Raw genomic sequence first — 56,032 nt, forward strand, 5'->3', positions numbered from 1 at the left:
CGTGAAGGTGGCTCTGTTTCAGCATTACAATGGCTCAGAGTGACCGTGCAAACGGTTCTTACGAGTCAGAATATACAATGCAGGTCACGGATAACATAAAAATGTCCCCCTGAATTTGTACCTACAGTAAGCCCTGCAAAAATGGGGTGGCATTTACTCCTGCAATGCTTTATGATACTCCCATCTGGACTGAAGCCCGATAGAGAGATGTCCCCTCCTTGCTGGACAAAACCAGAAAGGAGGGGACATCTCTCTAAAGACAATTACATATTATTCAAAAAGCCCATTTAATTTCTATACAACACTTCCAAACAGAATCATATGACCTATCTTATATTAAGCATCTGCTCGAGCGAGTGCTTCCTGTAATTCAGGGTCGCACGCATAAATATAAATTCCTTCGACACCTCGTGTCATCAATATACGAACTTCATGCCGAAGGAGTATCTCTCCGAATTTTTGTCTACTGCCATCTGATAATGTTCGATTTTGCACTGCTTTTCTATTACAGCTTTCTGCTGGATCAAAAACTATTTTCCCTTTACGATATTTGACTGACGGTCCCAAAATGACACCTGCATAGTTTAAATCAAATCCCTGTATCGTAAAAGTTGACCCAATCTCGTCTATCGTCTGAGGCTGTTCGGCCCAAGCCAGACTTTTATTCTTCCTTTTTGTATTTTTATCCAAATCTTTTTCTAATTCGTAATTCCATGGTTTATGCCATTTTCCAATAATTACTTCCCAGTATTTTAACAGTCTTTTTTTCGCTACGGGCTTAGGATTATAGCTCCAATCATATGTTGCAATCATTCTGGATAATTTGTGATCATCATTCTTGGTCTTTTCTTTTATCGCCTTTTCCAATTGAAAGGGATCATCAAATATTTTAATTTCGTATCCCCCCTTTTCTTTAGGGATTGGATGGATTTCCTGCTTCTTAGTCAAACAATCAATCCAGTCTATGATTTCTTCAGACGCCTTGATACGAAGTTGCTTCGTTAATACAAAATAATTCCCTTGTTTTTTTGATAAAGCCCGGAAATATTCTAATTTTTCAAATTCCCAGTATTGTTCCGTAGTTAATATTTGATTTTCATCAAACATCACAACCGTCACCTTTGCTCGACACATAATGTCCTGCAGCTGATTCCGTCCCTTATAAGCCTGCTTACCCTGAGTCAATAACAGATGGGCCTCGTCAATAAAAGCAACATCTATCGGTGCCTCCGAAGTGTGATGATTGATAAACCGCGTTGGTTTCCAAATAATCTCCCCATATTTGTCTTCTAAACCTAGCTTTAACGCAATCTGCTTATAAACTCTTATTTGCTCATCATGATTGACAATCAAACAACATTGGAGTGATTTGTCTCCTTTTTCTTCCGCATAAGAATAGATGTCATAAAAAGTGCTGCTGTTAAGAACTGTTTTACCTGTTCCCGCTTCCCCCTCAATAAATATCAGCTGATTTTCCATCTCAGTATCCAATGCATTGAATACCCTGTCAATTATTTTATCTTTAATCTGCTCCTGTTCTCCTGTCAATCTATGAAGTGGTGAGGCTTTAAAAACAGCAGAATCTTTTATAACACTCTCCTGGGGAAACAGCTCTTTATTGTCTCTTCTGAGTTTTTTCCAAATCCTTTGAAAAATACTATCCATTTCAAAATCAGGATAATATTTTCTTTGTGGATTCCCACGCAAATTATGTATCTTGCGAACATGTTCCGAACTCATGAGATACAGCATTAATCGGTTCTCAATATCTAATGTTAATGACTTATTAAAGTGCTCATGACCAATAATATAGAGATTGGCATTATTTTTACTCAATGAATCGTTCCATTTTTCCTTCATACCAGTTGATCCAAAATGTTGTCTTGTTCTTTGAATAATATTATTGGTCTCACCTATATAAACGTCATAATCATCTGTATCTTTCCAGCTATGAATATAAACCGTAGGAAACTCTAAAAGAATTTCCTTGACTTTCTGCAAATCTTTAACATCCAGTTTTCTCTCTAACTCTTCTAATCCTTGTATACTGTCATTGATTTTTTCTACTATAGGATATTTCATCAGATTACTTTACACACCTCTTTTACCGCTCGAAAAACAACCCATATACCGAACGTCTAATACTGTTACTTGCATATCCTCACAGCTCCGTATACTTTTCTTTATGTCCGTACGCTTTTTCTACCGGATACTTCTCCGCATTCTTCTTTATCTTTTCCTGTATAATCTCATCCATATCCAGCCCACAGGTATCCGCCATCAGAATGCAGTAATTCAACACATCCGCAAGCTCTTCCCTGATCTTATCTTTTTTCTCCTCACACCTGACATCTTCTGCGCTCCACTGAAAAACCTCTAACAGCTCTGCCGCCTCCAGACTAATGGAGATTGCCAGATCCTTCGGATTGTGAAATTGCTTCCAGTTACGCTCGTCTCTGAATTTTAATACCTGCTCAATTGTTTCCTTTGTCATCTTTAACCCTCGCTTTTTGCATGCCCAGACATTTTTTCAGATAAGCAGACAAACGTTGATCTGTACAATATACATAACAACCTTTCATACCCCGTGTCATCAGTGTCCGATAAGTATTTTTTATGATTTCATCTGCTTCTTTCTCTGCCAGATACGGATTTTCTTTATATAATTTTTTAATTCCCTTCAACGACTGATCTGTTCTGGCTCGTCTTGTAAAGTCTGTAACAATCCTTCCATTTTCATATCGCATATCATCTCCAATAATGACTCCGACATAATCAAATTCCAACCCTTGAGACGTATGTATACATCCCGCCTCATGGACGGAATCTTCATCTATAGCATAAATAGTTGTATTTTTCAAATTCCAGCTAATTTCAAAATCTCCGATTTTTATATCGTATACAGATGAATCGTTCACTCCTTCTTTCTTCCAATCCCAACAGTATCCCGCCAAAATCCTTGCCCTGTTATGCGATGACCGATTTCTTTCAATGATCATCTTCTGCATTTCCACAGGTGAATCAAGTATTCTAATATCAAAATCAATATCAACCATATCAAAATTGGCAGTATCACGAATTTCCAATATATGATCCAGCCATGCCAGATATCCGTCAGACCCGTTACACCTAAATTGAGATATTAATTCCATTTCCGTAATCTGAGCATTTTCTTGGTCAGCCCATTTTCTTATCTCTCCTACACTTCCTATATCCTGCAGCGTGACTCTTTGTCTTTCATCAATAAAAAATACACTACATTTCGCTGCATGAATAATCTCTTTAATCTGGTTTTCACCCATGTTATGAAACATCCCGGATTTTTTATTCAAACGATGGGCTTCATCAACAAGAACTGTGTCAACCATATTATTTTCTGCTTCTGTATAAATTCCCGAGCCCTTGAACATATTATCAACGCTGCTTTTCCTTATACTGCCCTTTAGCTTTTTTCGATACACATTTCTTGGTGCGGAATTTTTAGATACATATTGACAGAACTGATCCTCTTTCGTCAATTCAGCAAGAAGATTCACTGCTACTACGCTCTTTCCTGTTCCAGGACCACCTTTTACGATCACGACCCGCTTATTGTCATCTTTGGCAGAAAGCCTTGCTTCATCCAAAATCTCCTCATAAACAACCTTCTGTTCATCCAGCATAATAAATTCACGATTGCCTTTCAGCATTTTGGCAATAGAGTCCTGCAAACTTTTTGATGGCTTAATACGTCCCGAATCAATCTTATAGATCAATTCTTTCTTATCACCAAGCCGAATACTCTTCTTAATGAAATCTCTCAGTTTTGTAACTTCACCGCGTGTAAATGCCGGGGCATTTTCCAGATATATTTCATACTGTTTGGCGTCAATTGGATCCTGCTCATGCCGTCTGTAATTGTGTAAATAGGCACATGGGAAGATGGAAATCATGCCCTCTTGCACAGAAGCATTGTAATCGCTGATCAGCATAGCATATGACCATGCCTGGTATGAAGGATGAACAACTTGCCTCACAGCATTTCCGGTATAAGTCTGTACCAGGCCATCCCGCCCCGGAACCGCTTCCAGTTCATCCCACTGTTTCAGTTCAATCAAGACAACATTGGCATCTCCTTTTTTTCCATAACCAGATATTAAAAAATCAACACGTTTCGATGTCTGGGGAATATTATATTCAATAGCAATCCCTGCATCCGACGGAATATCTTGATCATTCAGAACCTTATACATATATTCCATGGAATTTTCCCATGCACGAAATTCATTTTTTGCCGTGTGGCGATGCATTCTTTCATAAATATTGTTTTCAATTTCCACAGCAATTGTATCCTGCTCTACGCTTGTTAAGAAATTGTCTTTTGTTCCTTCATAAATCAGCATATGGTCACCCCTGCCATAGATTGTTTAATATATGTTCTATTCTATCATATTTACATTTTGTTGTCGCCTGCACAACCCTCTTACTATTGCTCATTTTTAAATTTTTCTAATTCTAACAGATATTTACCAAAATCCGACCTGCCGTTCCCGCCACACTGAGACTACTGCAGCCGCTTTCTCTCTGCGGCCGCATCAATCAGCTCCTTTGATTCCTGAAAAGCGTCCGGCAGATAGGCCTCTGTCCATTCTTTGCCAGCCTTTTCCTGCTTTTTGATCTCATCCCATCTGGTCAGCGCCTCGCCCGAATCGGAAACTATCTCTTCTCCGAATACATGGGGATGGCGCCGTAGCATTTTGTCCGTAATCCCCTGTATCACGTCATTCATCGTAAAGTAGCCTTCCTCTTCCGCTATCTGCGCGTGCATTACCACCTGCATAAGCAGATCGCCCAGCTCTTCTTTCAGATTTTCCGGATCCCCTGTCTCCTCCAGTATATTGATCGCACCGATCACCTCCGCCGCTTCTTCTATACACGTCTTCTTCAGGCTTACATGAGTCTGCTCCCTGTCCCACGGACATCCGTCCGGTCCCCGAAGCTTTGCAATAACCTGCTGGAATTCTTCAAACTTTGTCATGGTGTTTTTACTCCTTTGTCTTGCTGAGATTATTGTACCGCAAAATTGAGGAAAATGGGAATGGTGTGGGGTAATTTCATTGTGAAAATACTATTGAAGTAATCACTGCTCTCTTTACCCTGCCCCTTGTTCCGCCAACTGATTTTTCTATCCAAGGCGGCGCGCCAACTTGCGGCGGCGCGGCGCTTGCGACCTAGCCCTTGCCCCAACCACTCCCCAAAGCAAAGATCATTATGGAACATTTATCCCCTACCTAACCTCCACCCTCCTGCACACCCCATAAATCACAGGCTGCAGGGCGAAAACAGCTATGGCGTAGACCAAAATCAAAACTGGCGGGAGGCCCACCACTTTTCCACCGATCTCCAGCAGGCTGAAATCCTGGACTGCATTGTAGATATCCATGAGCCGGTCTGGGAAGAAGGAGCAGATTGCCGGCAGGGTAATGATCCGACTCAGGAAGGGAAGCACGCACAGCACCACAAATGGGGCCATGATGGCGATCACAGTGGAGCGGGTGATGGCTGACACGAGCATGGCGGCGGAGACGGCGAACATCGTTCCCACATAGCCTCCCAGCACGATGAGCAGGTAGGTCTCCAGGAACGTGGCATTGTAAAAATCTCTCCACAGCTCAAGCTGAATGGGACTGCCCGCCCCGCCGGCGCCGAGTACGAAGAGCACGATGAAGGTGTACGCAAAGATAAAGGCAGCGAACAGTGCGGTGGCCATCAATAGACCTGCCGCAATTTTGGCCAGAACCGCCCTGCTCCTTCCCAGCTTTGCCGACAGGAACACAGCGTCCGCTCTGAGCTGGAATTCGTCCGAAAAGATGCCTGACACGAAAAAGCCGATAAAAAGCGCCAGGATCATCATAAATGTGGAGATGTTTTTCAGGAGCGCTCCCCAGCCGTCAAAGTATTCATAGTAGAAGGGAGTGTCCAGACTTTTGTACTGGTCGAGAAGAAAGGCCTGCTGAGCCTCCGGGAAATCTTCCTCCCCGGAGGCAAACCATTCCTCCAGTCCGGAAATGCGTTTTTCATAGACCTTTGCGGCCTCGTCCTCCGTGATATTGTCAATGGCGTAGTAATCATACTCCCTCCAGGGGCTGTTGGCCAGATTGATCACATCGGCAATGGACGAGATCCCCTGCTTCTCCTGAAACATCCGGTTTTCAGCCTCTGTGGATCCCTCCGCGGAGCCGGACGAATACTCCCCGTTGATCCTGCTGTTCTCCTGGTAAACACTCCGAAAGACATCCCCCGTCAGATATCCGGCCCAGACATTTTTCTCCTCTCTGAGCTTTCCAGCCGCCCCCATTCCGGTCCTGTGGTTTCCGCTCTCGTCCACGTACTCCACTCTGCTGATAGTCAGCATGGACACGGCCAAAAGCACGATGACAAGGAGCAGGGCCGCTGTTTTGCTCCTTGTCCTGGAAAATACTTTTTTAATCTCAAATCTTATCATAGTCTTCACTCCCCGCTTTTTCTCCGAAATAATATAAAAATACATCCTCCAGCGTCGGCTTTACCGGAACCGCCCCCTGCAGCGGCCTCTCAGACGAGATGACCCTGAGCTTCACCTTCTCTCCCTCAGTCTTCATGTTTGAAATCCTGTACCTGTCGACCAGGGGCGGAACTCTCCTTTTCTCCACGCGGCAGCTCCACACCCTTTCCGGCATGGATCGGATGACCTGATCCACGGCGCCCTGCCGGATGATCCTGCCATCCTTCATGAGCCATATTTCGTTCGCTATATACTCTATGTCAGAGACAATGTGGGTGGACAGAAGCACGAGCCGCTCCCCGGACAGCTCGCTGATCAGGTTGCGGAAGCGTATCCTCTCGTTGGGATCCAGCCCGGCCGTGGGCTCGTCCAGGACTAATATTTTCGGGTTGTTCAGCATTGCCTGAGCGATCCCGGCGCGGCGCTTCATGCCCCCGGACAAAGTCTTCATCTTTTTGTTTGCCGCCTTTCCAAGTCCCACCTTCTGGATCAGCATTTTCGTCCTCTTCCTGGCAACAGCAGGGCGAATTCCCTTGATGGAGGCGATGTAGAGCAGATAGTCCTGTACTGTAAACTCAGGGTAAAACCCGAACTCCTGGGGAAGGTAGCCAAGCAGCTTCCTGTATTCCCCGTCCATGTCAAAAATATCCCTTCCCCTGTAGGTGATAGTTCCCTCTGTAGGACGGATGAGGGTGCAAAGCATCCGCATCAGCGTAGTCTTCCCCGCGCCGTTGACTCCCAGCAGTCCATAGACTCCGTTTGTCATGGCAAGGTCCACATGGTCCACAGCCGTGAAATCCCCAAAGGTCTTTGTCAGATCATTTAATCTCAGCTCCATCAGCTATTCCCTCCCAATCATACATATTCGTTTTCAGCATCCGGTACAGGACAAGGCCAAAATACGCCCCGGCCGCCGCCAGAAGAGACAGCCACACAGGAACCGTGAGCAGCGTGTACACCCTGTCATTGAGCACAAGAAACAGCCACAGGGCGCTCCACAGCATGCACAGCGCCGCCGCTGTCACCTCATTTACCCGGCTGCTGCACAGTGTGCGCAGGCAGATGCAGGCAGTGACCGTCATGGGTAAGAGGAATTCCACCAACAATTCCGTCACAGGGACATGCAGCCGGGACACAGCCACGCCGAAAAACAGGGTGAGAAGCAGGGTATCCGCCAGTCCAAAGAGGAGCATCCTGGCCGCGTAAATCTGTCTCAGTGTATAGTAGGAGGCCAGCTCGACCTCCATGCTCTGGCAGGCCCTGTTCTTCCAGATCTCCGGAATGACAAGGATGACAAACAGTGTGGCCGCCACCCCCATGCTTCTCTGCACATAGGCGTCATCCTCCACAGACACAAGGGCTATCCACAGCAAAATGAGCAGAGCGAGCTGACACAACCACCACCTCTTGCGTATCAGCGCCAGCTGTCCCCAGACAAATTCATGGAAGGTCAGCAGCCTGTCCTGCTCGGACAGAAGGAACGCCTCCTTTGACCTCCTGACCGTCTCCTGCAGTCTCTCCTCCTCTGCGTCTTTTTGCAGCATACTTCTGTACTTTTCCAGCTTGTTTTCAAATTCCATCTTCCTCTTCACCTCCTGGCTGCAGCAGCTGTCTTAGCACATTCTTCGCCTGTCTCAGGCGGTATTTGACCAGCGGCGTCTTAATTCCCAGAGTCTCGGCGATCTCCCGGAGCTTCAGGCCGCTGAAATAGTAGAGGATCACCGCCTCCCTCTGCTCCTCCGGAAGCTTTTTCAGGGCGGACTCTATGGCGATCCTGTCCAGAAGGAGCTCCCTGTCCGCAGAGCTCTCCCTGTTCAGATCTGTCTGTTCCAGCTTTTCTGTCAGCTCCCGTTCCGGGGCCGGCATTTCCTTTCTTTTTTTCAGATAGTCAAGGCACAGATGCCTTGCTATGGTGTACAGGTAATTTTTTGCCTTCTCCCTGTGACAGTAGGCAGACAGCCGGGCGAAAAAGCGGATAAAGGTCTCCTGGGTCAGGTCCTGGGCCTCCTCTCTGTTCCCACAGCGGCAGATGCAGTAAACCAGGATATCCCTATAATATTTTCGCACAAACAGATCAAAGGCCTCCTCGTCCCCCTGCTTCATCCTTCTGATCAGGACAAGATCCAAGTCCACACACCCCCTTTTCGCCTTTTATCCTTCCCTCTATTATATATAACGACTCAACCGTCCAAAAGGATAGTCCATCCCCACAGAAAATGCAGCCTTTCTGCGTCTTCTCAGATGTATATTTGGCATCAAAAAACACCAGGCCCGCAACCCGGACCTGGTGTCAAAAACCTCTGCCATACTCTCTTTTTTCTCTGCCCGCACTCTTTACCTTTCCCCGCCGTCCCTGCGCTTTCTGATCCTTCTCTCCCTGACAACACGCCCTTACGGGCGCTGACAGCAGTTCCTACTCCTCCAGGCTCCTCCTCGCCTCCCGGGTAATCTCCTCCGGGAACCCGAACACCTCCAGCAGGCGCACTGCGTTGGTCTGGCGGCAGATGCCGGGATGGATCCTGTAGTCAAAGGCGAGGCCCTGCTCGTAGGCCTCCTCGCAGAAATAGAAGCCTTCATACCCTGCCGGCCCGCTGACCAGATTTTCCGCGATCTCCAGGTCGTGGGTGGCGGCGATCACAAGGCAGCCCTTCTCCCGGAGATACTGAAGGACGGCCGTGGAGGCGGCGATCCGCTCCTTTGTGTTGGTTCCCCGCAGGATCTCATCTATGACAGCCAGCACGGGCCGGCCCTCATCCACCTTCCGGATGATCCGCTCCATGGACCTTATCTCCTTGATGAAATAGCTCTCCCCCGCCAGCAGGTTGTCCCGTATGGCGATGGAGGTGTACACGTCAAAGGGATACAGGCGGGCCCTGGAGGCGGCGCAGGTGTGGACGGACGCGGCCAGCACCGCGCTGATGGCCGCCGCCTTTATAAAGGTGGATTTCCCCGAGGCGTTGGAGCCGGTGATGATGCACCCGGTCTTCAGGGACAGGTCATTGTACACCGGCTCGTCGATGAGGGGATTATAGAGATCACGCAGCTCCAGCTCCCTGTGTCCGGAATACTCCGGCACGCAGAAGAGGGGGAGGCTCCTGCGGAAGGAGGCCGCGCACACCGCCACGTCCAGCTCTCCTGTGATAAGAAGGATGCGAAGAACCTCCTCCCTGTGGGCGCTGATCTCCTTCATGGCCCTGTTGTAGTGGACAAAATCCACCAGGAAGGCTCCCTTCACATACACCCTGACCAGCTCCGACAGATCTGTGCTGTACTGGCTCTGCTGCCTTTTGCGGAGAACCCGGAGCACCTTGTTCAGCTTTGCGGCCGCCTCCTTTGTCCCCTGGAACTTTTCCCGGAAATGTCCGCCGCAGATCCTGTCACTCTCTGCAAGATTTCCTGCAAGTGAGGTGAGAGCCTGAACCGCGCTGATGATTTCCAGATTGATCTCATAGCTGCTCCTTTTCAGCGCGTACACGCACATGTTGACGAGAAAAAGGAACAGGAAGGGCGACAGCATCTCCATATTTCTGAAGAAAATGGCGGCCCCAAGGCCGCCCAGAAGGCTGGCAATGAGGAGGATCTGCAGCACCTGGTAGACCCAGGGGTGCTCCAGCTCAAAAATCTCCGGCTCTGTGATGAGCTCAGGCACATAGCAGCTGTTTTCCCTTTTGCCCAGGTCAAACAGGCGAAGCTGTAGCTCCTGCCTTTCCTTTTCGTTCCGGTCCAGCCAGGTGATGTCCTCCTCCAGTGCCGCCAGCCTGTCCGGCTCTGTGTCCATATCCCTCATTCTCTTGTAGAGAACCTGCTCCCCCATCCAGGAGCAGCAGGTGTTGACCCTGGCAAAGACGTCGTCCATGTCCAGATCGCTCCAGGTGATGTCGTCCAGCCCGTTTTCTGCCTTTGTCTTCTCCCAGAGTATCCTGGTCTGCTCAGAGGGGCGCTCCCCCTCCTCCGGCTTCTGTCCGAAGGAGGAGAGAAGCCTTGCTCTCTTCCATTTTCTTCCTGTACGGTGGTTCCAGGCGGAAACCAGGACTGTAAAAACAACCAGGCCCGCCACTATGATCATACCTGTCATAATCGCTCCTTATCTGAAAATTATCTGTCTTTGAAATCTGATTTCTTCTATACATGTCTTCTTAAGACTTGCATGTGTCTGTTCCCTGTCCCACGGACATCCGTCCGGCTCCCGAAGCCGCGCGATGACCTGCCGGAATTCTTCAAACTTCGTCATAGTGTTTTACTCCTTTGTTGTGTTGAAGAATTGTAACATTTTTTCCATGTACTTTCTACTTTTTCTTCTTCCATTTCTCCATTTCTGCTATAATGAGATAAGTTCTAATAGAAAAAGCGGCAAAGGAGGAGCGCCATGCACTATGTGATCAGTGATATTCACGGATGCTACGATGAATACAGGGAAGCTCTGGAGAAAATAAATTTTCAGGACTGTGACCTTCTGTACGTTCTGGGTGACTGCATTGACCGGGGTTACGCCTCTGTCAAAGTCCTCAAAGACATGATGTACCGGCCTAATGTCATCCCGATCGTGGGAAATCACGAATATATGGCCCTGGATGTATTAAAGGACCTGTGTGTGGAGATCACAGCTGAAAATGCTGAAACACTGCTGGACGCGGAAATGCTTTTGAAGTATGCTGACTGGATGAAAAACGGGGGAGACCGGACAATCCAGGAGTTCCGCGCTCTCCCTATGGACGAAAAACTGGAAATCCTGGACTATCTTGGTGATTTTTCTCTGTATGAGGAAGTGTCTCTCAGCGGAAGGAATTACCTTCTTGTACACGGTGGTCTGGAGCCGTTCCGCGAGGGCATGGATGTGGAGGATTTCTCCGTGGCACAGCTTCTCTTCTCAAAGGCCGACTACGACAGGATGTATTTTTCTGACAGGTTCACTGTTACCGGGCACACGCCTACCATCTCACAGCCGGGAAATAAGGGGACTGTCATCAAACGGAACAACCACATTGCCATTGACTGCGGCTGTGTATTCGGCTATAATCTGGCAGTGTACTGTATGGAGACAGACCATGAAATCTACATTCCTTATAAACATAAAAAAGACTGCGGACCAGAGCCGTAGACAGAAGAAACTCCCCGCTCTCCTAAAACTCTTTCTTCTCCAGTATCCTCGCGCTGATAAATATGGAGACCGCCATCACGGCCGCCGCTGCGGCTATGCACACCGCAGCCACGCCGGCCAGTCCCATGCGCCCCATAGTCCTCACAGCCGCCTGCAGGGCTTCATTGTCCAGATCCGTCAGCTTTACGATGCCAAAGACGAGAGCCATGACGCCCAGCAGGACGATGAGCATGGCGATCCGTCCCTTTTCCGGCCCGAATTTGAGCTGGAAGGGGATCATGACAGCCAGGAAGAGGAGCAGAAGGGCCGCGCTCACTCCGGCAGTGAACAGGGTCTCTCCCATTTGCCCGGCGTCGGCCGTCCGGCCGGTGTACACAAGGATAAAGGCCAGGATGAGGAGGAGCCCCGCTCCGCCTGTCACGACACCGAAGATATATTTCTCCGCCGCGTATACTTTTCTCTCAAAGGGCAGCGTAAAGAGGAAGGCGTTACCGTTGTCGTACTCGTCGTAGCTGATGGTGCTCAGCACGAAAAAGGAGCTGACAAATCCCACATAGGGGAGCACAAAGGTGGCAGGCGACGACCCGGCCCCGTTTGTGATCGTGAGAAATGCCGCCATGACAAACACTAATATAAAGAAGTTTTTCTGATTTTTCAGCAGTTTGAAATCCTTGATCAATAATCCTTTCATACTCGTTCACCCCTTATCATCATTGTGATCATATCGTCGATGCCGCTGTTTTCTATCACGACCTTCGGATAGTTTTCCAGGTAAAACTGCTTCTGGTCCGTGAGGGCGCTGTAGCCGTAGGGCTCCTTTTTCACCCGCAGGAGATACTGCCGGTCCACAGAGGCGTACTGCTCCGGATCCAGCTTCAGAAGGCCGTAGCTTCCAAGCAGCACATCCGTCTCCTCGTGGAGGATGATGCGCCCCTCATGGATCATGTAGAGGTCGTCACAGATCCCCTCCAGGTCTGTGGAAATGTGGGAGCTGATCAGGATCGACCTGTTCTCGTCCTCCTCCATATACTCCCGCAGGATGCCAAGAAGGCTGTCTCTTGCCACCACGTCAAGCCCTGCCGTGGGCTCATCCAGCAGAAGGAAATCCGCCCTGTGGCTGATGGCGATGAGAAGCTTCAGCTTCGCCTTCATGCCGGTGGAAAATTCTTTGATCTTCCTGTCCACGGGGATCTGGTATCTGCGGCACTTCTCCAGAAAGTCCGCCCGGTCAAAGGTGTGGTAAAAGCCTCTCAGCATGGCCGCCGTGTCCCGGACTGTCAGATATTCGCTGACACCGGAATTGGACAGCACCACGCCCAGCCTCTCCTTATCGGCTGTTGTCAGAGCTTTCGTCTCCTTTCCCATCAGGGTGATCCGGCCGCCGTCCGTGTGGATCAGTCCCAGGATTGCCTTAAATGTCGTGCTCTTTCCCGCGCCGTTCTGTCCCACAAGGCCGGTGATACAGCCGGGCTGCACCTCCAGAGAGCACTCCAGAGTGAAGCGGTCGTAGTTTTTTCTGACATTTTCTAACTTTAACATAGCCTAGTCCTCCAAAATGAGTGAAAATAATTCTTTTATCTCTTCATCCTGCATCCCATATCTTCTGCCTTTCTGAATGGCCAGTTCAAGATCGGCTTCCACTTCCTTTCGCTTCTCTTCCTTCATCAGTTCCGTGTTGGAGGCTGCAATGTAGGTGCCTTTCCCGTGTACAGTAACTGTGAAGCCCTCCTGCTCCAGGTTGTCATACGCTTTTTTTACAGTCAGGGCGCTGATCTTCAGCTCCTTTGAAAGCGACCTCACAGAAGGAAGCGGGTCGTTTTCCTTCAGTTCACCTTTCAGGATCAGGGCCTTCACCTGCTCGATGATCTGCTCGTAAATCGGGATCATGGATGAATGGTTGATGATGATCTGCATATTCATCCTCCTTCTGATAAACAGTATATAACAGTATATCACTGTTGTCAACTGTTATATACTGTTTGTTCCAAACATTTTTTCCGGATTTTTATCATTGACTCTCCCATCATTTTAGTATAGTATATAAGTAACCAGTTACTTATATACTATACTAAGAAAGGAATGATTGAGACGTGCAGCTATCGGATCTGATTGAAAAATTCAGGCACACAAGAGACGGGCAGGCGCGGGCCGTCTTCAGCACCATCTTCATTGCGGGGAACCGGCTCCAGACCTCCTTTGACAGGGCGGACGGCCAGGTCACTATGAAACAGTTCATGCTGCTGACCATGTTGCGCCAGTCCGGGAAGGACATGACCTTCACCCAGCTGGGAGAGCTTCTTGGCTGCTCCCGGCAGAACATCAAAAATCTGGCCGCCTCCCTGGAGAAGAAGGGGCTGGTCACCATCTCCCGAAATCCCCGCGATGGCAGGGCCTGCGTCATCAGTCCCACAGAGCAGCTGCCACGATATTTTCAGCAGGCAGCTCAGCTCCACACAAGGAAGCTGAGGGATCTTTTTTCCGTCTACTCAGACAAGGAGATAGAGCAGCTGTTCCGGCTTCTCATGAAGCTGTACAGCGGGATAGACCGGCTGGAGCAGCCGGAACAGCAGTCGGAACAGCAGCCGGAACAAAAAGAGCAAAATGAGGGATGAAAGCAGGAGGGATACTATGAGTGAGACGATGGTGCTTTACAGCTCCAGATACGGAGCAGCCAGGCAGTATGCCCACATAGCAGCGGAGGAGCTGGGCCTGGGCGTACGGGATGTTCAGGATGTCAGGAGCGCTGCCAGCGGGGATATCATGAAAGCCGACCGTATCATCCTGTGCGGCGGCATCTATGCGGGAGGCCTCTCCGGCGTCTCCTGGCTGAGAAAGAACAGCGCGGCGCTTGCAGGTAAGAAGGTGGTCCTCTTCGCCGTGGGGGCCTCCCCCTGGGATGAGAGGACTGTGGGGCAGCTCAAGGAACGGAACTTAAAAGGACTGCCCGGGAACGTAGTCCTCTTCTACGGCCGGGGCGCCTGGGATGAGTCCGCCATGAGCTTTAAGGACAGAACCCTCTGCCGGATGCTGCAAAAATCAGTGGCCAAAAAGGACCCGGCCGCCTGCGAGCCCTGGGAGAGAGCCCTTCTTGAGGCCGCCGGCCGCTCCTGCAGCTGGATCGACAGAAAATATCTGGAGCCGGTATATGAATACCTGGCCGCGCCCTGAGAGGGACATCTGCCGGGATCTGCGTTTCCCGGGATTTGCAAAAGAGGGATGAGCCTACTGCTCATCCCTCTCTATCACATGGGTATCCATATTTCCGAAATCACTGCTCAGTGTAAACTGATCTTCAATCCCCTCTGTGAGATAAATCTGACCGTCCTGGGTAACCAGGATCATCTCAAAATCCTGGTAGTCCTGCCAGTACCGGGAAGCCTCATCCAGCCCCTTTACGAACATGGACGTAGAGAGGGCGTCCCCTCTTTTTCCCTCCTCCGTGATGATGGTAACGGAGGCCAGGCCGTTGTCCACAGGGTATCCCGTGTCCGGGTCAATGATGTGCCCGTATTCTTTTCCGTCTTCCCCCACAAAATACCGCTCGTAGTTTCCGGAGGTGACGACCGCGCAGTCGGAGGCAAGGAGCATGCCCAGGACTCCCTCGCCCCCGTCAAAGGGGCTGCGGATCCCCAGCCGCCAGTCTCCCCCGCCGGGCCTTTCGCCCACAGCCTGGATGTTGCCTCCCAGGTCGAGAAGGGCCGATGTGACGCCTTCGTCTTCAAGGAGCTGAGCCAGTATGTCCCCTGTGTATCCCTTTCCCACAGCGCCCAGATCAAACTCCATGCCGGCGGGAAGCTGGACTGTGGTGCCGTCCAGCTGCACCCTCTCATATCCCACATTGGCCAGGAGGGCGTCCAGCTCCTCCTGGGAGGGTATCCGGTTCTCGTCTGTGGTAAATCCCCAGGCCTCCAGCACCGGGTAGATGGTGGGGTCCAGGTCTCCCCCCGTCTCCTCTGCCATCTCCAGGGCAAAGCCCACAATATCCGCCGTGTCGTCGCTCAGGGTCACCGGATTTCCCCCGCTGTGATTGAGCTGGTAGATCTCACTGTTCTCATTTGTCACGGACCACTCGTCCTCCAGCTTCTCCACCTCGTCCTGGGCCTTTTCCAGGGCCGCCTGGGCCCCGTCGCCGTAGGCTGTGAGGGTCATGTAGGTGTCCATGGCAAAAAATTCCACCTGGGCCTGGTCTGCGCCCTGCCTTCCTCCCCCGGAGGACGAAGCCTGCCCGGAGCAGCCCGCCAGAGCCGCCGTGCTTCCCATGAAAGCCGCCGCGCACGCCAGGGCGGTCAGGCCGGTCCATCTCTTTTTATACTTCATCTGCATTCTCCTGTCTGTGATTTTTTCGTTCTTCTCCAGTATACAGGAAAATGCTCTGCGAATGAAGTACCAGTTTTTCTGTTTCTGCGTGATCAGCGAATTTTCTCCAAAATCTGAGCGATCATGGCGGCCCGGTTAAAGGGCACCATAAAATAGTATCCGTCCGTGATATCGCGGAGCTTTTCCGCGATCTCCACGGCGATCTCCACGCCCACCTGCTGGGCCTCCTCCCTGCTCATGTCCCTGTCGTACCGGGCGATGATCTCGTCGGGCACGCTGATGCCGGGAATCTCATTTTTCATAAACAGGGCGTTCCGGTAGCTTACAAGGGGCATGATGCCGCAGATAATCTTCGTGTCTATCCGGGATTTGATATACCGGATCCGCTCCATGTCCTCATCTGAGTAGATGGGCTGGGTCAGGAAGAAGGAGGCGCCTGCCTCGCATTTCTTCTCCATCCGCCTGATCTCCGCGTCCAGGTTGGCCCTTCCGTAGTTGAGGGCTCCGCCGTATGCCACCGGATCCCGGGCAAAATGCTCCCTGTTCATGCGCTCCAGGTATTTCATAAGGCTCACTGAGTGGAAGTCGTAGACGGAGGTGACCACATCCCTCTCCCCTGAAGGCACCGGATCCCCGGTGACAAGGAGGAAATTGCGGATGCCGTTCATGTAGGCGCCCAGTATCTGGGCGCCCATGCCGATGACATTTTTGTCCCGGCAGGCAATGTGGGGCATGGTCTCCACCTGCAAGCGGCCCGCCACCTTCACGGCGGACATGGCGGAATCCGCCCGCATCCGCCCCATGGGGGAGTCGGAGAAGGTGATCATCTCCACCCCGGCTGCCTTCAGGGCAGCAGCCGCCTCCATCATCCTGGCATCATTTCCGTCGTGGGGCGGGTCCAGCTCGGCGATCACCACCTTCTCGCCGGAGTAGAGCCGGCGGATGAAGGGGTTGCTGTTGTAGCTGATATCCTTGTCCGCCCTCTCCTCAGGCCGGTCTGTGAACCGCCTGGGGATCATCCTTCCCCCGGGCATCCGGGACAGCTGCCGTATGTAGGCTGGGCTAGTGCCGCAGCAGCCGCCGATAATGTTGACTCCAAGCCCCGCGATCTCCTCCATGGCCTCCCCGAAATAGAGGATATTATCCCTGTATACGTTCCGATTCTGGATCCGATCCGCATAGCCGGCGTTGGGGGCCGCGAACACCACCAGATCGCCGAAATCCTGCCTGCGCAGCACTTTTGCCAGATGGGCCGGCCCTACGCCGCAGTTGAAGCCGATGCCGTCGATCTCCGAGCTCTCTCTGGCTGTTCTGACCAGATCCGCTGCGCCAAGCCCGGCGTTGGTATAGCCGTACATGTTGACGGAAAAGCTGGCCATAATGAAGGCATCGCTGACAGAGCGGATCCACCGGGCCACAGGGAGAATTCTCTTAAAATCAGAAAATGTCTCGAACCAGATCAGCTTCACCCCCGCATCCAGGTGGGCTTTTGCAATCGTCTTGTATTCCTCCAGTATCTCCTGCTCGCCGGCCTCCTCTTCTCCGCTTCCGTGCTCCGGTATGGGTCCTATGTCTCCCGCAATGTAAACCGGTCTTCCGGGCGCCTCTTTTTCAATCGCCTCCCCGGCGATACAGCAGGCTGCCCGGACATTTTCATACACCTTCCCCAGGAGCTCCTCCCGGGAGGCCTCCCCCCAGGTCTGGGACAGGGTCTCTGTGTTGGAGGCAAAGCTGTTGGTCCGCAGAATGTCCGCCCCCGCTCTTATGTATTCCCGGTGGATGGCCTCGATCTTCTCCGGCGCCGCCACATTGTCCAGCTCCGGGAAGCGGCTGCCTCCCCCGTATATTTCTCTGTAGTAGGTTCCCATAGCGCCGTCTGTGACAAGCCGGCCTGACCGGAACAATTCTCTGAAATCTGTCTCTTTTTGCATTGATCAATCTCCGTTTCTAACTGCCTGGAAGGCCGTCTCCAGGGCGGCGATCAGATCCTCCGCCCGCTCGATCCCGATGGACAGGCGGATGGTGTTTGGCCGGATCCCCTGCTCCTTCAGCTCTTCCTTCGTGCACTGGCTGTGGGTGGTGGTAGCCGGATGGATCACCAGGGACTTTACGTCCGCCACATTGGCCAGCAGAGAGAAGATGGGCAGGTTGTCGATAAATTTCCGGGCGTCCTCTTCCGTTCCCCTGATCTCAAAGGTGAAAATAGAGCCGCCTCCATTTGGCAGATACTTTTTATATAAAGCATGAGTGGGCTCCCTGTCAAGAGAAGGATGATGGACAGCCTCCACCTGGGGATGGGCTGCCAGGTATTCCACCACCTTCAGCGCGTTCTCCACATGTCTCTCCACCCGCAGGGAGAGGGTCTCCAGCCCCTGGAGGAGAAGGAAGGCGTGAAAGGGGGACAGTGTGGCCCCTGTGTCCCGCAAAAGCACGGCCCGGACGTAGGTGACAAAGGCGCTGCCTGGCGCCGCCTCGGCAAAGGATACACCGTGGTAGCTTGGATTGGGCTCTGAAAGCCAGGGGTATTTGCCGGACGCTTTCCAGTCAAAGCTTCCGCCGTCCACGATGACTCCCCCAAGAGCTGTCCCGTGTCCTCCCAGGAATTTGGTGGCGGAGTGAACCACAATGTCCGCCCCGTACTCGATGGGCCGCACCAGGTAGGGGCTGGCAAAGGTGGAGTCGATCACCAGGGGGATGCCGTGCCTGTGGGCGATCCCGGCCAGCGCCTCGATATCCGCCAGGTTGGAATTCGGATTGCCCAGCGTCTCCGCGAAGATGGCCTTTGTGTTTTCCTGGATAGCCGCCTCAAAGGCTCCCTCCTCCTCCGGGTCTACGAAAGTGGCCGTGATGCCGCTTGTCTGCGGAAGGGTGTGGGCCAGAAGATTGTAGGTTCCTCCGTATATAGTCCTGGATGCCACAATGTGCTCCCCCGCCTTTGCCAGAGCCTGAAAGGTGTAGGTGATGGCCGCCGCGCCGGAGGCTGTCGCCAGAGCCGCCGTGCCGCCCTCCAGGGAAGCGATTCTCTTCTCGAACACCTCCTCCGTGGGATTGTTCAGCCTCCCGTAGATATTGCCGCCGCTTTCCAGGCTGAACAGATCCTGCGCATGCTGGCAGTCCTGGAACACGAAGGACGTGGAAGCATAGATAGGCACGGCCCGGGCTCCTGTGGCCGGATCCGGCTGATCCTGTCCTATATGCACCTGCCTTGTCTCAAAGCTCCAGTTTTCTGTATTTCTTACATCTTTCATGGTAGGTTCCTCCTCTTTTTCTATTTGTGTCTGTATCTGCTTTTGTCTGGGCCTGTTTCTGTCTGGGTCTATCCTACCACGGCCAGTCCTTTCCGGCTAATACAGAAAAAAAATAGCCGGTTATAGTTTCAAGCTATAACCGGTCTGTCTGTATTTATCCTCCGCAGATCTCACTGTCCTGTCCCCAGGTACTTCCTCAGCTCCTGGATATAGAGCTCCCCCATCCTGCTGGGGATCATGTTCTTTCTGACAATGTAGCCGATCTCCATGGTACTGTTTCTGTTCTCCTCGTCGTCCTGGAAGGGCACTGCCACAAACTCGTTTCCGTTCAGCTCCTCACAGATGATGCCGGAACAGAGGGTGTAGCCCTTCAGTCCCACCATCAGGTTCAGCATGGTGGCCCTATCGTTAGCCCGAATGATACGGGGATACTCATTGGTGGACAGGATTTCCTCCGCTAGGTAGAAGGAGCTGTCATCCCCCTGCTCAAAAGCAAGGCAGGGATAGGGCTCCAGCTGTTCAAACCGGATGGACTCCTCCCCGGCCAGAGGATGGTTCTTCCACAGGTAAACAAAGGCCTGGCAGTCGATCAGATGGTGGAACACAACCCCCGCCGACCTGAGCATCTTCTCCAGACTCTTCCGATTGAATTCAGACAGGTACAAAACGCCGATCTCGCTCTTCATGGTACTCACATCACGGATCACCTCCGCTGTCCTTGTCTCCCGGATGGCGAATTCATACTTGGACATGTCAAATTCCTTGGCCATGTCCACAAAGGCCTTCACAGCAAACGAGTAGTGCTGGGTGGAGACGCCGAACTTTTTCTTCTGGGAGCCTCCCTTTCCGTATTTTTCCATGACCTCCTCGTACTGGCCGTAGAGCTGCCTGGCATAGAGAAGGAACTCAGCCCCGTCCCCTGTCAGAGTGACTCCCCGCCCGCTGCGGTAGAACAGGGTGATCCCCAGCTCTTTTTCCAGCTCCCGGACAGCGCTGGTGAGTGAGGGCTGGGAGACATACAGAAGCTCCGCCGCCTTGTTGATGGACTTTGTTTCTGCTATGGTGATGATATAATTTAACTGTGTCAGTGTCATTGTCTCCCTCTCTCTTCCGTTTTCTACCTGCGGCCCCTCCTCCCGGGCCCGGCTGCCTCGTCGGCCCTATTCCAGCACCTCATATGTTCTCCTTCAGTATAATATAAATTCTTTCATTTATGCAACTATATATGCCTTATGTCCCGCCACCAACGGCATCCCCTCCCCTGTGCTCTCTTGCGTCTGTACCGTAAAAACTGCACGGTTTGAAAAGTGAAAATCCGCCCTGAAACCGGGATGAAAACAGTAGAACGCAGATGCGAGAACCGCATCTGAATTCCAGGAGCGGCATTTTCGCTCCATTTCTCAGAGCTACAGAGTCCATCTTGTTTTCCTCCCGTCGCTTGTAATAAATCTCTGATTACTGTAAAATAAAACAAAATCTGTCCACGCATTTTAAAGGAGGACATCCATGATCGAAATCCATCTGTTTGAACAGCTTGCTGCCTTTGCCGACTGCGGCACTCTGTCCGCCGCGGCGGAGCAGCTCCATATCTCCCAGCCCGCCCTGAGCCGCTCCATGCAGCGGCTGGAGGAGGAGCTTGGAGTCTCCCTTTTTGAGCGCCAGAAGAGCCGGCTGACACTGAACGAGACCGGGGAGCTGGCCGTGAGATACGCCAGGAACCTGCTCCTGCAGGAGGAGTCCATGATCCAGCAGCTCCGGGACTTTGACAGGAAAAGGCGGACCATCTGCGTGGGATCCTGCGCCCCTGTGCTGATCCCGGATTTCGCCACACTCCTGTCCCGCCTGTACGAGGGCATGACTATCTCCACCGAGCTGACCGGTGATCCCCGCCTACCGGAATATTTACGGGAGGGGAGATATCAGATCGCCATTCTCCACGAAAAGCCGGAGGGGGAGGACTTTTATTCTGTCCCCATGGAGAGCGAGCATCTCTATGTCACCCTGCCTCCTGTGCATCCTCTCGCGGACGCGGACGGCCTCTACCTGAAGGATCTGGACGGCCAGACCTTTCTCCTCTACTCCCAGATCGGGTTCTGGGACGAGCTGTGCCGCCGGAAAATGCCCTCCGCCCGCTTTCTTTTGCAGCAGGACATAGACGTGCTGGGGGAGCTGGTGGCAAACTCTGCCTTTCCCGCCTTCACCACAGACTACATAATACAGCACACAGGTGAAGTGACAGACCGCATCGCCATCCCCATCCTTGACCCGGAGGCCAGCGTCACCTACCACTGCACCTGCCTGCAGGCTGAGAAGGCCAGGTTCCGCCAGGTCTTCGAGCATATCCGCGCCGCCCATTCCCGCTGACCGCACTAACGCCCGCCGCCGGTTTCAATCACGCGCTATCGCCACGCAGAAAAAAGGACCGGCCCCGTGCGTCCGGGAAGAAAAAGGACACACCGCAGACCGGTACCTCTGGTTTTCTTACTCGTGGATCTTCATGCCATGCAGCATCTTCACAAAGGCCGGGTCATCGTGGTTGACGATCTCGCTGTGTCCCAGATCCAGCTTCGCGATCTCAGCCATATCCTCTGCGTCAAGCTCAAAATTCCAGATGTCCATGTTCTGCTCTATGCGGTCTTGGTGCACGGACTTGGGAATGACCACCACGCCCCTCTGCACATTCCATCTCAGGGCTACCTGGGCCGCGCTCTTGCCGTATTTCTCCCCGATCTTCGTCAGCACAGGGTGGGTAAAGATGCCGTGATTTCCCTCGGCAAAGGGGCCCCAGGCCTCCGGAACGACTCCGTACTCCTTCATGAGAGACAGGGCGTCCTCCTGCTGGAAGAAGGGATGCAGCTCCACCTGGTTTACGGCCGGCATCACATCCACTGTCTCGCAGAAGTCTGCCAGGCGCGCGGGATAGAAATTGCACACGCCGATGGCCTTCAGCTTGCCTTCCCTATAGGCCTGCTCCATGGCTCTGTAGGCTCCGATGTAGTCGCCCATGGGCTGGTGGATCAGGTACAGATCCAGGTAGGAAAGGCCCAGATTATCAAGGGACGTCTGGATGGCTTTCTTCGCCTCCCCGTAGCCTGCGTCCTGTATCCACAGCTTTGTGGTGATAAAAAGCTCTTCTCTTGGGACGCCGCACTTTTTGATCGCCTCTCCCACTGCCTTTTCATTCATGTAGGCGGCCGCCGTGTCGATGAGGCGGTATCCGCTGGCGATGGCGTCCAGAACCGCCTGCTCGCACTGCGCCGGATCCGGCACCTGGAACACGCCAAAGCCTTCCAGCGGCATTTTTACTCCGTTATTTAATGTCACAAATTCCATGTTCTTTTCCTCCTTGAAAATGAATATTTGAAAATCCAGTTTCACTGCCTGCACAGGAACCTTTCTCCTGTCTTCAGGTAATATTGTAGGAGGTTTGGTCCGAAAAGTACAATGCCAATTCGGCACACGTCTATAACTTAGACGCATAGCAGATCAAGCTCACTCCCAGCAGCGATATGAGCACGCAGACCGCCAGTCCGGTGATCCCGTTCATCCTGTTTGCATCCACGCTGCTCGTTTTCTGAAATGAGGCCAGCATCGTGGACTGCAGGGTGAGCATGGACACCAGCGCATCGGCCACTCCGCTCAGAGCCAGATTAAGAAGCAGGAGCAAAATGCCGTCTGCCCGGATGTCAGACAGCTCTTTCTTAATTACGCGGACTGGCTCATAATGCCGATACCCCCGTTGTATACCGTGTAGGCCACAGTCAGAGAGAGCAGCAAGAACATATATAGCGGCGCCGGCGACCTGAGGGAGTATATTTTTCTGCGACTGTGTGACAGCCAGCACGAAAAAAACTGCCGCGCCCAGGTAAATCAAAAGATCGTTTTCTTCCTTCTACATCGATCGTTCCAGGCGGCTTGATAAGGCCGCTCCTCCTTCCCCTTTGTCCTCTTTTGTTTCCGATAGGAATTATAGTACATCCCACTGTCATGAAAAGAATTTTTTTATACCCATTCAAATAGTTGACTCAATCCACAATATAGTTTTTATATTAAATGAGGACTCAGTCAACTATTATTTGTGACGGTATTGATTATGGAATTAAAATATGTAATTGCAGGAGCCGGCGCTACCGGCGAAAGCATCGGCGCTTTTCTTACCGCGGACGGAAGGGATGTGGCTGCGGCCTGCGGTGTGGAAATGCCCGTCTATCACCGGGTCACTGAAAAATTAAAGGCAGGAGGGCTGAAATAAATTTGCTTTCCATATCCATTTTACCGTTTTGCGGAAGGCATCTTCGCGGCTATGCCGACATATTTCACTTGCTTCCTATGCATCTTCCGATATTCAGTTGGCAGCATCTGGGCGACATCCTTAAATGCCTTGCTGAATTTTCCGGAAGTTTCATAGCCCATTTTCCCGGCGATCGCCCCAACCGTTTCATCTGTATCACGCAGAAGCTTCATTGCCTCATGGACCCGGTACTCCTTCATATAGGTTGCAATGGGAAGTCCGTATACTCTCCGAAAGACTTCCTTTAGCATAGTAGTATTCATCAGATAACGCCGGGACAGCTCCTCTATCGTGTACCTTTTTTCCAAGTGTTCTGTCAAAAGATCGTGGATCTCTCTGATCAGGTCTGTCTGCTCTGAGGCATACTGGCTTAACTCTCTCCCCTCAAACTGAAGGCTGTCCAGATACAGGAACAGTTCCTGTACCTTCAGCTTCAGATAGGGGCGCCTCTGTCCGGGATGAACGGAAAACAGCGGTGCAAAAATGCTTTCAAGCTCCGGGCTTCCGGGAATTGCGACAGGCTTTTCCCCGCAGTACCTTGTCTGAAACCGTTTCAGGTCAAGGCCGGCATCCTTTAATATCTCCGGGCATTCTCTTCCCAGCACGGAAAAGTCGACAGATACAGCAATCCCTTCTGAATATCCCAGCGGAAACATCATATCTGATTGGGAACAGCACGAAGCACTGTGCACAGTCATATCCCCGCCTCCCAGGTAAACGGAAACTCCATGGCGCATATTCCAGCCGATCCTTCCGCTTCTGCAGTAGTAAATTTCCATGATCCTGTCAGATGCCTCATGCTGGAACTCTGAGCTGGAAGCCTGAAATTCATTGTATGACGCCTCGATGCCGGGATATAGAAAAAATGTCTCAATCCTTCCTTTTCCCTCGGATTTGCCCCGGAGCTGCCCGACCAGCAGGCTTTGCTCCTGTCCCACCCCGGAATGACGGATAATAGAAATCGTATTTTTCTTCATAGCACCTCACCTGTTTTCAAAATCTCCTCCAGAGCCGCGGCAATATCCCCGTCCACTCCTATGGATCGCCCTCTGATCTCATCCGGGATATAGATTTCTCCCTTGTTGAAGGTAATATAGACCGCTTCCGGTTCAGAGGCGGCAAGCCGCATGAAAGGCTCCTTGATCATGCGGTTGCGCCAGCCAACGCCAAATTCCAGAATCACCAGCTTTTTCCCGTGATACTGCTTTATAAAATTCTGATAGTCTGCCATTTTCCTCTGAAACTGCTCTGTCTGGAAAAAGGCATTGCTGTCAGCCATATTGACCGTCACAGGGCTGCCGCATTTCGGGCATCGGGGGATCAGCTCCGCGGGAACAACCCCATCCCTCTCAGCCCCGGCCATCTTCAGGACCTCATCCCGGTTCTCATACAGTACTCCCTCACAGCCATTCCGGCACCGGGACTGGGTGAGGCGCCCTTCCATCTCAAAGATCTTATCCCGGCTGAATCCCGCGGGCACGAAATGATCCTCCCCGTTGGAGGTCACGACAAAATAGTCCTTCTGGCCGACGAGGCGATACAGATCCTTCATCACAGAGCCCGGCTGCTCCAGATAACATTTCCTGCTGATCAGCCGGCTGAAAAAGGCCCACCTTGTCTCTTCCGATGGGTACTGAAAAAACAGTCCCTGGAGTACGCTCCTGATGCCGTACCTGGCGCGAAAATCCCTGAAGTTCTCCCGGAACCACCGGTCATCCGCAAAGATATTGTATCCCTCTGAGATCGACAGCCCATTGCTGGCGCCGATCAGGAGCGCATCTGCGTCTCTGATCTCTTTATAGATTTTTTTGTATGCTTCACCCATAGTCTTCATTGCCCCTTTGTTCTATTTTCACCTTTTTGGATTTCCACGGCGTCCCGCAGGACAGCGGCGATATCCTCTTTTACAGCCAGGCCCTTCTTCTCTAATTCTCCGGGGAGCAGGGCATCCCTGGGATTGATCGTAATATAAAACGCCCTCGGCAGAGAGTACGTCAAATTCCAGAAGGGCTCCTGAATGAACATGGGCGTCATGCGCCCTACTCCCAGCTCCAGGAAAAGGATTTTCTTCTCCTTATTTTGCTCGAGAAATTCATTGATCTTCCGATATTCCTCCCTGTATTTTTCACCCTCCAGAAACGTATAGCCCCGTACCCAAGGCTCCATCTGAGCGCCGCATCTGGGACAGCGGGGAATCATTTCCACAGGAATGCACAGATTTTCATCAATGGCCTCATTCATAGCATAAACCAACTCTTTATTATAGTAAATATGGTCATGACAGCGCCGGCTGCACTGATAATAACGGGAGTCCCCCTGGATCGCGCTCAGTTTTTCCTCCGGGACCACACGGGTAAACTGGAAATCCTGGTTGGTGGTCATGATATGGTAGTTTTTTCCCCGAAGCAGCTCCATGAGGTCATAATAGGGCTGCCCGGTGGGACATTCATATTCCATGTAACCCATGCGGGCCAGAAACGCCCAGCGGGCCTCCGGCGAAGGATAGTGATAGTAAAATCCATTAAAAGCCCCTGTAAATCCATATTTTTTATGGAAGTCACCCAGATATTTCTGAAACATAGCATCGTTCTGATAGAAGAAATTAAAGCCGCAGGATGCGGACATTCCCGCAGCCGCTCCCACCAAAACAGCCTCTGCCCCATTTATTTTATCGACCAGAGTCTGCACATTTTTCATATGCGTATCTTTCAAAACCGGATTTTGCATGATCTGCATGATTGACTTTCCTCCATTCAGTTGTTATTATTAAAATTACATGGCGATTGTAACATGTTAAATTATAAATTACAAGCAAAATTTTTGAGGTGACAAATGAAATATTCCAAAAAGCTAAGTGACACGATCCACTGTCTCGCTTTTATCGCTCTGGGAGAGAAGGAGCATCTGACCAGTACCAGGATCGCCGAGAGCGTGAAGACAAATCCCGCCTATATCCGGCAGCTGATGGCGGCATTAAAAAGAGCCGGACTCATTTCCAACACACAGGGACAGGCCAACGCCTGCCTGACAAGGCCGGCTGATCAGATCACCATGCTGGACATTTACCGGGCTGTGGAGGGTGATAAGCCTCTGCTCCACCTGGATGTAGATACCAACCCGGAATGTGGAATCGGGATCCACGTACAGCTCTCCATCGGAGATTTTTACAGAGAAATCCAGGAGACCGCAGAGCAGAAAATGAGGGAGATCACCCTTCAGGATATCATTGACCGCTATCACGAGAAAATCAAAAATCTGCCCATAGACACTGATCAGGCAGAAATTGGAAAAGAGGGACTTGCAGATGAATGAGAAGAAAAAAACAGGACTTGTAGTGGAGGGCGGAGGTATGAAATGCGCGTACAACGCAGGAATACTGGACGCCTTTCTCGACCAGGGGATTACCTTTGACTACTGTATCGGGGTCTCCGGAGGCGCCGGAAACGTGGCGTCCTTTATGGCCGGACAGAAGGGCCGCAATCTGCGCTTTTTCACAGACCACATTCATTCCCCAGGCTATTTCGGGATCAAAAGCCTGCTGAAGACCGGCAATCTGTTTGGCCTGCAGTATATCTACGGGGAACTGACCAATTCTACGGGAAAGGATCCGCTGGATTTTGCGGCCATCATGAGAAATCCCGCCAGATATGAGGTCGTGGCCACCAATGCCCTGACCGGGGAAGCCGCCTACTTCGCCAAAGAGGACATGAAGCAGGACGACTACCGGCCGATCATGGCATCCAGCGCCATCCCCGCGGCCTGCCGCCCGGTAGAGATAGGCGGTATCCCCTACTATGACGGAGGCATCTCCGACGCCATCCCGGTGCGCCGCGCTCTGGAGGAGGGCTGCGACCGCCTGGTGGTCATCCTGTCCAAGCAGCGGGATTATGTGAGAAAGCCTCAGGGCATGCGGCTCCTGTATTCCCGCCTCTGCCGGAAATACCCAAAAATCATAGAGGCCATTGATCAGAGACATCTTACATATCTGACCAATCAGAGAGAAGTATTTGATCTGGAAAAAGCCGGAAAAGCATTTATCTTTGCGCCCAGCGAGCCGGTCCGGGTAGGAACCTACTCCATGGACGAGGAGACTGAAAGAAAGCTATACGATCTGGGTCTGAAGGATTTCTCAGCTCAGCAGGATGTGCTGCAGCAGTTTATGAGATAAAGTTTATGAGATAAAGTTTATAAGATAAAAGGAGATAATTGGACATGAATAAGAAAATCAGGATTACTGTATTAAAAGCGGAAGTAGATAAGGAGCTGGAAAAGATGTATGCCGTCCCCGGTCTGGGTCCCTGCCCATGGCATCAAAAAGGGCAGGTGCTTTACAGTGACGGTATTCATCGTCCTGAAAATATGTGCAGTGTTGCCTGGCAATTCCTTGCTCCCTTTGCAGAGAGCCTGTCAAAGGGAGAACTGCTCCAGCCAAGAGGAACCTGGCTGAAAGACGACTCAGTGTGTGTGGCCGCCTGTCCGGACGGCGTGCGGCCTGTAATTTTCCTGATGGAAGCGATCGATTAATTTGAAAATAGTATTGACTTAAATATTACTATATAGTACTATCTTTTATAGTATAATATGTTTGAAAGGAAGATTACTATGAAAAAAATTGAAATTGCTTCAGCACCTGTTTACACCTCGCCAAATCCGATCACATTCATCTGTACTGAGAAACCGGACGGCACTGCCAACCTTGCGACTCTCGCATTCTGGACTTATGCTTCTACTTCACCTGGGAAGATTATATTTTCTTTAAATAAAGGGGCATATACGCTGGAACTTTTGGCTGCGAACAAGGAAGTTGTAGTGGCAGTACCAGGAATGGAACTCGTCAATGCACTTATCGGCTGTGGAACCAGTTCGGGAAGAGATGTGGACAAAACAGAAAAATTTGGCATCCCAATGCAAAAAGTGGAGGGAACTGAGATCCAGGCACCGAAGAATTGCCGGCTTTTAATCCATGCATCTGTCTCCCAGACAGTGGATGCGGACGATCATATTATTCACGTTTGTGATGTGAAGAATGTATTCGCCGACGAAAATGTCGAAGCAGTTTTTGCATGGAACGGTTACGCGGAATTTGCGGAGGCACAGAAAAAATAATAATTTACAGAAAGGACAGGCAGGCATGAGTACATGGCTGCCTGTTATGGTGATTTATGAGTAGACAGGCTGGCTTTTTAATTTCAAGGATCAAACATATCGGAGGAAGATTGTTTGAACATATTCTTGACGATAAGAATATTGATGCATTTAACGGAGCTCAAGGCAATCTTCTATACATTCTGTGGCAGGGAGATGGTATTCCGATCAGAGAACTTTCCAAACAGTCAGGCCTGGCGATGACTTCTCTGACTGGTATGCTGGATCGGATGGAGTCCGCTGGGCTGATCTACAGAGACCGCGGAGATAAAGACCGAAGAAAGATTCTGATCTTCCTGACAGATAACGCCAGAGCTCTGGAAAAGGATTATAACGAAGTGACCGAAGAAATAGAAAACATATATTATAAGGGCTTCAGCGAAGATGAGATCGACCAGTGCGAAAACTATCTGCAGCGAATCCTTCATAATGTCGAAGAACAATTATAGTATAATGGAGTGACCCAAATGTCTGTTTGTATCAAAGACCAAATCCAGAATATGAATCTGGTGATCGGCTGCACGATTGGATGCAGCTACTGCTATGCCAGGAATAATGTCCGCCGTTTCCATATGACAGAGGATTTTTCCAGGCCGGAATACTTTCCTGGTAAGCTGAGGCTGATGGACAGAAAACGTCCCCAAAATCTGCTGCTCACAGGAATGAGCGATTTTTCTGACTGGGAGCCCGAATGGAAAAGGGAAATATTTGAGAGAATGGCACAAAATCCCCAGCATCAGTATATTCTCTTGACAAAGCGCCCTGAAAAAATCCGTTTTTCTACTGACCTGGACAATGTCTGGTTCGGTGTTACGGTCACATCAGCAAAAGAAAAGAACCGAATTCAGGCTATGCGTAAAAACATAAAAGGGAAGCACTACCAGGTCAGCTTTGAGCCTATGTTTGACGATATCGGCGAGGTGGACTTTACCGGAATCGAATGGATCGTAATCGGTACGGAAACCGGACGTCGAAAAGGGAAATCCGTGTCAAAGCCGGAATGGGTCCGAAATCTCACAGATCAGGCGCATAGTCACGACATTCCTGTGTTTATGAAAGAAGATCTTCTTCCTGTCATGGGAGAAGATCAGATGATCCAGGAGTTGCCACAGGCATATTATGATGTTTTGGAGGAGCAAAAAGCATGGAAGAACAAGTAAAGGAAGACAATATTCTGATCCGGGAAGTGGAAACAAAGAATATTATGACAAAATCTACTCTGCCTGTGGGCGGATATTCTGTAAATCCCTATGTCGGATGTACCCATGGCTGTAAATACTGCTATGCCTCATTTATGAAGCGTTTTACTGGCCATACTGAGCCCTGGGGCTCTTTTCTTGATATAAAGCGCTGGCCGGAGATCAAAAATCCATGGAAATACAGAGGCCAGCGAGTAGTCATTGGCTCGGTTACCGATGGATATAACCCACAGGAAGAACACTTCGGAAACACACGCAGGGTTCTGGAACAGTTGAAAGGAAGTGGCGCGGAGGTTCTTATCTGTACAAAATCTGATCTGGTTGTCCGGGACCTGGAGCTTCTGAAAACGATGGAAAAGGTCACCGTATCCTGGTCTATAAATACGCTGGATGAACAGTTTCGGGCGGATATGGATCATGCAGTCAGTATAGAGCGTCGGCTGACGGCAATGAAGCAGGTATATGATGCAGGAATACGAACCGTCTGTTTCATTTCTCCTGTATTTCCCGGTATCACTGATTTTGAAGCAATTTTCGAAAAAGTCAGAAACCAGTGTGACCTTGTATGGCTGGAAAATCTCAATCTCCGGGGCGGATTTAAAAAAGACATTATGGAATATATTAAAGAAAAATATCCAAATCTTTTCCCGCTCTATGATGCCATTTACAATAAAAAAGACCGCAGTTATTTTCAAATGCTGGAACAGAAGGCCGAACAGATGGCAAAACAGAATGACTGTCTGTTTGTAGACAATGAGCTGCCTTACGGCCGGGCCAAGAAAGGGCATCCTGTGATCGTTGATTATTTTTATCACGAGGAAATCAGAGGGTCAGAAAATACCGGCAAGCGAAAAACAAGAATATAAAGCAGAAAGAAGGACTCTGTGTGGATGATCCTTCTTTTTTTGTTGCAAAATAGCCCAAACGGAAGTCCTTATATCCCAAACGGAAGGATAAAAGGGCAAATTATTGACTTTGTAATGCACTGTGAATATCATAAAGGCAACGATTAAGCAAGCGTTTAATCAGAAACAAAAAAACAGAAAATAAAGGAGATTTTTATCATGAAGAAAACTTACAAAATCGATGTAGACTGTGCAAACTGTGCAAATCTTATGGAAAATGCCGCCAAAAAGACTGAGGGTGTGCAGAACGCAACTGTAAACTTTATGACACAGAAAATGATCGTAGAATTCAACGAGGGAAAGGATCCTGCTTCTGTTATGCCGGCTGTTATCAAGGCCTGCAAGAAGGTGGAACCGGATTGTGAGATTTTTCTGAAATAAATTATAGAGAGGAAAATAAAAATGCAGGAATGGATTGAAACGGGTCTGCTGGCTGTTGTCGCTGTATTGGCTGTAGTCCTGCTCCTGATCGGGCAGAAAAACAACAGCGGTATGACCAGAAAGCAAAAAGTGATGTTGGGAAGGATCCTGGCTGCCAGCCTGATCCTGCTTATGCTGCAGTATCTGGGAGCCGAGGCTTTTGATCAGCTGGGAGCTGCCGGGCGATGGGTTCGGCTGGCATGCTACTTAGTGGATTATTTCATTATTGGCTATGACATTTTAAGAAAGGCATTTAAGGGCATCCGAAACGGGCAGGTGTTCGACGAAAACTTCCTGATGGCGGTAGCCACTGTCGGAGCCTTCGCCCTGGCGATCTACGAGAACGGCGACTATCTGGAGGCAATCGCGGTCATGCTGTTCTACCAGGTAGGCGAGTGGTTCCAGAGCTACGCAGTAGGAAGAAGCCGCCGGAATATCAGCGATCTGATGGATATCCGTCCTGATTATGCCAACATTGAAAAGGACGGAAGGCTGGAAAAAGTAGATCCCGATGAAGTGGCTGTGGGAAGTATCATTGTCGTACAGCCCGGCGAAAAGGTTCCGATAGACGGAACGGTTGTAGAGGGATCTTCCACCTTAAACACTGCCGCTCTTACCGGTGAATCGCTTCCACGGGACACAAAGGCTGGAGACGAGGTCATCAGCGGCTGCATCAATATGACTGGCGTGCTGAAGATTAAAACCAGCAAAGAGTTTGGTGAGTCCACTGTCTCCAAGATCCTGGATCTGGTGGAGAACGCAAGCTCCAGAAAATCAAAATCCGAAGACTTTATCTCCAAGTTTGCCCGGATCTACACACCGGCTGTCTGCTACGCAGCTCTGGTTCTTGCCATCCTGCCTCCGGTGATCCGTATATTTGGACTAGGCCTGTCTGCCGGTTGGGAGACATGGATCTACCGCGCTCTTACGTTCCTGGTAGCCAGCTGCCCCTGTGCCCTGGTCATCAGTATCCCGCTCAGCTTCTTTGCGGGGATCGGAGGAGCCAGCAAAGCCGGCGTACTTGTAAAGGGCTCCAACTATCTGGAGAACCTGTCCAAGACAAAAATCCTTGTATTTGACAAGACAGGAACTCTGACAAAAGGCGTATTTGAGGTAAACGGCATCCATCATAGCGAGATGGAAAACGCAAAGCTGATCGAGTATGCAGCTCTGGCAGAGAGCGCCTCGTCCCACCCCATCAGCAAAAGCCTGCAAAAGGCGTATGGGAAAGAGATTGACCGCAGCCGCGTGTCAGATATCAGGGAAATCAGCGGAAACGGCGTCATTGCAAAGGTGGATGGAGTTGAGGTCGCTGCCGGAAATGATAAGCTGATGGATCACCTTGGGATCAGGTACATTCCCTGCCACAGTGTAGGCACGATCATCCATATGGCAATCGATGGAAAATACGCAGGACACATTGTAATCTCTGACATCGAAAAGCCCCACTCCAGGGAAGCGATCAGGGCTCTCAGGGCTGCCGGCGTTCAAAAGTCAGTCATGCTGACCGGGGATGCGAAAAAGGTCGCTGACAAGGTTGCAGCAGATCTGGGCATAGACCAGGTTTACAGCGAGCTGCTTCCCGCCGATAAGGTTGAAAAGGTTGAAGAGCTTCTGAAGACAAAACCCGAAAAATCCAGACTGGCGTTTGTCGGGGATGGAATCAATGACGCCCCTGTTCTCCGCCGCGCAGACATCGGTATCGCTATGGGCGCCATGGGATCCGATGCGGCCATTGAAGCAGCTGATATCGTCCTGATGGATGATGACCCGCTTAAGATCTCCAAGGCGATCCGGATTTCCAGAAAATGTCTGCGCATCGTTTATCAGAACATCGTTTTTGCGATCAGCATCAAACTGATCTGCCTGGTTCTGGTAGCACTTGGATTTGCAAACATGTGGCTGGCCGTGTTTGCCGATGTAGGCGTCATGATCATAGCGGTATTCAATGCCATCAGAGCACTGTTTGTGAAAAATCTCTGATGCGGCAGGATGAAAGGAGGAAATTCAGACGGACAGGAATTCATTATATGCATCCGACAATAAAGCCCTGGAGCATTTGACCCAGCTGTTTAAGGCTCTCGGCGATCCCTCCCGGGTCAGGATCATATTTCAGATCTTTTTATCCGACGCCTGTGTCAAAGACATAGCAGAGAAACTGCAGATGTCCGAACCCGCGGTCTCGCACCACCTGCGGATACTGCGTATGAATGGTTTAGTAAAACGGCAGCGCAATGGAAAAGAGATATTTTATCAATTAGATGACGAGCATGTCCGGTCAATCCTCGAATTGGGATGCGAGCATGTGCAGGAATTTCTGGATACTGAATAAAGCAGATATACATGCGTCATCAATCACTCTGGGCAGAACCAAAAAACCGGTTCTGCCCTTTTTGAAAGTCCTCTTTCTTCTCTATAAATTCTCTATAAAATTTCTATATCATCATCATGGAGCATCAGGATACCTACTGCAAAAATCAGACCACTGTACTGCTTCAAAATGTCATTTTCCAGAAAGAGCTCCTTTGACACTGACATCATATGATCCATCTCGCCTGCCTTTTTCCCATTCAGGAAAATTTGAAACCTTCTGTTTCGTGACTGACGGACAGTCACTCTGTTGCCGCGGATTACAATATCAGTCTGCACAGCCATTGGAGGTCTCCAATATGCTGTCTGAGTATATTGATTATCTGCCGGATATTGCAGCCTGCAATGAAGAGTTTTCACTTCTTCTCCGCTGATTATAATTTCACCATCTCCCCGGCTGACGGTATATGCAGTCTTATGATCCATGCAGTTTACTGTCAGCTGATTATTGGTGGACAGCCTTCTTTCCACTATTCCTGCAAGATGTTTACTTTCATCATATATCCTGTACTTTTCCATTCCATATTTTATGACAAACCTCATCTTTCTCATCCTCCGATCAAAGATATTGCTGTGTTGGCCACTCCTGCCAGAACCATGACCCATATCGGATTCATCCTGCATTTCTGAAGCAATAAGATACCTGCCGCAAATATACCCACCATTAACCAGTTTGTCTCTGCCAGGACGATCTTTCCCTCATTTCCCCAGAATGCAGTAATCAGAATGGATACTCCTGCTGATGCAATCATTGCCACAACTGCCGGTCTGAGTGAATTCAGAATTCCCTGAAGCATTTCCATTCTTCTGTATTTCAGATATAGCCTGGCAATCAGCATAACGATTATACAGGATGGTAGAATACAACCCGCAGTGGCGACCAATGCCCCGGGAAGCCCGGCAATCTTAATCCCCACAAAAGTTGCCGAATTGACGGCAATAGGTCCGGGTGTCATCTGAGAGATTGTGATCAAATCTGTAAATTCAGCCATACTCAGCCACCCATGCTCTGTAACAACCTGCCCCTGGATAAGCGGCATAGCAGCATATCCTCCCCCAAAACTAAACAGCCCAATTTGAAGAAAACTCCAAAATAATTCAAGATAAACCATTGTTATTTCCTCCTTTTTTCTGCCAGTGTCCTTATAATACCTATCAGTCCACAGACAAGGACCACATAGATCACATTTAATTTCATAAAGCAAGCTGCTGTAAACGCAAGCACCATGATCATCACAGATACCGGATTTTTCCCATGGATAATTCCCCCCGCCATCTCAAATACCACTGCTGCAATCACTGCGCCAACCCCCGCCTGCATGCCTTCCAACATTTTCCCCACAATCAAATTATTGCGAAATGCACTGTAACAAATCGAAATGATAGAAATGATAAAGAACGGTGGAATAATCGTAGCTATAATCGCAGTCAAAGCTCCCGCCACTCCCGCCAGCTTATACCCAACAACAATTGCCCCATTGACTGCAATCGCTCCTGGTGCGGATTGTGCGATTGCAGTCAGATCCAGCATTTCGTCCTCTTCAATCCAGTGATACTCATCTACAAACTTTTTTTTCATCAAAGTCACAATCACATAGCCGCCGCCAAATGTAAAGGCACTCAGATATAAAGTAGATACAAATACTTTGAGTAAAATAGTCCGTTTTTTCTCCATTGCTTTTCCCTCCTTCCTCTTAAGTATATTTCTTCTTGATTTATTATGGAAATACTATTATTCTATTAAATAGATAGCTATTTTCTTATATAAGGAGGACGTTTATATGACTCTTCGCCATATGAAGATCTTCACAACAGTATTCCGCCACAGCAATATCACAAAAGCAGCAGATGAACTACATCTTGCGCAGCCTTCTGTCAGCGTTGCCATCAAGGAACTGGAAGAATATTACGGAATTCGTCTGTTTGAAAGGTTTGGACGCCGGATTTTTCCGACAGAGACAGGAAAAGAATTTTATGGATATGCATTGCATATTGTGTCTATGTTTGAAGAAATGGAAAAGAAGATACGCAACTGGGATACACTGGGCGTCATCCGTATCGGAGCCAGTATTACTATCGGCACTCATATTCTTCCTCTGCTTCTGAAAGAATATCAGGCTCTGTTCCCCGAGCTTCGTATAGAAGTAATGATCAAAAGCTCTTCCATAATTGAGCAGTATATTTTAGATAATAACATCGATATCGGGCTGATCGAAACGCAGCCTGAATCTCCGGACATCATAGCCCACCCTTTTATGGAGGATTATATGCAGGCCATCGTAGCGCCAGACCATCCTCTTTCAAAATACAGCCAGGTTACTTTAGAGCAGCTGGCTGAATATCCGTTTCTTATGAGAGAACATGGAAGCGCCGGGCGAGAAATTTTAGATGCATGTTTTGCATTACGGCAGATCACTGTACATCCTCTCTGGGAAAGCGCCAGTACACAGGCTATCATCCGCGGCGTCTCCGAAGGACTTGGAGTAGCAGTTCTTCCCTGTCTGCTGGTCAAGAAAAACATAGACGAGCATAACGTAAAGATGATCCCCTTTCCTCAGCCACTGACAAGAAAGCTCAATATCATCTGTCACAAAAGCAAATATCTGACTGAGAATATGAAGACCTTTATTGATCTGTGCAGTCAATCAAGGCCACCGGCTTAGCCGGTGGCTTGCTTTGACCCTATATGGGGCACTCCAGGGTAAACCGATACTCCTACAAAGAAGGCTCGTTTAGTTTCCCTGTATAAACCTGTAAGTATATAGCGCAGTTACAGATAGGGCTGCCAGGAGCGTCCGGCCAGTTGCTCATAGTGTTGGTACAGCACCCCAAAGCGGTAGATGTAGCCCGGCTTCCAGGGCTTCGCCTTTCCGCAGAAATGCAGGATGGCCGTGTTTTCCATGACCCACTTCACATTGTATTTCCCGGAGCTCCTCATGACGTAGTTGTTGTAGTTGCGGGCGTCGTAGTTCCAGACAGCGTCGTCCAGGGGGAAGATGCGCTCCCCGAACATGGCGTTTAACAGATCCTGGTCCGGCAGCACCAGCTCCATGCGGTGCTCCTCCACATAACGGAAAATCTCCTCCGGGATGATTTCCTCACGCCCCAGCTCCAGGTCCATCAGCAGTACACCGGAATTGTAGTAATCGTGCTCCACTCCCAGCCGGAGCCGGTTCACATCGTTGGCCAGCTCTGTCTTTCCCGTGTGGGCGGCGGCTCCGAACAGCCACCCGGACATATTCGTCTCCCAGAGGGGACGCAGGGGATTGATGACCAGTATATCCGGATCCAGATAGATGATCCGGTTCAGCTCCTCCGGCAGCAGGCGGGGCGCCAGCAGACGATAGTACATCTCCGCCGGATAACGGCTGCTCACAGGAGCGCTCCCGAACAGGTTCCCGTCCATCCGGATGGGGTGAAATTCGTATCCCGCGGCCCGGCACCATCTCTCCACTGCCTGCAGCATATGCTCCGGCAGGTCACTGTACAGCAGGTAGATGTCGAAATGCTCCCCCGGAGCATTCAGCCGCAGCGATGTGAGCAGCACGCGGAGCTGAGGAAAATAATTCTCATCAAGAGTGATCAGGATATTCAAAATAAATCCTCCCTTTTTCGCGTCATTCTATATTTTTTATACCAGAACAGGCATCTGCCCGCCATTCTCAATATATGCAATCTGTATAGACAGATTTCCTGAAATGTCAAGACAGCCTTTTCTCATTTTCATGCTGAAGCCGAAGATGTACAAGCGGGACGAGAGCCACGGCTTTTACAGAGCCCGGAGCCGGGACAAATCGGAGTGGGGCGAGGGCGTGGCGGAGGAGGGATGGGATCTGGACCTGTCCTCCCCGTAGAGTATTTCCCCCTTTTTCACAGAGAGTCTGAGCCCTCTGTAGGGCTCCCGCTGATGGCAGCAGATGGTTCCGCTGTTGACCTCCACGGTGATGGTCTTCTGCCATCCCTCCGGGATGTAGATGATGACCTTTCTGCTCTCTGTATAGTGCTGGATTACCAGGTTGCTGTTAAACCCGTCCCGTATCTCGATCTGCGCATTTTTCTCTGAGATGAGATAATCCCGGGACTCTTTCTCCCTCATGACAAAATTTCTCATATTCATCTTTTTTCCCTCCCACTGCAGAAGCTTCACACAGCTTCTCATGAGTCCGCCAAATACGGTTTCTCTCTTTGATGACTTAAATATACAGGAGATTTTTTTAAATAATGTTGGGAAAATGTTTAAGAATTCTTAAATTTTGCATCTTGCCCGGAGCAGACAGGCTTCCTCTATCCCGGTTGTCTTGTTAAGCATATTACATCAAATACTCGGCACATATCGATTGCACTAAGAAACAAATTACTCCTGGGAAAAATCAATGGAAACAGCCTTATATGATGTCGTGTAATCTATGGAAATGGTTCTTCCTTTCCATTCCATGCTCCATTTTTCCCCATCCGCCAGGTCATCCCAGCTCCCAGACGTACCCAAATACTCCTCCATCTGGCTCACACACGTCTCAAATACGTCTTGAGTATTGCTGGCCGGGATATAAAAATAGGTGGAAGTAAAATCCTCATAAAAATTGATGTCTATATATTCCTCCCCAAAAGCCGGAATCTCTACTCCCGAAGTTTCTGTTTCTGTATATGGATATCCGTTCTCATCCAGCCACTGGCAGGTTTCTTCCAGACTGGACACTGGACATTCGGCAATGACCTGGGGCAGGATGTCCACCGAAAATGTATCAATCTCAGGAATTCCCTGTCTGGAAACTGAAAGGCTTCCGTATTCACTGTTATATTGGATAGTATAATTGTTTGTCTCATCCCCAAATGAATAGTAATCCTCGGATTCTTCTGCATAAATTTCCTCATAGTCTCCATGCTTAAAATAGCCAAAAAGAGCATTAAACGTTGCCCGGTCTGCTTCACCTGCCTCCGCACTATTCCATACTATAGTCAGATATCTATTGTGAATTCTCCCATGCCAGTCTCCGGCAGTAAAGGTAATTCCATCATCTGACTCGTTACAATCGTAACCAGCCGCAGCCAGCCAGTCCTCGATTTCTTCCTGGGTTCCGGTCAGCGGAAGTTCCGTAAAAAGGCCTTCATCCAACCCAATTTCCTGCAAAGTCGCCTGTGCCTCCTTCTCCGACGGTACTCCCGTTCTGCTTACGAAACAGACCACTAGAGCCACTATGAACAGAGCCGCAATTCCCAGAGCCCACCAGGGCTTTTTCTTCCGGGAATCTCCGGTTCCGTTCTTTTCTCCCTCCCCGGGCTCCGTACGGGAATGGAACTGAAAGCCCGGCGTTATATCCGGTTCGGACGCCTGCTTCGGCTGTTCCTGTCTTTCCATGAATACAGATACAGTCTTTTCCTCCTGAAAATCCCGGTCCTGGGCCCCAGAAGGTCCCGGAGCGCCGGCAGCCTCTGCCGCCTCCTGCAGAAATACCTTCCGGCTTTCTTCTTCCGCCCGAAATCCGTTTTCCGCTTCCCGCTTCCGGAACCAGTTCTCCAGGTCCCGATGCATCTCCCTGGCATGCTGATATCTTCTGGTCTTATCCGGCTCGCTTGCTTTCAAAATAATCTGTCCCAATTCCTCGTCAGCGTCCGCCGGGGCAGGAAACGACTCCTTCTGAATCCGTCGAAGAAGGGCATTTTCTTTGTCCCGGGGAAACAATGTTTCCTTTTCAGAAGGAAGCGGCTCAAAGGGCATACGATTCCTGTTTAATAACCGGTACATCACCAACCCCAGAGAATAGATATCCACATTGTAGCTGCTGCCGCTCTCTCCAAAACCAAGTTCTGGCGCCATATACATCTCCGTCCCCTTCCGCGACAGAGTACTCTGGGTTTTCTCCATTTGCCTCGCAATTCCAAAGTCTCCCAGCTTAAAATTGCCGTATCCGTCCACAAAGAGATTGGACGGCTTAATGTCCCTGTGGATAATCCGGGATTTTTCGCAGTAATCCAGGGCGCTGCTGATATCGAGCCCCAGTTTTGCCGTCTCCCGAAGTCCCATCAGATGATTTCTCCGGTACAGATCCAGATTTTCCAAAAGTTCCATACGGATATAGACTTCCCAGCCGATGCCATCCTCTCGCTCCCTGACTTCAAATTCTTCAATATTGACCACATTTCCGGCGGATTTTAATGTCTCCAACACCCGGATTTCGTTCATCAGACCTTTGACAATAGACTGATAGTAGGACTGGATGGACTGGCTGGTCATTCCGTCGCTTATCATCTCCCGGACCTCTCCTGCGTCCTGGGGAATCCGGATAACCTTGACAGCGCTGTAAAAAACTTCCCCCAGCTCTTCCCGCCTTACTTTAAACACCCGGCCATAGGCGCCCTGGCCGAGGGGCTCTTCGGTATGCCATTTGGGCCATATTTCATTGATTCTGTCCATGATTACCCTCTTTTTTAATAGATGTATGCTTTCCAGATACCCTGGTTTGAAAGGTCATCAGCGCTTGTGTAAAACCAGTAACGGCCGCTTCCTCCCTCTACATACACATACTGAGATCCTGCTTCCTCCCGAATGCAGGAAAATGTCCCGTTCTCGGCATGAGCCGTCCCCGAATCCGCATCACTGCCGTCCGGGTGACTCCAGCTGATCGCAATATCGCCATTGAACAGATTCCCCGACACATTACCGGAATAAGTCCAGTTCCACTCTTCGCCATTGGAGTCCACTTCCCTGTATTCAGAATACGTGCACTGCCCATTGGCCGCATCCCCGCTCCAGACGCCCTCTGTCACGGTATACTGGGTATCGGAATCTGCATAGATTCCAAACTGCTTTCCATTTCCATTTCGCTGGCTGTCCTGGACATCCCCGGCATATACCCCATACGTGCTGAGAATCATGCCGGATCCTTCCGCAATCTCATCAAGCTTCTGTCCGTTCTGATAGTAGTAAATTCCAGTTCCAAGCTGAGCCCTGTCTCCCTTAAAATAAGCCAATAGTCCGGCATAATCAGAAGACTGCATCATACTGTATATCTGCTGCAGGGCACAGGCATCCTTCAAATCATCTACTTCGCCTTCAGAAAAAGAGTATTCCCCGGCATCCAGAGAGGCTGTCACCTCATCGATACGGTTCTGCCGGATAAGAAGCGTCATCAGCCCGCCCGGGGCCTCCGTCCTTGAGTCATCCATTTCTATGGCCTCCTTGTAGGCCGCTTCTGCCCCCTCAAAGTCTCCGGCCTCCGCCAGTCCATCTGCTTCCTCTATCTTATCCGTATATTCCTGATCCGCTTTTTTCTCTTCCATCTTCGAAATCAACAGGGCAATTTTCCCGTCTGTATCCTGGCAGGCACTGCTTCCATCGGCCAGAACCTTCAGGGCCTCATCATATTCCTCCTGAGCCCCGTATACTTCTGCCAGGCCCAGATATCCCCTTTCATCTTCGGGATATTCTTCCATTCCCTCCTCAAACCGCGTCCTGGCTTCTTCGTAATCCCCTGCCTCCAGACTGCTCTGGGCAGTTTCAAAAAGCCTGTCTCTTGCAGACTGAACCCGAAAATGCCAGATTCCAGCTACCAGCGCCACTACCAGCACAGCCGCCACGGCGATAAAGGCATAGCGGTTCTTCTTCCCGCTCTTTTCCGGCTTCCCGTAATCCGTGCTTTTGTACTGCTGGAAGGAATACAGCGGAGGCTCTTCTCCCTGCTTCTGATCCTCTGTCTTCGGACTCTCCGTCGTCTGATTTCCTGTCCCTTGGTCTTCTGCCATCTGATTTCCTGCCGTCTGGTCTTCTGCCGTCTCTGTCGAATTTGCCTTGGCCGCGTCCGTTTCTGAAAAGTCTGTCTTCCTTTCGCCAAACACGGAAACCGTCTCGTCCAGGCGGTCCCCCCTGCTATCCTCGTACGGGTTCCGGCTCTCCTTAACCGGAGTATCTTCCTCTTTTTTCACAGTTCCACCGGCTTCTCTTCCTGCCCCGGCCATCTTGTCTGCCGGTCCAGAGGCCGTCTTCTGCCCGTTCCGGTTCCAGCTTTCCAGGTCCTGACGCATCTGCCGGGCGCTCTGGTAACGCTTTTCTTTGTCTGCCTGGCAGGCTCTCAGAATGATACTTCCCAGCACCGGGTCCGCATCTGCCGGAGGGGACGGTTCTTCCCCTTTCAGCCGCCGCACCAGGGCTTCTTCCTTGTCCTGCTGAAGGAGAAATTCTTTTTCGGAGGGCAGAGGTTCAAAGGGCATCCGGTTCCGGTTTAAAAGGCGGTACATCACCAGGCCCAGGGAGTAAAGGTCCACATTGTAGCTGCTGCCGCTCTCCCCAAACCGCACTTCGGGCGCCATGTAAAGTTCCGTGCCCTTCCGGGAGAGGGTGCCCTGGGTCTTTTCCATCTGTCTCGCAATCCCGAAGTCGCCCAGTTTAAAATTTCCGTACCGATCCACAAAAATGTTGGAAGGTTTGATATCCCGGTGGATAATGTGACTCTGCTCACAGTATTCCAGCGCCTTACAGATATCGCCTCCCAGTTTCGCCACTTCCCGGGCATCCAGAGGGTGCTCCCTACGGTAGGCGTCCAGATTCTGCAGAAGCTCCATCCGGATATAGACCTCCCATCCGATGGCGTCCTCCCGCTCCCGCACGTCAAAATCTTCAATATTTACTACATTTCCGGCAGATTTCAGGGTCTCCAGCGTCCGGATTTCATTCATCACTCCTTTGGCAATGGACTGATAATAGGACTGAATCGACTGGCTGGTCATTCCGTCGCTTATCATTTCCCGGACTTCTCCCTCTTCCCGGGGTATCTGAATTACCTTTACCGCACTGTAAAAGGTTTCTCCCTGAATCTCCCTCTTCGCCTTATATACTTCACCATAGGCTCCCCGGCCGATCAGCTCCACTATATGCCAGGCCGGCCATATCTGACTGATTCTGTCCATCTTCTCATCCCCGTCCTTTGTCTTTTACTCTCTAACTCCGGATAATCTGCGTCATAATTTGCTTTACGTTAACACACATACCGATTATAAAGATAAAGCCAGCAATACTCACAAATGGCGGCACCACTCCTGCAATAAAAAGCAGCATCATAAAAAGAGCTACTGCACTACCAAATGCTCCCAGCCAGGCTCCGGCGGCTTTCTTCTTTTTCATCAGTAGAAGCCCTAGCAGGATCAGAACAATGATTAAAGGTATTGCCCAGATAGCGCCCACCGGAACGGATGTCGCTGCTCCCACCATCATAAGCAGAATCAAGAAGCCAAACATACCGTCTTCATCAATCTCCGGCGAGCTAGTCTCGGCTTTCTTTTTTTTCGGTTTTGATGCTGTCTTTCTCTTCTTTGGTTTCGCCTCTGCCTTCGCTTCTGTCCTCTTCTCTGCCTCCTGCTTTGTTTCCGTCTGGAGCTTCTCCGGTTCCTTCTGCGTTTCTTTCACCGCTTTTTCCTGCTTTTTCTCCTCCCGGATGTGAATCCGGAAATACATATCTCCTGCAGGGCCTCCGTTTTCCCCGGACTCGCCCTCTCCTTTCAGCCGGATGGACTGCCCTTCCCGGATTTCCGGAGGAATCGTTACCTGCATCTTTCTTCCGCCCACCGACGCCATAATATATTTCTGTCCCGGGTGAATCTCTTTGTCTAACCAGATATCTTTTCCCGGCCTAGGCTGTTTTTCCTTCTCTGGCTCTTTTGGTTCCTCCTGAAAAAAGGCAACCGTTTCTTCCGAAAACTCTTCCTGCCTTGCCGTGGACTCCGCAGCTTCCTCCCGGAACAATTTATCCTCTGCAGCCTGCTCCGTCCGACTTTCTTTTCCAGTCTGAGCGGCGTCTTCCGGACTTCCCTTCCAGAGCAGCAGATCCCCCTTCATCTCTTCCGCGCTCTGATACCGCTTCGCTTTGTCCGGCTGGCAGGCCTTCAGAATGATTCTGCCCAGTGCTTCTCCTGCATCCACGGGAAGGGGTAGTGCTTCTCCCTTCAGCCTTCTGACTAGTGCCTCCTCCTTCTCCTGGTAGGAAAGCATCTCACTTTCCAGAGACTCAAAGGGCATCCGGTTCCGGTTTAATAACCGATACATCACCAACCCCAGGGAGTAAATGTCCACATTATAGCTGCTTTTACTCTCCCCAACTCGCACCTCCGGAGCCATGTAAAGCTCTGTCCCCTTCCGGGAAAGTGTACTCTGGGTTTTCTCCATCTGCCTTGCGATTCCGAAATCTCCCAATTTAAAGTTTCCGTAACGATCCACAAAGATGTTGGAAGGCTTGATATCCCGGTGAATAATATGGCTCTGCTCACAGCAGATCAGGGCCTCGCAGATATCCCGGCCCAGATTTGCCACTTCCTCCCGGCTCATCAGTCTTCCCTTTCGGTAGTCGTTCAGATTCTGCAGAAGTTCCATCCGGATATAGGCAGTCCAACCGATGGCGTCCTCCTTCTGCTGTATTTCAAACTCTTCGATATTTACCACATTTCCCGCAGACTTCAGGGTCTCCATGACCTTAATCTCATTCATCAGCCCCTGAGCCACGGATTCAAAGTAATACTGAATAGAGGCGCTGGTCTGACCCTCATTCAGCATTTCCCGGATTTCCTCTTCGCCCTGGGGAATCTGGATAATCTTAACGGCACTGTAAAATGTCTCCCCCAGTTCCTCCCGTTTTGCCTTATATACTTCTCCAAAAGCACCCCGGCCTATCAATTCCACAGTATGCCAGGCCGGCCATATCTGACTGATTCTGTCCATCTTCTCATCCCCGTCCTTTGTCTTTTACTATCTAACTCCTGATAATCTGCGTCATCTGGCGCTTTATCCGGACACAGAGCCAGATTATAAAGAAAAAGCCGGCAAAAATCACGAAAATCGCGGGAACATATAAAAACGGCACCATCATCATGACTCCCATAATATCCGACAGTATCATAAATAAAGCCACCCCACTTCCCAGCGCTCCAAGCCAGGCTCCGGCGCCTTTTCTTTTTTTCATCAGCAGAAGACCCGGCAGAATTAGAACGGGAATCAGAGGCACTGCCCAGATAGCGCCCGCCGGTATAGAAGCCGGTGTTCCCACTATTGTAAGGATAATCAGCAGTTTCTGAAGCTGCTGTTCATCCATGTCTTTCTGGCGAGATCCGGTCTTTTCCAGATTTTTAAAATACGTCCTGTTCTTCCGTCCGGAACCCGCTCCGCTCTTCTTTTTCTCCGCCTTCGGCTTCTTTGCTTCCTGCTTTGCCTCCGCCTTTGGCTTCTCCTGCTTCTCCGGCTCCTTCTGCGTTTCTTTCGCCGTGTTTTCCTGCTTTTTCTCCTCCCGGATGTGAATCCGGAAATACATATCTCCTGCAGGGCCTCCGTTTTTCCCGGGCTCCCCCTCTCCTTTCAGCCGGATGGACTGCCCTTCCCGGATTTCCGGAGGAATCGTTACCTGCATCTTTCTTCCGCCTACCGGTGCCATGATGTATTTCTGCCCAGGACGAATCTCTTTGTCTAACCAGATATCTTTTCCCGGCCTGGGCTGTTTTTCCTTCTCCGACTCTTTGGGTTCCTCCTGAAAAAAGGCAACCGTTTCTTCCGAAAATTCTTCCTGCCCTGCCTGGGGCTCCGGCGCTTCCTGCCAAAACGGTGCCTCCTCTGCGGCCTGCTCCGTCCGGTTCTCTTTTCCTGTCTGAGCGGAGGTCTCCGTTTTTCCTTTCCAGGCCAGCAGGTCCCGCTTCATCTCTTCCGCGCTCTGATACCGCTTCGCTTTGTCTGCCTGGCAGGCTTTCAGGATGATTCTGCCCAGCTCCTCTCCTGCATCCACAGGGAGAGGCAGGACTTCTCCCTTCAGCCTTCTGACCAGCGCCCCCTCCTTTTCCTGGTAGGAAAGCATCTCACTTTCCAGAGGCTCAAAAGGCATCCGGTTCCTGTTTAATAACCGATACATCACCAGCCCCAGAGAGTAGATATCCACATTGTAGCTGCTGCCGCTCTCTCCGAGTCGCACCTCCGGAGCCATATAGAGCTCCGTTCCCTTCCGGGAAAGAGTACTCTGGGTTTTCTCCATCTGCCTTGCGATCCCGAAATCCCCCAGTTTAAAGTTTCCGTAACGATCCACAAAGATGTTGGAAGGCTTGATATCCCGGTGAATGATACGGCTCTGTTCACAGCAGATCAGGGCTTCGCAGATATCCTGGCCCAGATTTGCCACTTCCTCCCTGCTCATCAGTCTTCCCTTCCGGTAGTCATTCAGGTTCTGAAGAAGCTCCATCCGAATATAGGCCGTCCACCCAATGGTGTCCTCCTTCTGCTGTATTTCAAACTCCTCGATATTTACCACGTTTCCCGCGGATTTCAGGGTCTCCATGACCTTAATCTCATTCAGCAGCCCACGGGCCACAGATTCGAAGTAATACTGAATGGAAGCGCTGGTCTGGCCATCGCTTAGCATCTCCCGGATTTCCCCCTCGTCCTGGGGAATCTGAATAATCTTTACGGCACTGTAAAAGGTCTCTCCCAGCTCCTCCCGCTTTGCTTTGTATACTTCTCCAAAAGCGCCCCGGCCAATCAACTCCACGGTGTGCCAGGACGGCCATATCTGATTGATTTTGTCCATACTCTACTCTCTTTTCTACTCTGTAATGTCACACAGAACAATCGTAATATTATCCCTGCCTCCCTGGTCAAGAGCCTTCTCCAGCAGGCGTTCCACACACTGGGCTGTTTTCCGCTCCTCACGGAGAATGCTTTCTATATCCTCCTCCTCTATCATATCCGTCAGTCCGTCACTACACAGAAGAACTCGGTCTCCCGACATACAGCTTCCCTGCTTTACAAAGGGTTCCATCCGGACTTCCTCTTCCCCCATTCCCAAAAACTGAGTCAGGGTAGGCTTTCTTCCCAAAAAGCCCTGAAGCTCCGGGGGCAACCGGCTGACATGGGCTTCCGAAAGAAGCGTCAGCTCCCCCCTGCTGAAAAGATAGAAAGGGCTGTCTCCTACGTTTCCCATAATATACTGATTTCCTTTTGCAAAAAACAGCACTGCCGTGGTTCCTATCTGGATATATTTTTCTCTTTCAGCAGCTTCTGTGACAGAACGGTTCAGATCCATACAGAGTTCTTTTACACTTTCCTCGGAAAAAGTTTTCTGTCCGGACAGCTCTCTCATTTTTTCCGCCGCAGTAAAGGAGGCCAGCTCTCCGGCCGCCTCCCCTCCCATGCCGTCAAACACCGCCACCGTCACCTGGCCTTCCGGCTTCACCTGAAACTCCAGAATTCCTTCTGTTCCCTCGTGCATCAGGGGAAGCACAGTACCCATAACGCAGAAATTGTCCTCGTTATTTCCCCGCACTTTCCCTTTATGGCTGACTGCCGCAATACGGAATCCCACCGGGCCTGCCTCTTTTTCCGCGCCCAGCAGGTCTTTTAAATACTTGATTACATTCATGGGTTTTCCTGTTATTCCTCTCTGAGAAGTCCTGCCTTTTTGGCCTCCTGCTCCAGAAGAGCCAGCCTTTCCAGATATCCCTCTTCCTCCTCGTTACAATAGCCTTTTTCCAGCACTTCTTCAATTTCGTTTTCATTAAAGCAGTAAAGATTTCTCTTTCCGTACATTCCGGCAGGATAGCCGGTCCCCACATAATCCGTCACGCCCTTCTGGCTGACAGGCATATAGCCGATGATAATCACGGTACGGATTTCTCCTGTAATCCTGACTGCCGTTCCCAGTGGAAGATAGTGTTTCACTGCTTCTCTCCTCCGTCCTCTTCTGCTTTTTCCCGGATTTCCTGGAGAATCTGCTCCAGAAGAAGGGCCTGCCCGGGCTCCATGGCCTCCAAACTGTCCGCGTACTCTGTGACATAGTTCCAGAACTCTTTTCCTTCCCCGTCACAGTATCCCCTGGAGATGACTTCAGAGATATCGCCCCGCCGGATAAAGTAAAGCGACTCCTCGCCCAGATAGCCATAGGGCCAGGGCACGCAGAAATATCCTGCGGTCATTGTTCCATTTATCTCTGCCTTCTGAAAACCGGTCAGAAGAACCGTCTGTCCTCCTGCTTTTACCACACTTCCTATTGGAAGCATTTCTTTTTCTAATGTGCTCATTTATTTCCCCCAGTCAAATAGTCCGCCGGCAAAGCTCCCTACCTCGTCCAGAACCATTCCCCCCGTTTCCAGGGTATCGGAAATATGAAGTGTAGAATCCACTACACTCGTGACAACCTCCACGGAACCTCTGATTACAATGTCTACAAATCCATAACCGATTGTACCGGCGACACCCAGGTAGTCCCCGTCTCTTAACTGCTCCAGGGCCTTTGCCTCCATTGCTTCTTTTCTGCTCATGGTCTCATCGTCAAAGACATAATCCAGGGTCTCCTTCACCGCTTTCTGATAGGCTGTGTCCCCTGGAATGACCACATCCTTTGCCTTCAGGGCAATGTCTTTAAATTCGTCCCCATTGATGATCATTCCGCTCAATTCCACGGAATCCATCAGTTCATCCCCGAACAGTTTCCTGGCCGCTTTATCCAACGCTTTCTGTTCTTTTTCATCCAGGCCGTCATAGAACGTTTTCCATTGCTGCAGAAGTTCTTTGGCGTTTTCCTTATTGCTCTTTACCCCTTCTACTGCCTCTTTCAGCAGATCCATTCCTTCCTCCGCGCCTGTGCCGGCTGTGGAGGATGTAGTATTTTCTTCTTTTCGGAAAGAAATGGAAGCGCCTCCTGCAGTTTGGGACGCAAGAGCCTGTCCTGCCTTTTTATCGGTATTCTGATAGGTGGTGCAAATTTCTGTCAGAACCGTTTCCAGATTCTTCACATACTGCCGATGGTCTTCCGTCTCCTGAGCCGCCTTTTTAACGCTGCCGCAGTATTTGGCTGTAGTAGAATTTCCGGACAGCGCCTGGCTTACGGAGCTTAACCGCTCCGACAGAGAGGCCAGCCTGGAAACCACCTGATCCTCTTCGGCAATGGCGCTCTGCATCCGGTCAAACTGTACTGAAAAATTCGCCATATTTTTCCCTCCGACTTATGCTATACCATAAAGTTACTGTCCAGACTTTCTGCTTTGGCCTGAGCCTCGCTGATAGTCTTCTCCACTTCTCCCGTGTAGCTTTCCAGATCCTGAATGTTCTGCTGTAGCTTGTCCCTGGCAGCTGTTACATTGGTCACAAGCTTCTGCATCTTACTCTGGTAGGTATTGGATGCCTGCTCATCTTTCCAGGCAGAACGGATTTCGCCAATATTACTTTCCAGCGAAGAAATATCATTGCTGATCTGGGATTTGCAGGATTCAAATTCACTGATGGCTTCTCTTAATTTCTGGGGATTTACAATAATCACGTCACTCATTTCGATATTCTCCTTTCACTGTTTCGTACTTCTTTTAGCTGTTTTCCGGCTTTGCATAGGTCGTCATTTCTTCCTGCAGGGTAACCAGATGGTCCCGTCCATTGTTGTAAAGGCTGGTAAGCGCCGCCCGGTAAGTATCGAAGTTCTTTACATACTCCGAGCGCTTCGGTCCTTTCCACACGCTTTCATTCATCATAGCCGACTCAATCTCTCCCATCCGGTCAATCTGTTTGCTCAGGTCGCTTAAGATCTCTGACAAATGGTCTGCTGCCGCCTTCATGGCTGTAAAATTCACTTCATATCCTGACATCTTTTTTCCTCCTTCTGTTTAAAAACTCCGGCTGCTGCCGCCGTGTTCCGTCAGTCTGCTTAGTTCCAGGCTCTTGATTTTTTCTGCCTCTTCCCTGATGGCCTCCGCAATCTTCCCAATGCCGGTGGCCGTCTGTTTCATCTGTTCCTGCCGTTCATCGACCTTCTGAATATAAAGAGAAGCATTCTCTCCTTTCCAGCCCGAGACCAGGTCTGCTGTCATGGCGCCAAGGCTGTTGGAGGCAAGGCCCCTCATCTCCGAGGCAATGTTTTCCAGTTCTTTGGCCTGCCCGGTAGCCCTATTGTACTCAAGCTCTATCTCCCATCTGGTTTTCAAACTGTCACCTCCTCTACTGCATGGTAAATTCCGAAAGTGCTTCGGCCAGCGCCTGTGCAGCTCCTATAGTGCTTCTGGCGATTCCCGCCCGTTTCATCAGCTCCTGGGGGTATTCTTCAAACATATGAAGGGTGTCCTCCACCTGCCGGAAGCGCTCCTCGAAGGCCTTCCGATACGCTTCCCTCCCTTCGCCTTCCCAGTAGCTGGAAGTGTTTTTTATCAGTTCATTCATGGTTTCCAGCTGGGCGCGGTACCGGGCTATCCGTTCCGTGGCCAGCTCCGCCCTGCTTTCCAGGTGCTCTGCGTCAATTTTTACAGTTCCCGGAAATACCAGTTCTGCCATACGGTTTCCTCCCTTCCTCAAAGCTTCTGAATCAGATTTCTTACCTGCTCTTCGCAGCCTGTATAGTCCCTCTGTGACTGCCGAAGTGACTCCAGATAAACGGTCAGGCTCTGTCCAGCCTGCACCATCTGCTCAAAGCTCTGGTTAAAGTTACTGACAAACGTATCGTGGCTCGGCCCTTCCCAGGACTGATGCAGCTCCTCCACGCTTTCCTTCATCTCCTGCAGACACTTCTCCAGCTCCCGGATCCCGCTCTCAAACTGGGAGCAGTCCCGCTCCAGCCGGGCTGTGTCTATTTTTACTGTCTGTGCCATAGCCTTCCTCCTTCTATATCAGCATCAGCTGACTGCCCTGCTTTGTACGACATTCATACAACGTCTTTCCCAGAGGGAGTATCCGGTGTCTGCCGCAGTCGCACAGCAGCAGGGGACTTTCCTCTGTTTTCCAGGTTTTCTGCTCATACTGGGCGATAACGGCAGCTATCTCTTCGATGATCACCTTTACCTTCGCGTTTTCATTTAAGCTGAATTCATATGTTTTTTCCAGGGCCGGAACCTGAATTTCCACATGTAACATGCTTTCACCTACTTTCCTGCCAGGGGAATCTTCACTCGTCCGGTAAGGGCAGGATTCTCTCCAGCCGCCAGCCAGCCGGTTCCCCGTCTCTCGGCGCGGCTCTTCTGAGCCAGTCCGCCCATATAGTCAAAGTCCAGAATATCCTGGTCGGAAGCGCCGCCGCCAAAGAGGATACCTTCCCCGTCCTTTACAAAGGCCCGGAAAAATTCTCTATTGCGGCTTCCGTATCCGCCTTCTCCCTGGTATTCCGCAAACATGTAAATTCGGTGCATTCTGCCTTTGTTGGCCAGCATCTCAAAGAATCCGGCCATATTCGGCTTCCCTTCTCCCGGTTCATACAGAATATTCAGGAAGGCCTCCATATCCTGGATGAAAATGAAAATGGCCTCTTCCGCTTTCATCTCTTCGTAGATTTCCGCTTCATCCATTCCATCTGCCGCAAGGGCCGCCTTTTTCTGGTTTCTCTTCTGGATTTCCGGCATCAGTCCGTGGAAGTATTCCAGAATCTCTTCCGGCGTCTTCAGATACACCGCCTGGCTTTCCTTCGCGGTTCTTTCCAGAACGCCGCTTTCGTCAATAACCGAAAGTCTGCCGCCTTTTTCTCCGGCCATCCGGATAACGGTCTGAAGGAAATTGGTTTTCCCGGTTCTCCGTTTTCCCATGACCAGATAGCAGTAGAACCGGCTCATATCCAGCGCCGCCACTTCTCCGCTTGCCATATGATAGCCGATGGGGAGCATCCGGTCGTCGGACAGCAGCTTTTTTACCTGGGGAAGCTGTGAGAATTCGCTGTAAACCGGCTCTTCGGGAACCTCCGGCACTGCCGGCGCCCTCTCGCCGTCCCAGGCCCCGCTCATGTCCCGGCACTTCTTCTGAATGAGTTCCAGTCTCCGGTAATCATCCTCCGCCTTTACGGCCACTGCGGTCTGGAATTCCAGCATTCTGCCGAACACAGTCAGCAGGCCTCTCCCTTTGTACCGGGTATCGGGCAGGATGTTCACCCTTCCGGACTTTAATACATCCGCATACTGGTATTTATCGTTCATGGCCAGGCAGACGGCGCCCCGGATGTTATCTGTAATGGCTGCGGGCAGCTCGCTGCTTCCGTAAGCGTTTGCGGAGATAACCAAGTACATGCCGCAGGCGGTGCCTTCTTTTACCAGCTCCAGAATGGCGGCCTGATATTTATTGTCCGTTTTCTCCCGGAAGGAACCATACTGATCCAGTACAATCACGATGGCCGGAAGCACCGGTCCGTTTGCCCGGATATACTGGGTAAAGGTTCCGCCCCGCAGAATAGCTTTTCTCTCGTTCAGAATCCGTTTCATCATATAGAAGAAGCGTGCCAGTTTCTCCGGCTGATTTTCGTAAATGATGTCCCCGGTATGGGCATCTCCCTCAAAAGCACCCAGCATATGACTGCTGAAGTCCACTCCATATACATGAAGCATCTGCGGGCTGTAGCGGGTAATCAGAGAGTACACCAGGGTCTGCAAAAAGGTACTCTTTCCGGAGCCCACGGTCCCACATACAGCGTAGTGGCCATTTTCTGCCAGATTCAGCACTACCGGAGCCTGCCTCTGGTTCTCCGGATCGTCATACATTCCCACCACGGCTTCCAGGCTCCAGTCCTCTCCGGTAAAGCCCCTCCATTCCCCGGTAAATTCTTCCTGCTGGTACCTGGGGATGGTCTGAAGGGGAATTGTCTGGGGAAGCACCGGAAGCCACAGTTTGTGCTGAGCCTTCCTCTCCTGGCTTACCGGGATATCCGCAATATAGTCCACAACCGCATCCAGCTGGGTCTTTTCCCTGCTCTCCGGATATTTGAGGCCGGTTATCTCCGCCCGATCCAGAAGCTTTTCCGCCAGCTCTTCCCCGTCTGTCTCCCCTTTTCTGGCCCCGCATTCGTAGCAGGCCTCCAGAAAATTCCATATTTTCCCGGTATTGGCCTCGCTCTGGGGATAATCTGTTCCCTGGCTCCAGAGAACCTGGTAAAAGGCCTGGCAGATTGCCTCTCCCTTTCCCGTACTGCCCAGGCAGGTTTCCAGGGAGGTGCCCTGCTCTATTAAAATCCTTTCCAGAAGCTTCCAGAGTCTCTCCAGCCACTCTTTCTTCCTCTGTTTCTTCTGCTTCATCCTCTGGTGATTGCCCACCAGAATGGTTTCTCCGGTCAGCCGGTACATCCGCGCAAGCTCGGTGCTGTCGTTATCCATGTCTTTATCATACACCGCCCCGCTCCAGGCTGACTGGAACAGCTCATAAGTGCCGCCTTCTCCCACCTTCAGGTAGCCCCGCCCAGTCTGCCGGATATAGACGGCATCGTCTTTTCTCAGCATATCCATACTGTCCTGGCGGCTCTCCACCTTCAGGCAGAGGCGAAACTTCATGTTGGAACTGATATTGTCGTCCACGACGCCCCCCGGCTTCTGGGTGGAAAGGATCAGGTGCACCCCAAGGCTTCTGCCGATAGTGGCAATATGGATGACCTCCTTCATAAATTCCGGCCGTTCCTTTTTCAGTTCCGCGAATTCATCAATCACCAGCACAAGATGGGGCATGGGCTGACGGATTTCCCGGTTCTTATACCGGCGGATATAGGTGTCTATCTTAGTGACTCCGTTTTCCCGGAACACGGCCTGGCGCCGGTTCAGTTCACTTTTCAGGGAAATCAGGGCCCGGTCTATCTCACTGCCGGACAGGTTGGAAATCTGTCCCTGCATATGGGGAAGCCGGGTAAACAGATCTGCCATACCGCCGCCCTTGTAATCAATAATAAAAAAGCTTAAATCTTCCGGGCTGAAATTCACGGCCAGGGCCAGCAGCAGCGTCTGCAAGGTCTCGCTTTTTCCGGATCCTGTGGTTCCGGCTACCAGTCCATGGGGGCCGTCGCCCTCCGCCCCGGCCTCAGAGCCGTCGTGGATATCCAGATAGCAGAGACTTCCTCCTTCTCTTACACCGAAGGGTACCTTCATGCTCTCATAGACACGGCTGTTCTTCCACCGCTCTTCCACCTGCAGTTCCTCCGGCGTATGTACCCCGTACATCTCAAAGAACGTGACAGTATCCGGAATTTTGGCATTCTGACCCATGGGCCGTACCTGGACAGCCGCCAGGGTATGGGCATACTGCCCCAGCTGATGAGGGCTCACCGCGTCCAGGTGAAGGGGCCGCACCTTCCGCATTCCCTCTTCTGCGGAGACAATGGCCGTTTCTGTTCCCTCATTCTGTATATAAATCTCACAGGCGTTGGGGAGCTCCTCCCTGCGCTCCGTGCAGACAATCGTCGTAACTCCCAGATATTCTCCATTATCCAGAAGGGCTTCCTCCGGCGGGGTATTTTCCAGCAGCTTTCTGTCCAGGGCAAAAATCAGATACCGGGGAAGGGGCGCTTTCTCATTTCCTCCATGGGACTGCCGACTCTGTTTGGCGCGGATCATCTGGCTGATTCCCAGAAGAAGTCCTGCCGCGCTTTCCGGGCCGTCCGCCGCATACCGGATATTTTTTTCCTCGTCCCACAAATGAGGAAACCATTTCACCGTTTCCAGAAGTTCCCTCTGCTCCGGGCTGTTTCTGTCACAGAGGAACACCATCTTTACATCCGTATAGCTACAGGAAGAGGTTATCTGTGCCAGCAGGGCACGCAGCACGCTGTAAATCCCGGCCTTCTTTTCTCCTCCCGTAATTCCCAGGATCCGGCAGCCTTCTAGATCCACTCCCACGGGTGCTCCTTTCAGCACCTGGTAGGTATCCCGGATCCGGGCCGGTTCTTCCGCCAGGGTATCGCGAATCAGGGTAAACCGTTCTCTGGGAATCCGGATATCCATCTGCTGATCCCGTTCTCCGGTTCCCAGACGGAAAAACAGGAAATCCGACTGTGTATCGTTTCGGTTCCAGAGCCGCCCGGAATCTGTCCCGAAAGTGGTGCATCTGCCACCATCCGGATACTGCCGTATCATTTCCTGCAGGTTCCGGCTGGTCTTCTCCTTAATTTCCTCTTCTTTTTTCTGCAGATATTCACTGTATGCCTGGAATCTCTGCTCCTCTTCCTCCACCGCCTTTTTCTTCTGGGCATTCATGTTCATCCAGGCCCAAAAGGCCCCGATGACGGCAGAGCCAAGCATGGTAATCAGACCGATTATAAGACCTCCCATTCCCGTGATAATCACTCCGATCAGCATGGGGATAGCCATGGTAATGGACGGGCCGATGGTCATGAGAAGGGAGCGTTCCCCCTGGTTTTTCGGTGCCGGAGGCGCTTCAATTTCCACCGGCTCGATCTCATATTCCGGCAGGACCCTGGTAGGCCTGTTAAAGTATCCGTCGTTCCTCTCCTCTTCTTCGCTATAAAACTGAAGACTGGAGAGCCATTTAATCCGCTCGTTGTCCGCCAGCTTCAGTTCTTTTCCGTAAACTGCCTCCTGGCAGGAGCTGACCGCTAGAATATCTCCCAGAAAAATCATCCGCAGCCCATATATCTCTATCTCATCTCCCGGCTCCAGGGCAATCCAGGAGCCTCTTAACTGATGATGGTTATAGAAGCTGCCGTTTGCGCTTCCCAGATCCTCGTAAATCCAGCGATCTGTCTTTTTCAGGCGGCCATGGTGTCTGGACACCAGTCCCGCCCGCTGGAACTGTATGGTATTATCCGGGCCGCTTCCTACTGTCACCGTCTGATTTTTATCCAGGGAAAATTTCCGGTACACGGGAATCGTGTTCCCTTTCCGCTGGGCTATCATCAGCAAACGGCTCCCCCTTTTGGAAGTCAGCATCAGGATCTCATTTTCATGTACTTTGTGCAGGAAAAACACTTCGTTCTTCCAATGAACGGAATACTCCCTGGATTCCGGGAAGCACCATTCCCCGTCCAGTGCTTCCAGATGAAGGGTAATATCCTCCGGTATCTGAAACAGGTCGCCGGAAATCCGGATATTGCACTGCTCCTGTGAAACAGGAGGCAAATCAAACACCTGGAAATATTTCATTCCGTAAACTGCCAGTCTTATCTCGCCGCTTTGCATATTCTCCTCCTTATGACGATAACTCACCGTCTGACCCGGACCTGCCACATACCACAAAAGAGCGCAGAATGACTCTTTCTGTCATCTGCGCTCTTTCTCATCCATTCCTTTTATACTGTTAGCCATGTCCGTTTCCCCCCGGTGTCATATTATTTCTTAGCTCGTAACAATCCGTCTGGTATCTTTTTGTCTTAATATTCATTATACAGAGTATCCGTAAAACCGTCAATATAGGAGGGACGGCCAGGCTCCCGGATGAACGCTTCCAGAGCGCCGATCCCGGCTCCGGCCAGCACCGCTGCCAGGGCCACCTCCGGGTTGTGGCTGGACAGGCCGATTGGCGGATCACTCCCCGCTGTTTCAGCTCTCCTGGTTCCGGCAGTCATCCCGGGGCTCCCCGAGGAGGCCCCGCAGCATGCGGGCAAACTCCTCGATATAGTAATTGCTCTGCTCCTTGACCCAGAACAGGCAGTAGTTTCTCTCCAGCTGCCTGCCGCCCTGCATGATGGGGAGCCGCCGGATCGCCGCGCCGGCAGGGGGCAGGGTCCCCACGCTCTCGATGGGCAGAAAGCCTCTGTTTCCCGCCACCATCAGCCGCCCCTCCTCCAGGTTCTCGGCAAAGAGGAAGGTTCCCCCAAAGCCCAGCGTATTT

60 protein-coding genes (1 of these 60 cut by a window edge) are annotated in these 56,032 nt (G+C 50.8%); 16 read left to right on the forward strand and 44 right to left on the reverse strand.

The window, feature by feature from the left end; genetic code table 11:
- Positions 1–336: 336 nt before the first annotated feature.
- The 10 genes from H7U36_RS11645 to H7U36_RS11690 all read right to left on the reverse strand — a co-directional run bounded on the left by H7U36_RS11645 (position 337) and on the right by H7U36_RS11690 (position 10,598).
- A complete protein-coding gene (locus H7U36_RS11645) occupies positions 337–2,082 on the reverse strand; it encodes a DUF2075 domain-containing protein (protein ID WP_205156209.1) in 1,746 nt (581 codons plus the stop codon).
- 79 nt (positions 2,083–2,161) lie between these two features.
- Entirely contained in the window at positions 2,162–2,494 is a 333-nt protein-coding gene (locus tag H7U36_RS11650; RefSeq protein WP_033125884.1) for a nucleotide pyrophosphohydrolase, read from the reverse strand.
- Entirely contained in the window at positions 2,475–4,382 is a 1,908-nt protein-coding gene (locus H7U36_RS11655; protein WP_205156210.1) for a DUF2075 domain-containing protein, read from the reverse strand. Before H7U36_RS11655 ends, H7U36_RS11650 begins: the two co-directional genes overlap by 20 nt.
- A 161-nt stretch (positions 4,383–4,543) precedes the next feature.
- Positions 4,544–5,017: a MazG family protein gene (locus H7U36_RS11660; RefSeq protein WP_033125886.1), complete on the reverse strand. Its 474-nt coding sequence runs from the start codon at positions 5,015–5,017 to the stop codon at positions 4,544–4,546.
- A 29-nt stretch (positions 5,018–5,046) separates the two neighbouring features.
- A complete protein-coding gene (locus H7U36_RS11665; protein ID WP_205156211.1) occupies positions 5,047–5,259 on the reverse strand; it encodes a hypothetical protein in 213 nt (70 codons plus the stop codon).
- A gap of 7 nt (positions 5,260–5,266) precedes the next feature.
- Positions 5,267–6,484 (reverse strand): ABC transporter permease, encoded by a 1,218-nt coding sequence (locus H7U36_RS11670; protein ID WP_205156212.1) that lies wholly within the window; start codon positions 6,482–6,484, stop codon positions 5,267–5,269.
- Complete coding sequence (locus H7U36_RS11675; RefSeq protein WP_033125889.1) at positions 6,471–7,361, reverse strand: ABC transporter ATP-binding protein; 891 nt, start codon at positions 7,359–7,361, stop codon at positions 6,471–6,473. Before H7U36_RS11675 ends, H7U36_RS11670 begins: the two co-directional genes overlap by 14 nt.
- A complete protein-coding gene (locus H7U36_RS11680; RefSeq protein ID WP_033125890.1) occupies positions 7,342–8,103 on the reverse strand; it encodes a hypothetical protein in 762 nt (253 codons plus the stop codon). The genes H7U36_RS11675 and H7U36_RS11680 overlap by 20 nt, the downstream gene beginning before the upstream one ends.
- On the reverse strand, positions 8,093–8,656 hold the full coding sequence (locus H7U36_RS11685) for an RNA polymerase sigma factor (RefSeq protein WP_205156213.1): 564 nt from the start codon (positions 8,654–8,656) through the stop codon (positions 8,093–8,095). The genes H7U36_RS11680 and H7U36_RS11685 overlap by 11 nt, the downstream gene beginning before the upstream one ends.
- Before the next feature lie 280 nt (positions 8,657–8,936).
- Positions 8,937–10,598: a MutS-related protein gene (locus H7U36_RS11690; protein ID WP_205156214.1), complete on the reverse strand. Its 1,662-nt coding sequence runs from the start codon at positions 10,596–10,598 to the stop codon at positions 8,937–8,939.
- A gap of 291 nt (positions 10,599–10,889) precedes the next feature.
- On the opposite strand from H7U36_RS11690, the gene H7U36_RS11695 reads away from it, so the two are divergent.
- A complete protein-coding gene (locus H7U36_RS11695) occupies positions 10,890–11,621 on the forward strand; it encodes a metallophosphoesterase (RefSeq protein WP_138304115.1) in 732 nt (243 codons plus the stop codon).
- A 22-nt stretch (positions 11,622–11,643) separates the two neighbouring features.
- Here the strand turns inward: H7U36_RS11695 and H7U36_RS11700 are convergent, their stop codons facing one another.
- The 3 genes from H7U36_RS11700 to H7U36_RS11710 are packed head-to-tail and all read right to left on the reverse strand — an operon-like array spanning position 11,644 to position 13,535.
- A complete protein-coding gene (locus tag H7U36_RS11700) occupies positions 11,644–12,312 on the reverse strand; it encodes an ABC-2 transporter permease (protein ID WP_033125893.1) in 669 nt (222 codons plus the stop codon).
- The gene (locus tag H7U36_RS11705) at positions 12,309–13,160 is read right to left on the reverse strand and encodes an ABC transporter ATP-binding protein (protein WP_033125894.1); all 852 of its coding nucleotides are present in this window, start codon (positions 13,158–13,160) and stop codon (positions 12,309–12,311) included. Before H7U36_RS11705 ends, H7U36_RS11700 begins: the two co-directional genes overlap by 4 nt.
- A 3-nt stretch (positions 13,161–13,163) precedes the next feature.
- Complete coding sequence (locus H7U36_RS11710) at positions 13,164–13,535, reverse strand: GntR family transcriptional regulator (RefSeq protein ID WP_033125895.1); 372 nt, start codon at positions 13,533–13,535, stop codon at positions 13,164–13,166.
- A gap of 176 nt (positions 13,536–13,711) precedes the next feature.
- Between H7U36_RS11710 and H7U36_RS11715 the strand changes: the two genes are divergently transcribed.
- Both H7U36_RS11715 and H7U36_RS11720 read left to right on the forward strand, forming a co-directional pair.
- A complete protein-coding gene (locus H7U36_RS11715; RefSeq protein ID WP_033125896.1) occupies positions 13,712–14,233 on the forward strand; it encodes a MarR family winged helix-turn-helix transcriptional regulator in 522 nt (173 codons plus the stop codon).
- 16 nt (positions 14,234–14,249) lie between these two features.
- Positions 14,250–14,789, forward strand: coding sequence for a flavodoxin family protein (locus H7U36_RS11720; RefSeq protein ID WP_205156215.1), 540 nt, complete (start codon positions 14,250–14,252; stop codon positions 14,787–14,789).
- A gap of 54 nt (positions 14,790–14,843) precedes the next feature.
- Here H7U36_RS11720 and H7U36_RS11725 read toward each other — a convergent pair whose 3' ends face one another.
- From H7U36_RS11725 to H7U36_RS11740, 4 genes are all read right to left on the reverse strand, one after another.
- Entirely contained in the window at positions 14,844–15,938 is a 1,095-nt protein-coding gene (locus H7U36_RS11725; protein ID WP_243426759.1) for an FAD:protein FMN transferase, read from the reverse strand.
- Positions 15,939–16,030: 92 nt separating this feature from the next.
- Complete coding sequence (locus H7U36_RS11730; protein WP_205156216.1) at positions 16,031–17,869, reverse strand: bifunctional homocysteine S-methyltransferase/methylenetetrahydrofolate reductase; 1,839 nt, start codon at positions 17,867–17,869, stop codon at positions 16,031–16,033.
- Positions 17,870–17,872: 3 nt separating this feature from the next.
- Complete coding sequence (locus H7U36_RS11735; protein ID WP_205156217.1) at positions 17,873–19,186, reverse strand: O-acetylhomoserine aminocarboxypropyltransferase/cysteine synthase family protein; 1,314 nt, start codon at positions 19,184–19,186, stop codon at positions 17,873–17,875.
- 170 nt (positions 19,187–19,356) lie between these two features.
- A complete protein-coding gene (locus H7U36_RS11740; RefSeq protein WP_033124191.1) occupies positions 19,357–20,280 on the reverse strand; it encodes a LysR family transcriptional regulator in 924 nt (307 codons plus the stop codon).
- Between the two features lie 412 nt (positions 20,281–20,692).
- Between H7U36_RS11740 and H7U36_RS11745 the strand changes: the two genes are divergently transcribed.
- On the forward strand, positions 20,693–21,550 hold the full coding sequence (locus H7U36_RS11745) for a LysR family transcriptional regulator (RefSeq protein ID WP_033124192.1): 858 nt from the start codon (positions 20,693–20,695) through the stop codon (positions 21,548–21,550).
- Positions 21,551–21,667: 117 nt separating this feature from the next.
- Here H7U36_RS11745 and H7U36_RS11750 read toward each other — a convergent pair whose 3' ends face one another.
- Complete coding sequence (locus tag H7U36_RS11750; RefSeq protein ID WP_033124238.1) at positions 21,668–22,519, reverse strand: aldo/keto reductase; 852 nt, start codon at positions 22,517–22,519, stop codon at positions 21,668–21,670.
- A 130-nt stretch (positions 22,520–22,649) separates the two neighbouring features.
- Positions 22,650–22,853, reverse strand: a complete 204-nt coding sequence (locus H7U36_RS11755) for a hypothetical protein (RefSeq protein WP_147581150.1) — start codon at positions 22,851–22,853, stop codon at positions 22,650–22,652.
- A 426-nt stretch (positions 22,854–23,279) separates the two neighbouring features.
- Here H7U36_RS11755 and H7U36_RS11760 point away from each other — a divergent pair, with 426 nt between their 5' ends.
- The gene (locus tag H7U36_RS11760) at positions 23,280–23,438 is read left to right on the forward strand and encodes a hypothetical protein (protein ID WP_156111845.1); all 159 of its coding nucleotides are present in this window, start codon (positions 23,280–23,282) and stop codon (positions 23,436–23,438) included.
- A 20-nt stretch (positions 23,439–23,458) separates the two neighbouring features.
- Here H7U36_RS11760 and H7U36_RS11765 read toward each other — a convergent pair whose 3' ends face one another.
- Genes H7U36_RS11765 through H7U36_RS11775 form a run of 3 tightly spaced genes read right to left on the reverse strand, consistent with a single transcriptional unit; the run spans position 23,459 to position 26,213 of the window.
- Positions 23,459–24,454: a helix-turn-helix domain-containing protein gene (locus H7U36_RS11765; RefSeq protein WP_081957903.1), complete on the reverse strand. Its 996-nt coding sequence runs from the start codon at positions 24,452–24,454 to the stop codon at positions 23,459–23,461.
- On the reverse strand, positions 24,451–25,302 hold the full coding sequence (locus tag H7U36_RS11770) for an SIR2 family NAD-dependent protein deacylase (RefSeq protein WP_081957910.1): 852 nt from the start codon (positions 25,300–25,302) through the stop codon (positions 24,451–24,453). The genes H7U36_RS11765 and H7U36_RS11770 overlap by 4 nt, the downstream gene beginning before the upstream one ends.
- A 5-nt stretch (positions 25,303–25,307) precedes the next feature.
- The gene (locus H7U36_RS11775; RefSeq protein ID WP_033124195.1) at positions 25,308–26,213 is read right to left on the reverse strand and encodes an SIR2 family NAD-dependent protein deacylase; all 906 of its coding nucleotides are present in this window, start codon (positions 26,211–26,213) and stop codon (positions 25,308–25,310) included.
- A 96-nt stretch (positions 26,214–26,309) separates the two neighbouring features.
- On the opposite strand from H7U36_RS11775, the gene H7U36_RS11780 reads away from it, so the two are divergent.
- The 10 genes from H7U36_RS11780 to H7U36_RS15560 all read left to right on the forward strand — a co-directional run bounded on the left by H7U36_RS11780 (position 26,310) and on the right by H7U36_RS15560 (position 33,478).
- Positions 26,310–26,789, forward strand: coding sequence for an Rrf2 family transcriptional regulator (locus tag H7U36_RS11780; RefSeq protein WP_033124196.1), 480 nt, complete (start codon positions 26,310–26,312; stop codon positions 26,787–26,789).
- Entirely contained in the window at positions 26,782–27,645 is an 864-nt protein-coding gene (locus tag H7U36_RS11785; RefSeq protein ID WP_033124197.1) for a patatin-like phospholipase family protein, read from the forward strand. The genes H7U36_RS11780 and H7U36_RS11785 overlap by 8 nt, the downstream gene beginning before the upstream one ends.
- A gap of 44 nt (positions 27,646–27,689) precedes the next feature.
- Positions 27,690–28,001 (forward strand): TIGR04076 family protein, encoded by a 312-nt coding sequence (locus H7U36_RS11790; protein WP_033124198.1) that lies wholly within the window; start codon positions 27,690–27,692, stop codon positions 27,999–28,001.
- A gap of 78 nt (positions 28,002–28,079) precedes the next feature.
- Positions 28,080–28,583, forward strand: a complete 504-nt coding sequence (locus tag H7U36_RS11795) for a flavin reductase family protein (protein WP_033124199.1) — start codon at positions 28,080–28,082, stop codon at positions 28,581–28,583.
- Between the two features lie 56 nt (positions 28,584–28,639).
- Positions 28,640–29,071, forward strand: a complete 432-nt coding sequence (locus H7U36_RS11800; protein ID WP_033124200.1) for a MarR family transcriptional regulator — start codon at positions 28,640–28,642, stop codon at positions 29,069–29,071.
- Between the two features lie 18 nt (positions 29,072–29,089).
- On the forward strand, positions 29,090–29,782 hold the full coding sequence (locus H7U36_RS11805) for a radical SAM mobile pair protein A (protein WP_205156218.1): 693 nt from the start codon (positions 29,090–29,092) through the stop codon (positions 29,780–29,782).
- Entirely contained in the window at positions 29,767–30,687 is a 921-nt protein-coding gene (locus tag H7U36_RS11810; RefSeq protein ID WP_033124202.1) for a radical SAM mobile pair protein B, read from the forward strand. The genes H7U36_RS11805 and H7U36_RS11810 overlap by 16 nt, the downstream gene beginning before the upstream one ends.
- Positions 30,688–30,885: 198 nt before the next feature.
- The gene (locus H7U36_RS11815) at positions 30,886–31,107 is read left to right on the forward strand and encodes a cation transporter (RefSeq protein ID WP_033124203.1); all 222 of its coding nucleotides are present in this window, start codon (positions 30,886–30,888) and stop codon (positions 31,105–31,107) included.
- Between the two features lie 21 nt (positions 31,108–31,128).
- Positions 31,129–33,129, forward strand: a complete 2,001-nt coding sequence (locus H7U36_RS11820; RefSeq protein ID WP_081957905.1) for a heavy metal translocating P-type ATPase — start codon at positions 31,129–31,131, stop codon at positions 33,127–33,129.
- Positions 33,130–33,205: 76 nt separating this feature from the next.
- A complete protein-coding gene (locus H7U36_RS15560; protein ID WP_052083705.1) occupies positions 33,206–33,478 on the forward strand; it encodes an ArsR/SmtB family transcription factor in 273 nt (90 codons plus the stop codon).
- A gap of 92 nt (positions 33,479–33,570) precedes the next feature.
- On the opposite strand, the gene H7U36_RS11830 is transcribed toward H7U36_RS15560, so the two are convergent.
- Genes H7U36_RS11830 through H7U36_RS11840 form a run of 3 tightly spaced genes read right to left on the reverse strand, consistent with a single transcriptional unit; the run spans position 33,571 to position 35,191 of the window.
- Entirely contained in the window at positions 33,571–34,068 is a 498-nt protein-coding gene (locus H7U36_RS11830; RefSeq protein WP_205156219.1) for a hypothetical protein, read from the reverse strand.
- Positions 34,065–34,628, reverse strand: coding sequence for a chromate transporter (locus tag H7U36_RS11835; RefSeq protein ID WP_033124205.1), 564 nt, complete (start codon positions 34,626–34,628; stop codon positions 34,065–34,067). The genes H7U36_RS11830 and H7U36_RS11835 overlap by 4 nt, the downstream gene beginning before the upstream one ends.
- Before the next feature lie 2 nt (positions 34,629–34,630).
- On the reverse strand, positions 34,631–35,191 hold the full coding sequence (locus H7U36_RS11840) for a chromate transporter (protein ID WP_205156220.1): 561 nt from the start codon (positions 35,189–35,191) through the stop codon (positions 34,631–34,633).
- Positions 35,192–35,297: 106 nt separating this feature from the next.
- On the opposite strand from H7U36_RS11840, the gene H7U36_RS11845 reads away from it, so the two are divergent.
- Positions 35,298–36,179: a LysR family transcriptional regulator gene (locus H7U36_RS11845; protein ID WP_033124207.1), complete on the forward strand. Its 882-nt coding sequence runs from the start codon at positions 35,298–35,300 to the stop codon at positions 36,177–36,179.
- A 107-nt stretch (positions 36,180–36,286) separates the two neighbouring features.
- Here the strand turns inward: H7U36_RS11845 and H7U36_RS11850 are convergent, their stop codons facing one another.
- From H7U36_RS11850 to H7U36_RS11940, 19 genes are all read right to left on the reverse strand, one after another.
- Positions 36,287–37,111, reverse strand: a complete 825-nt coding sequence (locus H7U36_RS11850; RefSeq protein WP_207750601.1) for a glycosyltransferase family 8 protein — start codon at positions 37,109–37,111, stop codon at positions 36,287–36,289.
- A gap of 174 nt (positions 37,112–37,285) precedes the next feature.
- On the reverse strand, positions 37,286–37,633 hold the full coding sequence (locus H7U36_RS11855) for a hypothetical protein (RefSeq protein WP_033124209.1): 348 nt from the start codon (positions 37,631–37,633) through the stop codon (positions 37,286–37,288).
- A gap of 237 nt (positions 37,634–37,870) precedes the next feature.
- The gene (locus tag H7U36_RS11860) at positions 37,871–39,928 is read right to left on the reverse strand and encodes a serine/threonine protein kinase (RefSeq protein WP_205156221.1); all 2,058 of its coding nucleotides are present in this window, start codon (positions 39,926–39,928) and stop codon (positions 37,871–37,873) included.
- A 14-nt stretch (positions 39,929–39,942) separates the two neighbouring features.
- A complete protein-coding gene (locus H7U36_RS11865) occupies positions 39,943–42,417 on the reverse strand; it encodes a protein kinase domain-containing protein (protein ID WP_205156222.1) in 2,475 nt (824 codons plus the stop codon).
- A gap of 31 nt (positions 42,418–42,448) precedes the next feature.
- Positions 42,449–44,218 carry a serine/threonine protein kinase gene (locus H7U36_RS11870; protein ID WP_205156223.1) on the reverse strand — a complete coding sequence of 590 codons (1,770 nt, stop codon included), beginning with the start codon at positions 44,216–44,218 and terminating at the stop codon, positions 42,449–42,451.
- A 31-nt stretch (positions 44,219–44,249) separates the two neighbouring features.
- Positions 44,250–46,061: a serine/threonine-protein kinase gene (locus tag H7U36_RS11875; RefSeq protein WP_205156224.1), complete on the reverse strand. Its 1,812-nt coding sequence runs from the start codon at positions 46,059–46,061 to the stop codon at positions 44,250–44,252.
- Between the two features lie 15 nt (positions 46,062–46,076).
- Positions 46,077–46,892, reverse strand: a complete 816-nt coding sequence (locus H7U36_RS11880) for a PP2C family protein-serine/threonine phosphatase (RefSeq protein ID WP_205156225.1) — start codon at positions 46,890–46,892, stop codon at positions 46,077–46,079.
- 11 nt (positions 46,893–46,903) lie between these two features.
- Positions 46,904–47,191: a DUF4176 domain-containing protein gene (locus tag H7U36_RS11885; RefSeq protein WP_033124211.1), complete on the reverse strand. Its 288-nt coding sequence runs from the start codon at positions 47,189–47,191 to the stop codon at positions 46,904–46,906.
- Positions 47,188–47,550 (reverse strand): DUF4176 domain-containing protein, encoded by a 363-nt coding sequence (locus H7U36_RS11890; protein ID WP_033124212.1) that lies wholly within the window; start codon positions 47,548–47,550, stop codon positions 47,188–47,190. Before H7U36_RS11890 ends, H7U36_RS11885 begins: the two co-directional genes overlap by 4 nt.
- Positions 47,551–48,459, reverse strand: a complete 909-nt coding sequence (locus H7U36_RS11895; protein WP_033124213.1) for a hypothetical protein — start codon at positions 48,457–48,459, stop codon at positions 47,551–47,553. It abuts the gene before it with no gap.
- Positions 48,460–48,479: 20 nt separating this feature from the next.
- The gene (locus H7U36_RS11900; RefSeq protein WP_033124214.1) at positions 48,480–48,797 is read right to left on the reverse strand and encodes a WXG100 family type VII secretion target; all 318 of its coding nucleotides are present in this window, start codon (positions 48,795–48,797) and stop codon (positions 48,480–48,482) included.
- Positions 48,798–48,831: 34 nt separating this feature from the next.
- Positions 48,832–49,107: a WXG100 family type VII secretion target gene (locus tag H7U36_RS11905; RefSeq protein WP_033124215.1), complete on the reverse strand. Its 276-nt coding sequence runs from the start codon at positions 49,105–49,107 to the stop codon at positions 48,832–48,834.
- Positions 49,108–49,125: 18 nt separating this feature from the next.
- A complete protein-coding gene (locus H7U36_RS11910) occupies positions 49,126–49,443 on the reverse strand; it encodes a hypothetical protein (protein WP_033124216.1) in 318 nt (105 codons plus the stop codon).
- Between the two features lie 13 nt (positions 49,444–49,456).
- Positions 49,457–49,786: a WXG100 family type VII secretion target gene (locus H7U36_RS11915; RefSeq protein ID WP_033124217.1), complete on the reverse strand. Its 330-nt coding sequence runs from the start codon at positions 49,784–49,786 to the stop codon at positions 49,457–49,459.
- 17 nt (positions 49,787–49,803) lie between these two features.
- A complete protein-coding gene (locus tag H7U36_RS11920; protein WP_191493473.1) occupies positions 49,804–50,100 on the reverse strand; it encodes a WXG100 family type VII secretion target in 297 nt (98 codons plus the stop codon).
- Between the two features lie 13 nt (positions 50,101–50,113).
- Positions 50,114–50,362 carry a hypothetical protein gene (locus H7U36_RS11925; protein WP_033124219.1) on the reverse strand — a complete coding sequence of 83 codons (249 nt, stop codon included), beginning with the start codon at positions 50,360–50,362 and terminating at the stop codon, positions 50,114–50,116.
- An 8-nt stretch (positions 50,363–50,370) separates the two neighbouring features.
- On the reverse strand, positions 50,371–55,380 hold the full coding sequence (locus H7U36_RS11930) for a type VII secretion EssC family protein (protein WP_205156226.1): 5,010 nt from the start codon (positions 55,378–55,380) through the stop codon (positions 50,371–50,373).
- A gap of 191 nt (positions 55,381–55,571) precedes the next feature.
- A complete protein-coding gene (locus H7U36_RS11935) occupies positions 55,572–55,766 on the reverse strand; it encodes a hypothetical protein (protein WP_205156227.1) in 195 nt (64 codons plus the stop codon).
- Positions 55,741–56,032, reverse strand: partial view of a LysR family transcriptional regulator gene (locus H7U36_RS11940; RefSeq protein WP_243426760.1) — the 3' portion only. It continues 611 nt past the right edge of the window; only the last 292 of its 903 coding nucleotides appear in the window; its start codon lies off the right edge, out of view; the stop codon is at positions 55,741–55,743. The genes H7U36_RS11935 and H7U36_RS11940 overlap by 26 nt, the downstream gene beginning before the upstream one ends.

It is taken from the genome of Faecalicatena fissicatena, assembly GCF_016900595.1.
Lineage (GTDB): Bacteria > Bacillota > Clostridia > Lachnospirales > Lachnospiraceae > Claveliimonas > Claveliimonas intestinigallinarum.

What these genes read in the sequence shown, in the direction of transcription:
- H7U36_RS11860 (WP_205156221.1), bottom strand. Translation starts at nt 39,928, where the DNA reads ATGGACAGAATCAATGAAATATGGCCCAAATGGCATACCGAAGAGCCC.
- H7U36_RS11780 (WP_033124196.1), top strand. Translation starts at nt 26,310, where the DNA reads ATGAAATATTCCAAAAAGCTAAGTGACACGATCCACTGTCTCGCTTTT.
- H7U36_RS11710 (WP_033125895.1), bottom strand. Translation starts at nt 13,535, where the DNA reads ATGCAGATCATCATCAACCATTCATCCATGATCCCGATTTACGAGCAG.
- H7U36_RS11810 (WP_033124202.1), top strand. Translation starts at nt 29,767, where the DNA reads ATGGAAGAACAAGTAAAGGAAGACAATATTCTGATCCGGGAAGTGGAA.
- H7U36_RS11735 (WP_205156217.1), bottom strand. Translation starts at nt 19,186, where the DNA reads ATGAAAGATGTAAGAAATACAGAAAACTGGAGCTTTGAGACAAGGCAG.
- H7U36_RS11670 (WP_205156212.1), bottom strand. Translation starts at nt 6,484, where the DNA reads ATGATAAGATTTGAGATTAAAAAAGTATTTTCCAGGACAAGGAGCAAA.
- H7U36_RS11785 (WP_033124197.1), top strand. Translation starts at nt 26,782, where the DNA reads ATGAATGAGAAGAAAAAAACAGGACTTGTAGTGGAGGGCGGAGGTATG.
- H7U36_RS11890 (WP_033124212.1), bottom strand. Translation starts at nt 47,550, where the DNA reads ATGAGCACATTAGAAAAAGAAATGCTTCCAATAGGAAGTGTGGTAAAA.
- H7U36_RS11655 (WP_205156210.1), bottom strand. Translation starts at nt 4,382, where the DNA reads ATGCTGATTTATGAAGGAACAAAAGACAATTTCTTAACAAGCGTAGAG.
- H7U36_RS11880 (WP_205156225.1), bottom strand. Translation starts at nt 46,892, where the DNA reads ATGAATGTAATCAAGTATTTAAAAGACCTGCTGGGCGCGGAAAAAGAG.
- H7U36_RS11660 (WP_033125886.1), bottom strand. Translation starts at nt 5,017, where the DNA reads ATGACAAAGTTTGAAGAATTCCAGCAGGTTATTGCAAAGCTTCGGGGA.
- H7U36_RS11645 (WP_205156209.1), bottom strand. Translation starts at nt 2,082, where the DNA reads ATGAAATATCCTATAGTAGAAAAAATCAATGACAGTATACAAGGATTA.
- H7U36_RS11650 (WP_033125884.1), bottom strand. Translation starts at nt 2,494, where the DNA reads ATGACAAAGGAAACAATTGAGCAGGTATTAAAATTCAGAGACGAGCGT.
- H7U36_RS11750 (WP_033124238.1), bottom strand. Translation starts at nt 22,519, where the DNA reads ATGGAATTTGTGACATTAAATAACGGAGTAAAAATGCCGCTGGAAGGC.
- H7U36_RS11720 (WP_205156215.1), top strand. Translation starts at nt 14,250, where the DNA reads ATGAGTGAGACGATGGTGCTTTACAGCTCCAGATACGGAGCAGCCAGG.
- H7U36_RS11840 (WP_205156220.1), bottom strand. Translation starts at nt 35,191, where the DNA reads ATGGAGAAAAAACGGACTATTTTACTCAAAGTATTTGTATCTACTTTA.
- H7U36_RS11770 (WP_081957910.1), bottom strand. Translation starts at nt 25,302, where the DNA reads ATGGGTGAAGCATACAAAAAAATCTATAAAGAGATCAGAGACGCAGAT.
- H7U36_RS11795 (WP_033124199.1), top strand. Translation starts at nt 28,080, where the DNA reads ATGAAAAAAATTGAAATTGCTTCAGCACCTGTTTACACCTCGCCAAAT.
- H7U36_RS11935 (WP_205156227.1), bottom strand. Translation starts at nt 55,766, where the DNA reads ATGACTGCCGGAACCAGGAGAGCTGAAACAGCGGGGAGTGATCCGCCA.
- H7U36_RS11760 (WP_156111845.1), top strand. Translation starts at nt 23,280, where the DNA reads ATGGAATTAAAATATGTAATTGCAGGAGCCGGCGCTACCGGCGAAAGC.
- H7U36_RS11725 (WP_243426759.1), bottom strand. Translation starts at nt 15,938, where the DNA reads ATGAAGTATAAAAAGAGATGGACCGGCCTGACCGCCCTGGCGTGCGCG.
- H7U36_RS11900 (WP_033124214.1), bottom strand. Translation starts at nt 48,797, where the DNA reads ATGAGTGACGTGATTATTGTAAATCCCCAGAAATTAAGAGAAGCCATC.
- H7U36_RS11865 (WP_205156222.1), bottom strand. Translation starts at nt 42,417, where the DNA reads ATGGACAGAATCAGTCAGATATGGCCGGCCTGGCATATAGTGGAGCTG.
- H7U36_RS11790 (WP_033124198.1), top strand. Translation starts at nt 27,690, where the DNA reads ATGAATAAGAAAATCAGGATTACTGTATTAAAAGCGGAAGTAGATAAG.
- H7U36_RS11705 (WP_033125894.1), bottom strand. Translation starts at nt 13,160, where the DNA reads ATGTTAAAGTTAGAAAATGTCAGAAAAAACTACGACCGCTTCACTCTG.
- H7U36_RS11855 (WP_033124209.1), bottom strand. Translation starts at nt 37,633, where the DNA reads ATGAATATGAGAAATTTTGTCATGAGGGAGAAAGAGTCCCGGGATTAT.
- H7U36_RS11920 (WP_191493473.1), bottom strand. Translation starts at nt 50,100, where the DNA reads ATGGCACAGACAGTAAAAATAGACACAGCCCGGCTGGAGCGGGACTGC.
- H7U36_RS11775 (WP_033124195.1), bottom strand. Translation starts at nt 26,213, where the DNA reads ATGCAGATCATGCAAAATCCGGTTTTGAAAGATACGCATATGAAAAAT.
- H7U36_RS11870 (WP_205156223.1), bottom strand. Translation starts at nt 44,218, where the DNA reads ATGGACAGAATCAGTCAGATATGGCCGGCCTGGCATACTGTGGAATTG.
- H7U36_RS11915 (WP_033124217.1), bottom strand. Translation starts at nt 49,786, where the DNA reads ATGGCAGAACTGGTATTTCCGGGAACTGTAAAAATTGACGCAGAGCAC.
- H7U36_RS11680 (WP_033125890.1), bottom strand. Translation starts at nt 8,103, where the DNA reads ATGGAATTTGAAAACAAGCTGGAAAAGTACAGAAGTATGCTGCAAAAA.
- H7U36_RS11740 (WP_033124191.1), bottom strand. Translation starts at nt 20,280, where the DNA reads ATGACACTGACACAGTTAAATTATATCATCACCATAGCAGAAACAAAG.
- H7U36_RS11690 (WP_205156214.1), bottom strand. Translation starts at nt 10,598, where the DNA reads ATGACAGGTATGATCATAGTGGCGGGCCTGGTTGTTTTTACAGTCCTG.
- H7U36_RS11695 (WP_138304115.1), top strand. Translation starts at nt 10,890, where the DNA reads ATGCACTATGTGATCAGTGATATTCACGGATGCTACGATGAATACAGG.
- H7U36_RS11745 (WP_033124192.1), top strand. Translation starts at nt 20,693, where the DNA reads ATGATCGAAATCCATCTGTTTGAACAGCTTGCTGCCTTTGCCGACTGC.
- H7U36_RS11845 (WP_033124207.1), top strand. Translation starts at nt 35,298, where the DNA reads ATGACTCTTCGCCATATGAAGATCTTCACAACAGTATTCCGCCACAGC.
- H7U36_RS11875 (WP_205156224.1), bottom strand. Translation starts at nt 46,061, where the DNA reads ATGGACAAAATCAATCAGATATGGCCGTCCTGGCACACCGTGGAGTTG.
- H7U36_RS11700 (WP_033125893.1), bottom strand. Translation starts at nt 12,312, where the DNA reads ATGAAAGGATTATTGATCAAGGATTTCAAACTGCTGAAAAATCAGAAA.
- H7U36_RS11925 (WP_033124219.1), bottom strand. Translation starts at nt 50,362, where the DNA reads ATGTTACATGTGGAAATTCAGGTTCCGGCCCTGGAAAAAACATATGAA.
- H7U36_RS11805 (WP_205156218.1), top strand. Translation starts at nt 29,090, where the DNA reads ATGTCTGTTTGTATCAAAGACCAAATCCAGAATATGAATCTGGTGATC.
- H7U36_RS11815 (WP_033124203.1), top strand. Translation starts at nt 30,886, where the DNA reads ATGAAGAAAACTTACAAAATCGATGTAGACTGTGCAAACTGTGCAAAT.
- H7U36_RS11820 (WP_081957905.1), top strand. Translation starts at nt 31,129, where the DNA reads ATGCAGGAATGGATTGAAACGGGTCTGCTGGCTGTTGTCGCTGTATTG.
- H7U36_RS11930 (WP_205156226.1), bottom strand. Translation starts at nt 55,380, where the DNA reads ATGCAAAGCGGCGAGATAAGACTGGCAGTTTACGGAATGAAATATTTC.
- H7U36_RS11830 (WP_205156219.1), bottom strand. Translation starts at nt 34,068, where the DNA reads ATGAGAAAGATGAGGTTTGTCATAAAATATGGAATGGAAAAGTACAGG.
- H7U36_RS11675 (WP_033125889.1), bottom strand. Translation starts at nt 7,361, where the DNA reads ATGGAGCTGAGATTAAATGATCTGACAAAGACCTTTGGGGATTTCACG.
- H7U36_RS11800 (WP_033124200.1), top strand. Translation starts at nt 28,640, where the DNA reads ATGAGTAGACAGGCTGGCTTTTTAATTTCAAGGATCAAACATATCGGA.
- H7U36_RS11895 (WP_033124213.1), bottom strand. Translation starts at nt 48,459, where the DNA reads ATGGCGAATTTTTCAGTACAGTTTGACCGGATGCAGAGCGCCATTGCC.
- H7U36_RS11765 (WP_081957903.1), bottom strand. Translation starts at nt 24,454, where the DNA reads ATGAAGAAAAATACGATTTCTATTATCCGTCATTCCGGGGTGGGACAG.
- H7U36_RS11835 (WP_033124205.1), bottom strand. Translation starts at nt 34,628, where the DNA reads ATGGTTTATCTTGAATTATTTTGGAGTTTTCTTCAAATTGGGCTGTTT.
- H7U36_RS11905 (WP_033124215.1), bottom strand. Translation starts at nt 49,107, where the DNA reads ATGTCAGGATATGAAGTGAATTTTACAGCCATGAAGGCGGCAGCAGAC.
- H7U36_RS11730 (WP_205156216.1), bottom strand. Translation starts at nt 17,869, where the DNA reads ATGCAAAAAGAGACAGATTTCAGAGAATTGTTCCGGTCAGGCCGGCTT.
- H7U36_RS11665 (WP_205156211.1), bottom strand. Translation starts at nt 5,259, where the DNA reads ATGTTCCATAATGATCTTTGCTTTGGGGAGTGGTTGGGGCAAGGGCTA.